General features: G+C 58.2%; 43 protein-coding genes and 1 rRNA gene (1 of these 44 only partly in view). 10 read left to right on the top strand and 34 right to left on the bottom strand.

All coding sequences use genetic code 11. The features are described 5' to 3' along the window. Positions 1–359, bottom strand: a 16S ribosomal RNA gene (locus V9G17_15990); it reaches 1,180 nt to the left of the window's first position. A 424-nt stretch (positions 360–783) separates the two neighbouring features. Between V9G17_15990 and V9G17_15985 the strand changes: the two genes are divergently transcribed. Continuing rightward, on the top strand, positions 784–1,692 hold the full coding sequence (locus tag V9G17_15985) for a molybdopterin-dependent oxidoreductase (GenBank protein MEI2754098.1): 909 nt from the start codon (positions 784–786) through the stop codon (positions 1,690–1,692). A 63-nt stretch (positions 1,693–1,755) separates the two neighbouring features. Here the strand turns inward: V9G17_15985 and V9G17_15980 are convergent, their stop codons facing one another. The 8 genes from V9G17_15980 to V9G17_15945 all read right to left on the bottom strand — a co-directional run bounded on the left by V9G17_15980 (position 1,756) and on the right by V9G17_15945 (position 8,611). Further along, positions 1,756–2,829 carry an enolase C-terminal domain-like protein gene (locus V9G17_15980; GenBank protein ID MEI2754097.1) on the bottom strand — a complete coding sequence of 358 codons (1,074 nt, stop codon included), beginning with the start codon at positions 2,827–2,829 and terminating at the stop codon, positions 1,756–1,758. A 28-nt stretch (positions 2,830–2,857) separates the two neighbouring features. After that, on the bottom strand, positions 2,858–4,486 hold the full coding sequence (locus V9G17_15975) for a GH3 auxin-responsive promoter family protein (protein MEI2754096.1): 1,629 nt from the start codon (positions 4,484–4,486) through the stop codon (positions 2,858–2,860). An 8-nt stretch (positions 4,487–4,494) separates the two neighbouring features. Further along, a complete protein-coding gene (locus V9G17_15970; protein MEI2754095.1) occupies positions 4,495–5,370 on the bottom strand; it encodes a sterol desaturase family protein in 876 nt (291 codons plus the stop codon). Further along, entirely contained in the window at positions 5,364–5,846 is a 483-nt protein-coding gene (locus V9G17_15965; protein ID MEI2754094.1) for a hypothetical protein, read from the bottom strand. Before V9G17_15965 ends, V9G17_15970 begins: the two co-directional genes overlap by 7 nt. A 211-nt stretch (positions 5,847–6,057) precedes the next feature. After that, entirely contained in the window at positions 6,058–6,603 is a 546-nt protein-coding gene (locus tag V9G17_15960; protein ID MEI2754093.1) for a hypothetical protein, read from the bottom strand. Positions 6,604–6,782: 179 nt separating this feature from the next. Continuing rightward, on the bottom strand, positions 6,783–7,244 hold the full coding sequence (locus V9G17_15955; protein MEI2754092.1) for a DUF302 domain-containing protein: 462 nt from the start codon (positions 7,242–7,244) through the stop codon (positions 6,783–6,785). Between the two features lie 41 nt (positions 7,245–7,285). Continuing rightward, positions 7,286–7,873: a pseudouridine synthase gene (locus tag V9G17_15950; protein ID MEI2754091.1), complete on the bottom strand. Its 588-nt coding sequence runs from the start codon at positions 7,871–7,873 to the stop codon at positions 7,286–7,288. 129 nt (positions 7,874–8,002) lie between these two features. After that, positions 8,003–8,611: a hypothetical protein gene (locus V9G17_15945; protein ID MEI2754090.1), complete on the bottom strand. Its 609-nt coding sequence runs from the start codon at positions 8,609–8,611 to the stop codon at positions 8,003–8,005. A 268-nt stretch (positions 8,612–8,879) separates the two neighbouring features. Here V9G17_15945 and V9G17_15940 point away from each other — a divergent pair, with 268 nt between their 5' ends. Together V9G17_15940 and V9G17_15935 are read left to right on the top strand one after the other, a co-directional pair. Then, positions 8,880–9,746, top strand: coding sequence for a neutral zinc metallopeptidase (locus tag V9G17_15940; protein ID MEI2754089.1), 867 nt, complete (start codon positions 8,880–8,882; stop codon positions 9,744–9,746). Between the two features lie 35 nt (positions 9,747–9,781). Next, positions 9,782–10,225 (top strand): FUN14 domain-containing protein, encoded by a 444-nt coding sequence (locus tag V9G17_15935; GenBank protein ID MEI2754088.1) that lies wholly within the window; start codon positions 9,782–9,784, stop codon positions 10,223–10,225. An 11-nt stretch (positions 10,226–10,236) separates the two neighbouring features. On the opposite strand, the gene V9G17_15930 is transcribed toward V9G17_15935, so the two are convergent. Next, the gene (locus V9G17_15930; GenBank protein MEI2754087.1) at positions 10,237–10,791 is read right to left on the bottom strand and encodes a Slp family lipoprotein; all 555 of its coding nucleotides are present in this window, start codon (positions 10,789–10,791) and stop codon (positions 10,237–10,239) included. A 154-nt stretch (positions 10,792–10,945) separates the two neighbouring features. Here V9G17_15930 and V9G17_15925 point away from each other — a divergent pair, with 154 nt between their 5' ends. Further along, positions 10,946–11,980 (top strand): trypsin-like peptidase domain-containing protein, encoded by a 1,035-nt coding sequence (locus tag V9G17_15925; protein ID MEI2754086.1) that lies wholly within the window; start codon positions 10,946–10,948, stop codon positions 11,978–11,980. 9 nt (positions 11,981–11,989) lie between these two features. Here V9G17_15925 and V9G17_15920 read toward each other — a convergent pair whose 3' ends face one another. The 8 genes from V9G17_15920 to V9G17_15885 all read right to left on the bottom strand — a co-directional run bounded on the left by V9G17_15920 (position 11,990) and on the right by V9G17_15885 (position 23,822). Further along, on the bottom strand, positions 11,990–12,787 hold the full coding sequence (locus V9G17_15920) for an ATP-binding cassette domain-containing protein (protein ID MEI2754085.1): 798 nt from the start codon (positions 12,785–12,787) through the stop codon (positions 11,990–11,992). A 41-nt stretch (positions 12,788–12,828) separates the two neighbouring features. Continuing rightward, positions 12,829–13,299, bottom strand: a complete 471-nt coding sequence (gene rnhA, locus V9G17_15915) for a ribonuclease HI (protein ID MEI2754084.1) — start codon at positions 13,297–13,299, stop codon at positions 12,829–12,831. A gap of 149 nt (positions 13,300–13,448) precedes the next feature. Beyond that, positions 13,449–14,567: a chorismate synthase gene (gene aroC / locus V9G17_15910; GenBank protein ID MEI2754083.1), complete on the bottom strand. Its 1,119-nt coding sequence runs from the start codon at positions 14,565–14,567 to the stop codon at positions 13,449–13,451. An 18-nt stretch (positions 14,568–14,585) separates the two neighbouring features. Continuing rightward, positions 14,586–16,349 carry an aspartate--tRNA ligase gene (gene aspS / locus V9G17_15905; protein MEI2754082.1) on the bottom strand — a complete coding sequence of 588 codons (1,764 nt, stop codon included), beginning with the start codon at positions 16,347–16,349 and terminating at the stop codon, positions 14,586–14,588. Then, positions 16,346–17,608 (bottom strand): pseudouridine synthase, encoded by a 1,263-nt coding sequence (locus tag V9G17_15900; GenBank protein MEI2754081.1) that lies wholly within the window; start codon positions 17,606–17,608, stop codon positions 16,346–16,348. Before V9G17_15900 ends, aspS begins: the two co-directional genes overlap by 4 nt. 95 nt (positions 17,609–17,703) lie before the next feature. Then, the gene (gene guaA, locus V9G17_15895) at positions 17,704–19,260 is read right to left on the bottom strand and encodes a glutamine-hydrolyzing GMP synthase (GenBank protein MEI2754080.1); all 1,557 of its coding nucleotides are present in this window, start codon (positions 19,258–19,260) and stop codon (positions 17,704–17,706) included. 87 nt (positions 19,261–19,347) lie between these two features. Next, positions 19,348–20,814 carry an IMP dehydrogenase gene (gene guaB / locus V9G17_15890; GenBank protein MEI2754079.1) on the bottom strand — a complete coding sequence of 489 codons (1,467 nt, stop codon included), beginning with the start codon at positions 20,812–20,814 and terminating at the stop codon, positions 19,348–19,350. A gap of 38 nt (positions 20,815–20,852) precedes the next feature. Beyond that, complete coding sequence (locus tag V9G17_15885) at positions 20,853–23,822, bottom strand: SMP-30/gluconolactonase/LRE family protein (GenBank protein MEI2754078.1); 2,970 nt, start codon at positions 23,820–23,822, stop codon at positions 20,853–20,855. 326 nt (positions 23,823–24,148) lie between these two features. Here V9G17_15885 and V9G17_15880 point away from each other — a divergent pair, with 326 nt between their 5' ends. Then, positions 24,149–24,718 carry a hypothetical protein gene (locus tag V9G17_15880; protein MEI2754077.1) on the top strand — a complete coding sequence of 190 codons (570 nt, stop codon included), beginning with the start codon at positions 24,149–24,151 and terminating at the stop codon, positions 24,716–24,718. A 174-nt stretch (positions 24,719–24,892) separates the two neighbouring features. Here the strand turns inward: V9G17_15880 and scpB are convergent, their stop codons facing one another. The 3 genes from scpB to V9G17_15865 all read right to left on the bottom strand — a co-directional run bounded on the left by scpB (position 24,893) and on the right by V9G17_15865 (position 27,788). Continuing rightward, entirely contained in the window at positions 24,893–25,816 is a 924-nt protein-coding gene (gene scpB, locus V9G17_15875; protein ID MEI2754076.1) for an SMC-Scp complex subunit ScpB, read from the bottom strand. Continuing rightward, complete coding sequence (locus V9G17_15870) at positions 25,801–26,580, bottom strand: segregation/condensation protein A (protein ID MEI2754075.1); 780 nt, start codon at positions 26,578–26,580, stop codon at positions 25,801–25,803. The genes scpB and V9G17_15870 overlap by 16 nt, the downstream gene beginning before the upstream one ends. Before the next feature lie 98 nt (positions 26,581–26,678). After that, positions 26,679–27,788: a pentapeptide repeat-containing protein gene (locus V9G17_15865; GenBank protein ID MEI2754074.1), complete on the bottom strand. Its 1,110-nt coding sequence runs from the start codon at positions 27,786–27,788 to the stop codon at positions 26,679–26,681. A gap of 193 nt (positions 27,789–27,981) precedes the next feature. On the opposite strand from V9G17_15865, the gene V9G17_15860 reads away from it, so the two are divergent. After that, positions 27,982–28,548 carry a S16 family serine protease gene (locus tag V9G17_15860; protein MEI2754073.1) on the top strand — a complete coding sequence of 189 codons (567 nt, stop codon included), beginning with the start codon at positions 27,982–27,984 and terminating at the stop codon, positions 28,546–28,548. 28 nt (positions 28,549–28,576) lie between these two features. On the opposite strand, the gene V9G17_15855 is transcribed toward V9G17_15860, so the two are convergent. Continuing rightward, complete coding sequence (locus V9G17_15855) at positions 28,577–29,029, bottom strand: hypothetical protein (GenBank protein MEI2754072.1); 453 nt, start codon at positions 29,027–29,029, stop codon at positions 28,577–28,579. A gap of 215 nt (positions 29,030–29,244) precedes the next feature. Beyond that, positions 29,245–29,874 (bottom strand): hypothetical protein, encoded by a 630-nt coding sequence (locus V9G17_15850; GenBank protein MEI2754071.1) that lies wholly within the window; start codon positions 29,872–29,874, stop codon positions 29,245–29,247. 308 nt (positions 29,875–30,182) lie between these two features. Between V9G17_15850 and V9G17_15845 the strand changes: the two genes are divergently transcribed. Further along, complete coding sequence (locus V9G17_15845) at positions 30,183–30,557, top strand: cupredoxin domain-containing protein (protein ID MEI2754070.1); 375 nt, start codon at positions 30,183–30,185, stop codon at positions 30,555–30,557. Between the two features lie 80 nt (positions 30,558–30,637). Then, positions 30,638–32,131 carry a hypothetical protein gene (locus tag V9G17_15840; GenBank protein ID MEI2754069.1) on the top strand — a complete coding sequence of 498 codons (1,494 nt, stop codon included), beginning with the start codon at positions 30,638–30,640 and terminating at the stop codon, positions 32,129–32,131. Positions 32,132–32,303: 172 nt separating this feature from the next. Here the strand turns inward: V9G17_15840 and V9G17_15835 are convergent, their stop codons facing one another. From V9G17_15835 to recG, 3 genes are read right to left on the bottom strand one after another with little or no spacing between them, the layout of a single operon-like run. Continuing rightward, positions 32,304–33,260: a Ppx/GppA phosphatase family protein gene (locus V9G17_15835; protein ID MEI2754068.1), complete on the bottom strand. Its 957-nt coding sequence runs from the start codon at positions 33,258–33,260 to the stop codon at positions 32,304–32,306. Between the two features lie 10 nt (positions 33,261–33,270). Beyond that, positions 33,271–33,597, bottom strand: a complete 327-nt coding sequence (locus V9G17_15830; protein ID MEI2754067.1) for a hypothetical protein — start codon at positions 33,595–33,597, stop codon at positions 33,271–33,273. A gap of 44 nt (positions 33,598–33,641) precedes the next feature. Then, entirely contained in the window at positions 33,642–36,182 is a 2,541-nt protein-coding gene (gene recG / locus V9G17_15825; GenBank protein ID MEI2754066.1) for an ATP-dependent DNA helicase RecG, read from the bottom strand. Between the two features lie 163 nt (positions 36,183–36,345). Between recG and V9G17_15820 the strand changes: the two genes are divergently transcribed. Then, positions 36,346–37,788: a hypothetical protein gene (locus tag V9G17_15820; protein ID MEI2754065.1), complete on the top strand. Its 1,443-nt coding sequence runs from the start codon at positions 36,346–36,348 to the stop codon at positions 37,786–37,788. Positions 37,789–37,791: 3 nt separating this feature from the next. Here the strand turns inward: V9G17_15820 and V9G17_15815 are convergent, their stop codons facing one another. Beyond that, a complete protein-coding gene (locus V9G17_15815; GenBank protein ID MEI2754064.1) occupies positions 37,792–38,637 on the bottom strand; it encodes a hypothetical protein in 846 nt (281 codons plus the stop codon). A 345-nt stretch (positions 38,638–38,982) separates the two neighbouring features. Here V9G17_15815 and V9G17_15810 point away from each other — a divergent pair, with 345 nt between their 5' ends. Continuing rightward, entirely contained in the window at positions 38,983–39,408 is a 426-nt protein-coding gene (locus V9G17_15810; protein MEI2754063.1) for a hypothetical protein, read from the top strand. A gap of 726 nt (positions 39,409–40,134) precedes the next feature. Here the strand turns inward: V9G17_15810 and V9G17_15805 are convergent. From V9G17_15805 to V9G17_15775, 7 genes are all read right to left on the bottom strand, one after another. After that, positions 40,135–40,566, bottom strand: a complete 432-nt coding sequence (locus V9G17_15805; protein MEI2754062.1) for a hypothetical protein — start codon at positions 40,564–40,566, stop codon at positions 40,135–40,137. Then, a complete protein-coding gene (locus V9G17_15800; protein MEI2754061.1) occupies positions 40,563–41,387 on the bottom strand; it encodes a tetratricopeptide repeat protein in 825 nt (274 codons plus the stop codon). The genes V9G17_15805 and V9G17_15800 overlap by 4 nt, the downstream gene beginning before the upstream one ends. Before the next feature lie 5 nt (positions 41,388–41,392). Beyond that, positions 41,393–41,989, bottom strand: a complete 597-nt coding sequence (locus tag V9G17_15795; protein MEI2754060.1) for a hypothetical protein — start codon at positions 41,987–41,989, stop codon at positions 41,393–41,395. Positions 41,990–42,013: 24 nt separating this feature from the next. Further along, a complete protein-coding gene (locus tag V9G17_15790) occupies positions 42,014–42,253 on the bottom strand; it encodes a hypothetical protein (GenBank protein MEI2754059.1) in 240 nt (79 codons plus the stop codon). Between the two features lie 16 nt (positions 42,254–42,269). After that, entirely contained in the window at positions 42,270–42,815 is a 546-nt protein-coding gene (locus V9G17_15785) for a TlpA disulfide reductase family protein (GenBank protein ID MEI2754058.1), read from the bottom strand. 189 nt (positions 42,816–43,004) lie between these two features. Beyond that, complete coding sequence (locus V9G17_15780) at positions 43,005–44,156, bottom strand: nucleotidyltransferase family protein (GenBank protein MEI2754057.1); 1,152 nt, start codon at positions 44,154–44,156, stop codon at positions 43,005–43,007. A 145-nt stretch (positions 44,157–44,301) separates the two neighbouring features. Beyond that, positions 44,302–44,937 (bottom strand): hypothetical protein, encoded by a 636-nt coding sequence (locus tag V9G17_15775; GenBank protein MEI2754056.1) that lies wholly within the window; start codon positions 44,935–44,937, stop codon positions 44,302–44,304. Positions 44,938–45,115: the final 178 nt, after the last annotated feature.

The following is a 45,115-nucleotide window of genomic DNA, read 5'->3' as shown; positions in this document are numbered from 1 at the left end:
CTGCCTCCCGTAGGAGTCTGGCCCGTGTCGCAGTGCCAGTGTGGCTGATCGTCCTCTCAGACCAGCTACCCGTCAAAGCCTTGGTAGGCCGTTACCCTACCAACAAGCTGATAGGACATGAGCTCATCAAAGAGCGCCGCACTCACAGTGTGGCTTTCCCTCCGAACCCGAAGATCCGGAGGCGTACGCGGTATTAGCCAACCTTTCGGCTGGTTATTCCCCACTCGATGGTAGATTACCCATGTATTCCTCACCCGTTCGCCGCTTTACAAGTGTATTGCTACACCTTCTCGCTCGACTTGCATGTATTAGGCGCGCCGCCAGCGTTCGTTCTGAGCCAGGATCAAACTCTCATAAAGGTTCTACTTGAATTGGACCCGAGGGCCACCTCTTCAATACACCTTACCTTACTCATTTCTCGCTCTATTCAGTTGTCAAAGAACTGTTTCGCGTTCGTCACGCGAGCCGCGCAATCTACTACGCGGGGCCGGCCTTGTCAAGAGGGCCGAAACTTATTTTTTTGATCTGGGGTTCCTGAGAATCCGTCGCAGGTCTTACAACCGCATCGGCCACTAGGCTGGATCAAACGTGCATCCTTATACCAATCTGGGTTTTCAGAGTCAAGCCTTGCAAAGATTTTTTTAATATCGCAGAGTATTTCTTATGAAAAACTTGATCGCAATGAAACGACGAAATCTTCTAAAGCTCACTGGAATTGCGGCTGTCGCTAGCCTCACGGGGGGATGCGACGCAGTGGGATCTTTATTTGGGCGGATGTTCGCAATGCCCCCCCGCGAGACCAATTACTTCACCGAAAACAAAAAATTCTATGTCGTGAACTACTCTGACTCCCCTTTTAACGTGTCCCGCGACCTTCGACAGGACGAATGGCGGCTCACGCTGAAGGGTGAAGTGAAGAAATCACTCTCCCTGGGCTGGCGGGACCTGTTAAACCGCGACAATTTCGAACAAGTCTCTACCCTGATGTGTATCGATACCTTGCCCGGAGGCGATAGCCTGGGAAACGCACGCTGGCGCGGGATTTCGCTCAAAAAACTCTTGCAGGACGCGGAGGTTGATGAAGACACAACTCGCGATATCGTCTTCCGCGGCGCGGACGCGTACGACGACAGCATTCCCCTCTCACGCGCCATGCAGGACGATGTGATGCTCGCATTTCTCATGAACGGCGAGAAGCTACCGAAAGAGCACGGATTCCCACTACGCTTGTTGGTACCGGGTCTTTATGGCATCAAAAACGTGAAATGGATTGTCGAAATCGAGGCCTATGCAGGGGATTATCGCGGATATTGGCAACGCAAAGGGTGGACCGACGACGCCACGATCAAGACATTTTCACGGATCGATTCCCCCGGACACTACCAGACGCTACGCGGCCCCGAACAACGATTCCGCGGGATCGCCTTCGGCGGGCCGAACTCCATCAGTCGGGTTGAAATCAGCTTGGATGCAGGCAGAACCTGGGATTCTTGCGAAATTGAAACGCCGATGTCGCCCTACTCCTGGGTCATTTGGAACTACACCTGGCGCCCGTCGAAACGTGGCAAATACCAAGTCGCGGTTCGCGCCATCGATAGTAAGGGGCACCCTCAGATTGCCGAACTCATTCGACCACAACCGGCAGGATCGAGCGGACTCCACACGATTATTGCGGATGTGGAAAGCCTGTAATCAAGCACGGTAAACTACGTATATGCGCCGAACCAGACGCGCCCACGCAAACCATCCTCCCGCTCACTGCGCAAACGATAACCCAAGACCAGGGCGGGTGGAGTAGCGGTCCATCGCAAGACGCCCGCCTCTTCCAAACATCAACGGCGGGTCGCAGAGATCATACTCGAGCAAGTGCGTCCCAAACGCGCCTTCCTGAGCCAGCAGGATGTCACGATACCGGTCCGCAACGGTCAGCGCCGCCCTCGTGAGAATGCTGGTTTCCCCCACTTGTGCGCCGACGACGATCGGAATACCGAGCGACTTGGCCTGCGCCGCGACGGCACTGGCGCGCAGAATTCCACCCATTTTCGAGACGCGAATATTGACGATCCACGAGGCAGGCGTGTCGCGAATCAGCGAGAATTGACCGAGCCGTACGAAACTCTCGTCCAGAATAATCGGCACACCACATTGCCGAGACAGTGCCAGGCATCCCTCGTAATCACCGACCTGCAACGGCTCTTCCAGCGCAACGAATGCACCCTCTAAGCGGTGAATATACTCGCAGGCCTCATCCGCGCGATGCCAATGATTGTTGGCATCGAGCCGCGCACGGAGCCCCGGTATGCCGGCAGCCTTGAGCGCGGCCACGCGCTCACGATCAGCCGACAGATCGCCCATAATCTTCAATTTGAAATCAAGACACCCTACGGCAAGATACTGATGCAACTGCTTCTCGAACGAGGCGAGCGTCTCCCCGCCCAGCACGGCCGAGTATTGAAACGGTCCGGACAACGGTGTACCGCCGAGCAGTACCTCAATCGGCTGTTCAAACTCTTGCCCCAACAGATCAAGATACGCCGTCTCAACGGCGCACCAGGCCGCCGGGTTTCGATCCACCAGGTCCGCGTGTGCGGTTTCCCAATCCCACAAATCCTCGACAGACGAACATGTCATCCATTCAGCTTGATGGGCACGAAAGAACTCCTGCGCGCCGGCTATGGTTTCTCCGGTGACGTAATGCCGAGGGCATCCCTCCCCCATCCCGACCAACCCACGAACAGACGCTGCACGGACCAACACCGCTTCAGTTTTGCTCCGTGTGGCCGAGGCATGCGTAAACGCCTGCCGGAAGGGAATCTCCAACGGTGTCATGGTCACGCTACGCACATGCATCCTATATTCAGCTCCCATACTGCCAAAAATCGAACGTGCACTCATGGACATATTGCAGACGAATCAGCTTGAACTGCGCCTCCCGCTGCCCCTTACTGACGCAATGCTGCCGATAGGCATCCCCGGTACCCGGGCGTACCTGCAGCACGCGAGTCGGCTGCAGTCGCCCGCTGGCCCGTTTTGCCTTGAACTCAATATTCATCGCCGAGAGTCGTTCTTCTAACTGCCGCTCCAGCTCAACCGGCAGTGCAGCATGTTCCACGCACAGCGTGTAGCGCAGCGCCTCGACGTCGGCCAGCATGACAAAAAATTCCGAGCGCATCCCATGTACGTTCAGAACCTGCGCCACCGCCTCAGTGACCTGATGCTCATAGAGTTTCTCCCCTGTGATATTCGTAACCCCCTTCCCTTTTTGGAGAAAGCGGATCGTGGGGGTTCGATTGAAAAACCCCGTCACTTCAATGATGTCATTCATCGCATACCGGTAGAGCCCGTTCCTGGTGGTCACCAGCACGGCGTATTTTCGGCCCGTTTGCAGGTGATGGAGCAAGATCGGCTTAGCGCCGGGCGCTTCCTCCTCAACCTCCGCGAACTCGAAACAATTCTCATCCAAGGTCGGCACACAGCGGTTGTTGAGGACATCCACATTCACCGTCCCCAAACATTCGCTCGAGAGATACCCCATCTCAATCACCCTGGTCCGTGGCGGCAGCAACGCGCGCAGCCCAGCAATCAACACCGAGCAATTTCCACCCGTCCATGTCACCACGGCCTGCAAATTCGGCCACAGCGTCGCGCAATCCAGTCCCCCCGCGTTCGCGACGAGGGCCTGGAGCTGCAACAATCGCGCGGAACTGACCGGGCAGGACTCGGAAAGTGAGTCCACATCCGGCTGTGACCTACCTGCCAACATCTCCAGCAATGTCGGGAACTCCGAGCGGATCACCGCCAACAACTTCAAGATCGTCGACGGATTGGGCGTGGCCAGTACCGAAAGTGTAGGATCTGCCAAGGCTCGGACGGCAATGTTGAGATAGCGCTGCCGATAATCCGAGCTAGTCGAGCCCCCACCTCGAAGCAGGCTTTTTCTCCGAATGGCCCCGGGCAGACAGTCGAACATCAACCCCGACATCGACCCGAATGGAGTCCCACCCGGCAAATAGCCCTCGATGGTGTGACCGCTGATCACCAGCACACTTCCGTCATAGATGGTTGGCACTCCCTGCCATTGCGCATACGCAAACAGGCGCTGATAGCGGCGAATCGCGTCCACGGTTTCCTTGAGAATCGGAATATGTTTCGGCATGCCGGTCGTCCCGCTGGTTTGGCTAAACAGAACCGGCGGGTCGGACGTCAACAGGAGCTCGCGATTTTTCTCCTGGGCCTCGATGGCAAATCGCAAATCTTCATAGGTGCAGATCGGAACTTCACGAGCAAACTCTTCATACGTTCGCAACGTGTCAAACCGATGGGTCTGCCCGAAAGCCGTGCCGGCCTGACGGCTGAGAATATCCCGCAACACCGCCTGCTGAGCCCGCTCCGGACAATGCGTCTGGGCAATAAAAGGATTCCAGTCTCGATATTTCGTCAGCATCAGGGACAGCGACAGGGCGGGATCATGGAGCCATCTGAACATCCGGAGGCTCACACCGTCTGCTTATCGAGACCGGGGGTAAAGGGTGCCGCCATCTGATCCACAAAACCACTCGGATAACGCCGATTCATCAATCCTAGCGCGCCGACGGCGCGATCTGTCGGCAAGTACCGGGATCCGAAAACCACATCCCAGACAATCAAATGGTTGCCGTAGTTGTGATTGGATTCCTCCTTCCGCATCGAGTGATGCCAGCGATGGAGCTCGGGCCCGCTGACCACATAATTCAGCCACCCCAATCGCACATCCACATTGGAATGCTGAAAGAACCCGTTCACGGCATACCAGACAAAGTACAGACTCAGCACCTCTTCCTGAACGCCCAGCGCAATGAACGGCAAGGCGTCGAACAGGAATTGGAGCCCCTTGTCGATGGGATGAAATCGCCCCACATTCAGGGTATAGAGCCGCTGCGGAGCATGATGGACCGCGTGAACACGCCAAAGCGGCTGCCACTCATGACTGAAGCGATGCAACCAATACCGCAGGCCATCGACGATCAGCACCATCAATACCGTCTGCGCCGGAACCGGCCAGTCATGCGGCCACCAGGACGCGACGCCCCAACGCCGTCCGTTAAGAACGTCGACGATCACGAACACCGATGTCGCCGCCAAGACCTTCGGCAGCACGACATGCACGAGTGCGAGAAAGGTCGAGTCCTGAATGACTTCAGCCCGCGACGGCCGCCAGTCCAGTCGATAGGGCAAGCATCCCTCCAACGCCATGATCAGTACGGTCCCACACGTAACCGGCACGTAGGTCGCGACCAATACGCCCGCGCCCATGTGAAACAGCGCCAGATTGCCGACGACGCAGGCCAGTAACAGGGCGGGGTAGGCCGCAGACCGAAGCAGTGTCAGCACAGCGCACCGCTCTCGGCAGAAGGAGACGAACCGGCATCACTTGTTGTATGAAAGAAGCCCAAGACGAGTAGAAAACACGCCAGCACCAGATGAAACAGCGTGGGCAGCGTCGCACCAAACCAGAAGTGTTCCGAGGCGATGGTCAGTCCCACGACGAGCCGAATGCCCATCGCGATGAAGTAGACCCACCCCAAGGCCAGAAACCACCGCGCCTTCTTGGCTGACGGCACGACGGTCCCGGAGAGCACATTCCTGACCACTCGAGCGCAGGCCATCAGAATCAGCACCTGAAACGCCACCAACAGCGGATACGGGAGCGCTCCACTTTGCCAGGTTTCAAATGATGGCAATACGGCTACGGGTGAGACGGATTGAACCAGCTGGGCTACGACACGACAGAGGAACAGGAGCAACAACCCAAGCAGCAACCAACCGTAGGAGTGAAACGCGCGCGGACCTGAAGCGGAATCAGCCATAACCCCCTTATTCTATGTCGCAGCCAAGTGCAGACAAGAAAAAAGGGATTCTTCAAAGGCTCAGCAGGGAACACCTGATCAGTCGGAGGGCGGCTGGGGCAAGGAAGATGGAGGTCCAGCGGGGAGAGCAGCGGACCAGTAACACATGGAGACAGCAGACGGGCACAGCCCGGCGTCGAAGGGCGTAAGACTGGAAGAATTACAGGCGTCCTTAGCGGCTCCCCGTATCCATACGGGCACCGACAAAGGTACTGGCGAACAACTCCACCATCGCACGTACGCCTTTTCGGACCGCATCGGAGACTTCGTCCCTCGGTCCATAGCCGAGAATCGCTTGATTCCACAGGCTGCCGGGCGTTTTTTGCGCCGTATAGGATCCGGCATTGCAGTCCACATGATAGGCAGCAATATATTGTTCGCCCACGGTCCAGACCTCGCAGATAAAGAATCCGAGTTGGTTGGGTCGCTCGGGCGCATCTGAAGAAGGACCACCGGACGCTTCGAGCGCAATCCCTGGCACTTTATTGAGCAACGTCACCCTCGTGACATCGGTCAACTCCGCCCCGTTGATACCGAGCTTCTCCGCGGTACCCTGGGTCTGCACTTCAACCGCCACGAATTTCTTAATATGCCGCATGTCGGACACCGGCAGCGAATCCGGATTGGCACCGAGCACAGCCGTCGCCGGCCCGAGGCCGGTCTCACACAGCGCCAGCAACAGGGCGAGCCGGCCCACGGCCATTGTCTGTGACCACATCGTCGCTCTCTTCGTTCGCCTCACACGATTCAACGGTACCTCCACCCCACGTGTCCCCCTCACCCGCTTCTATCCGATCGTTTGACGGAGCTGGGCGAAACGGCATGCCGCAGCCGCCATGCCGCCCATCTTAATCCTCTTCATGGCGTTTTCCAACGCACCGCGTGATGACGCCGGCATTATTCGAGCGTTCGCTCCAGCAATGCCCCCACCGGATCCAGTCTGGCTGCCAGATCCGCCGATAACCCATGCCGCAACGGCAGGAGCGCGGGTGTATTGTACGTCAGCCACACGCGACCGGCTTGGTCCTGCCACGCCAGGGCTTTCATCGGCAAGTCGATGGCCACAGTCGGCACCGCCAACATGAGCGCCGTGCCACCCAGGGGATTGCCGAAGATCAGCAACTCGGCCGGTGGCATCTCCAACCCAACGTGCTTCGCCTCATCCGCATGATTGATACGAGCGAACAATCTCATCCCTTTCTCGGTCACAGCCCGTTCGATCCGATTGATCGTCTCAGCCACCGAATAGTGACTCGGCTTGGTTCTGAGCGTGTCATCAGCCTGAGCGGGGGACACGAGGGCGTAGAGCCCCAGCAGCACGCTACACACCATACACATCATCCGAACAGATCGTTTCATGCACGTCACCTCCTCTCACAACGGCCACAAGCGTCCGGTTTTCAACGCTCACGAGAGAGCTCCGCCGCCTCATCCTTGGTCAAGTCCCGCCATTGACCGGGCAACAGGGCTCCCAACATGATCGGGCCGATCGCAACCCGCACCAGTCGCAACGTAGGATGGCCGACCGCCGCCGTCATCCGTCGCACTTGGCGATTTATACCTTCGCGCAAGGTGAGTTCCAGCCACGCGGTGGGAACATGTTTGCGGAACCGAATCGGCACAGACCGCTCCGGGATCGGAGGCGACTCCGGCAGGAGACGCGCCTCTGCAGGCCTCGTTCGGACTCCGCCGAGCACCACACCTGCCCGCAAATGCTCCATCGCCGCCGCATCGGGCACACGTTCGACTTGCACAAGATAGACTTTCGGAAGATGGTGCCTTGGATCGGTAATACGATGGGCCAACAGGCCGTCGGACGTCAGCAGCAAGAGCCCTTCGCTGTCTCGATCGAGTCGCCCGGCCGCATAGACGCCTGGCACATCGATGTAGTCGCCCAAGGTCGGACGCCCATCCGGGTCGGTAAAACAGGGCAATACATTGTAGGGCTTGTTGAACACCAGCGTGCGACCGGCACGGTGACCCATCATGCGAACGGCATGCTCCGCCTCACCCCGATCCGTCGCCGGATCACAGGCGCAGTCGTAATGCAGTGGAACACGTTGAAGGAAGGCCTGTTCCGGAGAACCGGCGATGCGGAAGCACTCGAGGCTCCCCGTCTAATCCAATCGCCTGAAGCGCGCGGAGTATTCCTCATGAGGAACCGGTGTGCTGAAGAAAGCGGATTTACTCTGATTCATGATGCGGGTCTTGACCAGCAAACTTCCATCCCCTTCCAAGGTCAATTCCTGCGCAATGTCGGAAATGTTGCGGATAGGCTCTTCGGCCACGCCACCTTCCGAGCGAATCCGATGAATGCGGATCTGGTTACGATCACAGGTAACACGATCCTCCGGCTGGAGGTCCAGTTGATGGGCCGTGATCGCGCCGTCAAACCGATTGACCAACTCCAGCGTGTCCTCGTGCACCAGCTCCACCCGCACTGCTTGCTGCGCGAGATCCGCCGGCACCGCCACGCCTAGCATGGCGTTCAAGGTGAGCTTGTTATCCCGGTTCCGGTAAAAATTCATCGTACCGGGGAGCGGTTCCCCCTGCAGTTCATACGTCCCGCCGATCTTCGGACATTCCGGCCACGCGAGACTTGGCTTCAAGGTCGGCGGCAGAGGCGTTCCCGACGATTGGCAACCGGAAAAACCAATCAGTCCCGTCAGTGCTAGGAGAACAACAGGCGCGCAGATCGATCCCGGCCGGTGCATCACGTTGATCATGGCATGAGTCTAGCGAAGCCATCATCCGCCTGTCCAGTCAGATTATGTCGATCCTCTTGGACAGGCCGACGCACTGTATCAACTTGCACCATCCACCGGCCGTGATTACAGAGGCCGCAGGTTTGGACAGGCCACGCGATGGATGCGTACTACGCGCTAGGGACTCCCCAGGCTTGCTCCATGACGCCAAATGTGGTTCCATCGGCCCGATCCCTCACACTCCTCGTCGGTCGATCACACACCCGGATGTTCAACAAGGAGCCCTGCCATGCGATGGGAAGGTCAACGCGAGAGCCAGAACATCGAAGATCGTCGCGGGATGGGGGCGGCCAAGTCCGGCATGGGCCTGGGACTAGGCGGCATCGTCCTGGTCCTAGCTGTAAGCTTCCTGACCGGAACCAACCCGTTGACGTTGTTGAATATCTTGAACGGCGTTCAGGACATGAGCGCCCCATCGGCACCGGACGGCCAGGGGCCGACAGGGCCACCTCACGACGGCCTCGGTAAATTTGCCTCCGTGGTCCTAGCCGATACCGAAGACACCTGGCGGGTCCTGCTCCCCCGATTGGGCGGCACGTATGAAGATCCCCAGATGGTGCTGTTCACCGGCGCCGTGCGCTCTGCCTGCGGCACCGCCTCATCCGCCGTGGGGCCGTTTTATTGCCCCGGCGACCACAAGGTCTACCTGGACCTCTCCTTCTTCAACGAGATGGCCCAGCGACTCGGCGCGCCGGGCGACTTCGCGCAGGCCTATGTCATCGCACATGAGATCGGCCACCATGTCCAGAACCTGCTTGGCATCGCCGACAAAGTCACCCGGCTGCAGCAACGCGCCTCGGCCACGGAGCGTAATGCCCTGTCGGTGCGGATGGAATTACAGGCCGATTGTTTTGCAGGGGTCTGGGGGTACCATGCGCAACACAGCCGCAACCTGATCGAACCCGGTGATTTCGAGGAGGGGCTACGAGCCGCCGCGGCCATCGGCGATGACCGCCTCCAAAAGATGGGGCAAGGCCACGTGCAACCGGAAAGCTGGACCCATGGATCTTCCGAGCAACGAATGACCTGGTTACGGCGCGGCCTCCAATCCGGCGATCCCAATACGTGCGACACCTTCTCGAGCGGGCGCACGTAACCCGCCGCACGCCATCACGTCCACAAGAGGTCCACATGAGTCTCTTCGATCTGCTTCAATCAACTGCGGTTTCGCAGACGCGGGAAGCCTTCACCCCGGAACCACCGTGGAAGGCGAAGACCGTCATCGCAGCCGGCCTCACCACCCTTGCAGGCATGGCCGGCTGGATAGCAGATCTCGCGCCGTTGGCCGTGGCGCGCTTCGGCGGAAGTTATATCGGAGGATTTTTCCTCGGGTGGGCGTTTCGCCGATTCGTGAAACTGGTCTTTGTCATTGGAGCCTTCGCCGTTGCCGGCCTCGCTCTGATGAAAAACTTCGGCTGGTTGACGACCGATTGGGGACAGGTCGAACGGCACATCACACACCATCTCACCGCCGTCCGACAAGGCGCCGAAGGGGTGAAACAGTTCCTCGCCAGTTATTTGCCGGCAACCGGGGCCGCCGCAGCCGGAGTGTTTCTGGGCTTCAGAAAAAAATAACCGGCAGGGTGTCAAAACCCGATACTGATTCCCCCGCCAGATCGGCTGCCGCCGCCGATGCCAACGCCACCGAACACATTCCACCAAGGGCCCGGCGCGCGACGGTCCTCCACTCGCCGAGGAGTCCAGCGATGCAAATGCTTGACCTCCAGGGTGGGAAACCGATAGTCGGCCTCATCCATTTTTTCGACCGCTGCCCCCGTCACCTCGCCGACAATCGTCACTCTGGTGCCGTCCGCTATCGTGGCCGGATCAAGAAACTCTTTCTGCAACGCGAGAAACCGCCCTTTCGACTCCATGCGGTCGGTCATCGGCTCCTGCTCATCGTCCAACGGAAGTTGCAACACCTCCAGTTGAGTGCCGCCCTTCAAGGCTTTGGCTTTGAGCACTTCACCAGCCCACACCACAACCTTCCCGCGGTAGGAATCGGGAGCCTCCAGCACCTGACTGAACGTCACGGTCTGGTCGATCTGTGGTTCGAGCGACTCGGGGATGACCGACGTCGCGCACCCGGCGGTCACAGCTAGGAGTCCCACTACCAAAAACTGGCGTATCTGCATCAGCATGCAGTCAGTATAACGCCGCAGGAGAGAGGATGCCACGGCAACATTCCCCCTCAGTTCCATCCCCCTCGGCGCAGCACACGACCACATTCCATCCGCTCCCGCCCCTGGGCTATACTGCAGCTCTGACGACATTCTCACGAAAGGAATCCTCTCTATGTCGCGTTCGGCACTTCGTTCCGCAGAGCAGATTGTCCGTGGTGCGGTCGGCCTGATGGCCGGTATGAGTCTGGTCGCAGGCATCTTCACCACCGAAGCAGCAGCCATCGAGGCCACGGTGCTGGATCGCGCGAAGCTCGCCACCATCGGCGTCCTAGAAGACACGCAAGACCAGCGCACACCGGACAAACCCGGCAAGATTCTGGTGCGTGGAACGGGCTTTCATCTTCGCGATGGCTACATCGTCACGGCGCGGCACGCGGCGGAGAAGCAGGATGTGACGACCGGCAGCGTCATTCAGAAACAAATCCATGTCTTGACCACCGACCTCCACGAAATCCCGGCCGACCTCGTCGGCGACAGCGCGTTCATGGACGTCGTGGTCTATCGCGTCACCGAAGCGCATCGCGCCAAGTTACGCACCGGTGTCGCCTTTGCCCCCGGCGACGTCCAACCGGGGCAGGAAGTCTTCACCGTCGGCTATCCCATGGGCTGGGGCCCGACCATGTCGTTCGGCCACCTGGGCAATACGAACACCTTCCTCCAGACCGTGGACACCCGATTGATTCAAGCCGACGTGGCCGCCTGCAGCGGCAATTCCGGCGGCGGCCTCTTCAACGACAAGGGGGAGGTGGTCGGCATCATGCACGCCATCATCCAGACCGAACGGGACGACTCCACCGCGCATTGCAGCCGGATGGCCTTTGCCATCCCCTCGATGCTGGCTGAACGAATCGTCACCGCCGCCCTGGACGGAAAACCCATGGCCTTCTCCAAGATGGGCATCCACATGGTGGCCGTAAAGGATGGCACCCGGTGGCGCATGGCCGTACGAGATGTGATGGAACCGGCCAAGTCCGCCGGCATTGAGAAACACGACATCATCATCGCGGTGGACGACACCGACATTCAGGATGCGGCCCATTTAAAGAACTATTTGATCGAACGAACCAAGCCCGGACAGCAAGTCAGCGTCAAAGTCCGCCGCATCGATACCAATCTGACGTTTACCGTCACGTTGGCTGGAGGGTAATCTGATCTCTTAGGACAGGCCCGGCAGAGCTTGATACCAGCCGTTGGCTTGGGCGAGGACGATGGCGCGGTCGAAGAGGCTGCTGATGTGATCGTTGGTCAGGAGCGCGGATTTCGGACCGTCGGCCAGAATCTGTCCCCTTTTCAGAAAGATCACGCGATCGACCTCGGGCGGAATTTCGTGCAGATGGTGGGTGACAAGCACCACGGTCTTACCCTTGCGGATCTGCGCGCGCACAAGGTCCAAGTACTGGAAACAGGATTTGAGATCGAGCCCGCTGGTCGGCTCATCCAGCACAAGGACCGGCGGGTCGTGGACCAAGGCTCGCCCGAGAAGAAACCGCCGCTGCTCCCCTGTCGAGAGATGCCCGAAGACACGCGTGGCAAACGATTCGATACCTAACTCCTGCATCACCTCATCCGCTCGGTCGACCTGGTCGCGCGTAAACGTCTGATGCGCGTAGGTATCGTTGCTGGCGTAGAAACCTGAGAGGACCACGTTACGCCCTTCGGCACAGATCAAGTAGTCCCGCTGCAGGTCGTAGGACACGATCCCGAGTTTCTTGCGCACATCCCACACGTTCCAGCCTTCCTCACCAAACAGCCGCACGCGGGTCTCATCCAACGCCAAGGGATGGACTTCGCCGGATAACAATTTGAGGAGCGTAGACTTCCCTGCGCCATTGGGACCGACGATGGCCGCATGTTCGCCCGCGTGGAGGAGGAAGGAAAAGTCCGAGAACACGAGGGTGTCGCCTCGGCACACCGTGGCATGTTGAATGTCGAGGATCGGGGAAGAGATCGTCATGAGAGGGTTAGGTGGTCACAACCGGACCTGTCGCCTGGGCATCACAGGCTACCTGGTCGCGTCCCGCCGACGACTTTACCCAACCGGCGCGACTGTTCGAGCCCGGCTCGTGCCAAAGCATCAGCGCGTTCGTTTTCAGGATGACCGGCATGGCCTCGAACCCAATGCCATTCAAGATGATGGTCGGCGGCCAACGCATCCAGCCGGCGCCACAAGTCCTCATTCTTCACCGGCTCCTTGCTGGCAGTTTTCCATCCGCGCCGCTTCCAATTGTGAATCCACTCGCTGATCCCCTTTTGGACATACTGCGAGTCGGTGTACACACGCGCCTCTACCCGCTCCGGAAGCGACTGTAAGGCTTCAATGACGGCGAGCAGCTCCATGCGATTATTGGTCGTCGCCGGATCGCCACCACACAATTCGGTTTCGGCACCGCTGATACGCAGTAACGCCCCCCATCCGCCAGGACCAGGATTTCCGCTGCAGGCTCCGTCGGTATAAATTTCGACCATTGGTTCGAAGGCCCCTTTCGCTGATACTGACTGATGAACGAGATGCCGCAGGTCTCCCAACCAATGCGTCCCCCTATCCAACCAGGGAGGGATCCCGGCGTGTCTTGGGTTTCGGTGGGAACCGAGGTGATCGACGCGATGGATTCTGACTATCCGGAACCAGCGCCCAGCGTTGAGGAGCCGGAAATTTTCGGCGTCGCCGTCTGCACATCGGCGTTTTGCGCACGATGAAGCAGTGCGTGATCCATGAGCACAAGGGCCATCATGGCTTCAGCGATCGGCGTGGCGCGAATTCCGACGCAAGGATCGTGACGCCCATTGGTTTCGACGGTCACCGGATTGCCCTGCTTATCGATGGAACGGCGCGCGATGCGAATACTCGAGGTCGGCTTAATGGCAATGGTAACGATGACATCCTGGCCGGTCGAAATGCCGCCGAGAATGCCGCCGGCATGATTGGTCACAAACCCTTGCGGCGTCAGTTCATCGCCATGCTCCGACCCGCGTTGCGCGACCGAGGCGAACCCCGCACCGATCTCCACCGCCTTGACCGCATTGATACTCATCATGGCGCCGGCCAGGTCAGCATCCAGTTTCGCGTAGACCGGGGCACCCCACCCGACCGGCACCTGCTCGGCCACGGTCGTAATTTTCGCGCCGACAGAATCGCCGGCTTTCCGCAATTCATCCATGAACGACTCGAGCGTGCTCACAACCCCGGCGTTCGCCGAAAAGAACGGATTGTTGCCCACTGCCTCCCAGTTCTGGAATGGCACATCGATCGGTCCGAGCTGACTGAGATACCCACGAATGACGACACCATGGTTCTCTCGCAGCCATTTCCTGGCAATCGCCGCCGCCGCCACTCGAACCGCCGTTTCACGAGCCGAAGACCGGCCACCACCGCGATGGTCGCGGATGCCGTACTTCTGCCAGTAGGTGTAGTCTGCGTGGCCGGGGCGAAAGGTGTCGACGAGGTTGCCGTAATCACGGCTGCGCTGATCTTCGTTCCGAATCAAGAGGGCGATGGGCGTCCCGGTCGTCTTCCCCTCGAAAACCCCGGAGAGGATCTCAACGGTGTCGGATTCCTGGCGCTGCGTCACATGGCGTGAGGTGCCCGGCTTGCGCCGGTCGAGATCCTGCTGAATGTCTTCGATAGAGAGCACAAGACCCGGCGGACACCCATCCACCACGCAACCAATCGCCGGTCCGTGGCTTTCGCCGAATGAAGTGACGGTGAAGACTCGGCCCAACGTATTGCCGGCCATGGGTTGGATGACTCCTGCCTACTCGACGAGATCCAGCTTGATGCGTAGCTCCTTCAACTGATCGGCGCTTACGCTAGAAGGCGCCTCAGTCAGCGGGCATTGCGCGCGTTGCGTCTTGGGGAAGGCGATGACATCGCGAATCGAATCGGCGCCGCCTAGGAGCATGATCAGCCGGTCGAGCCCGAATGCGATCCCCCCGTGCGGAGGGGCACCATACTCCAGCGCTTCGAGCAGGAACCCGAACTTGGCCTGCGCCTGTTCCTTGCCGATCCCCAAGAGATCGAGAATCCGAAATTGGATATCGCTCCGATGATTACGAATGCTGCCGCCGCCGATTTCACTTCCATTCAGCACCATATCGTAGGCCTTGGCCCGCGCCTTCAACGGCTCTGTGTCGAGGAACGGCAGGTCTTCATCCATCGGTGCGGCAAAGGGATTGTGCATGAAGATATAGCGTTTTTCTTCCGGCGAGTAGTCCAGCAGCGGAAACTCCGTCACCCACAAGGGCTTCCAGGCGGTCTTGTCGATGAGATTTAATTCCTCGCCGAGCAACAAACGAATGCGGCCGAGGACATCGTGCACGATGGCGGGCTTGTCCGCGCCGAAGAGTACCAAATCACCCGGCTTCGCCTCCGGCAAGGCTGCCGCAAAAGCCTTCGCATCGAGGAATTTGGCAATCACCGATTCCAACTGCCCGTCCGCAGTCACCTTCAACCAGGCCAACCCCTTGGCGCCGAAGCTTTTCGCCGTTTCACCGAGTGCGTCGATACGACTGCGCGCAATGGAGGCTCCACCGGACACAATCAGCGCCTTCACGAGTCCGCCTTTGGTCGCCGCGTCTTTGAACACTTTGAATTCGCTCTTCGCCGCAAATGCCGTGACATCGTGCAGGGGCATACCGAAGCGAAGGTCCGGCTTATCCGACCCGTAACGCCCCATCGCGTCGGCATAGGTCATCCGCGGAAACGGCGTCGGTAATTGCACCCCGCCGGCATCCTTAAAGACAGAGACGATCATCCGCTCCATGAGCGACATGACCTGTTCACGATCCACGAACGACAGTTCGAGATCGATCTGGGTAAATTCTGGTTGGCGGTCGTTGCGAAGATCTTCGTCGCGGAAGCAGCGGGCGATCTGGTAATAGCGATCGACTCCGCTCACCATCAATACCTGCTTGAACAACTGCGGCGACTGGGGCAGCGCATAGAACATCCCCGGATTCACGCGGCTGGGCACCAGATAATCACGAGCGCCTTCCGGGGTACTCTTGGTCAACACGGGCGTTTCCACTTCTAGAAACTGCTCCGCATTCAAGAACGCCCGTACCGCCTGCATGATCCCGTGACGTAATCCCAACAACCGCTGCATCCTTGGTCGCCGGAGATCCAGATAGCGATACTTCAATCGAAGGGACTCGGTGATCTCAATGTCGTCCTCGATCATGAACGGCGGCGTCTTGGCTTCATTGAGAATCTCGACGGCATCCACGAACACTTCGATCTCACCGGTAGGGAGGTTCGGATTCTTGGACTCATCCGGCCTGGCCATCACCTGGCCGGTCACCGATACGACGCATTCGCTCCGCAGCGTATGCGCCGCCTGATGAACCGCCGCATTCCGCTCAGCGTTGAACACCACTTGCGTCAAACCGGTTCGATCACGCAGATCGATGAATAGCACCATGCCGTGATCTCGACGACGTTGCACCCATCCGTTCAACACCACCTGCTGGCCGACTTGCGCCCTGGTCAATTCCCCGCACCGATGGGTCCTGATCTTCATGCTCTTCTCCGCGTTGAGGGCCGCGATTTTCCGGCTGGGCCTCGTGGTCCCGGGCGCGAAGCCGATGATCCGCCGCGCCGTTTCTGTTGAAAGTTCTGGCCGGGACCTGAGCGCCGATCCGTCATACCACGACCGGGGCCTTGAGGTTTCGCGCCGGATCGAAGCCGCTGAAACCCTCCTCCAGACTGAGGACGCTGCGGTTTTTGATCAGGCCCGGTAGGACGCGAGCCAGCGCCACGGTCAGTCCCCTGCGGAATCGGACCGGCCTGAGATCGCTGAAAACTCACCCCTTTGGCGGGACGACGAAACTTCGCACCGGGGCTCATTGGACGCCGCGTGGTCCCACGACCAGAACGTGGCGGTTTCGCACCGGCTAGAGACCGCTGGGACCGTGGGCCCCGTTCGGAACGTTGAGCTTTTGGTCCGCGCCCTGAACGTTCTGGCTTGGGCGGGCGAGGTGGAGCCGGCGCCGTCGGCGGCATCCAGCGAGTCGGCTTTCCCGACGCATCCAGTTCCGGCCGTTCAGCTCTGGCCACCCGATCTTCGACCAGCCCCCGCAACCGATTCGCCTCGCGGTCGGTCAAGAATCGATATTCTCGCGGCGCTAAGTCACCCAAGAGCAAGGGCCCCATGCGAACGCGCACGAGCTTGATGACCGAATGGCCCACGGCCTCGACCATCCGCTTCACCTGATGTTTCCGGCCCTCATGGATCGTGACCTCAAGCCAAGAATTGCTCTCCGCCTTGCTGACCTTATTCACCTTTGCCGGTGCAGTGAAGCCGTCTTCCAATTTGACGCCTCGTTCAAGGGCCTCGATCTTCGCATCGTCGAGCACGCCCTTGACCTTGATCAAATAGGTTTTCGGAACATGGTAGCGAGGATGGAGCAGCGCCTGAGCCAAATCCCCATGATTCGTAAGCAGCATGAGCCCTTCACTGTCGAAATCCAGGCGGCCGACCGGAAATACACGCACAGTGACTCCGTGCAGAAGATCCTTGACCGTGGGGCGGCCTTCAGGATCGTCCAGCGTGGACATGACATTCTTGGGCTTATTCAGGATCAAATAGACATACGGCTGCGCAGCCCGCAGATGTTTCCCATCGACTTTGACATGGTCGCGAGCCGGATCAACTTTGGTGCCGAGTTCCTTCACCACAGTGCCGTTGATCGTCACACGGCCGGACGTGATTAATTCTTCAGCCTTGCGGCGCGAGGCGAGGCCCGTCCCGGCGATGAGTTTTTGGAGTCTGACTTCCATGCAAACTTTCTGTGAAGCGTCTCTCGTCATTCGAAGAATCAGATTGGATTCATATCCATCGCATGACGCGTGACGAGCAGCGATTCACGACTGCGTTATTCCCACTCGATCGTGGAAGGCGGCTTGGAACTGATGTCGTAGACGACGCGATTCACACCCTTCACTTCGTTGATGATCCGGCTCGACATCTTCCCGAGCACATCATTCGGGATTTTGGCCCAGTCGGCGGTCATACCATCAAGGCTCGTGACCGCACGGATGGCAATGACATATTCATATGTCCGTTGGTCACCCATGACACCGACCGTCCTGATCGGCAGCAGAACGGCGAAGGCCTGCCAAATTTCGCGATACAGATCGGCGGCTCGAATTTCCTGATCGACGATCGTTTCCGCCCCGCGCAGAATCGCCAGCCGTTCCTTGGTCACGGCCCCGAGCACCCGGATCGCCAAGCCGGGACCGGGAAACGGTTGCCGCCAGATAATCTCATCCGGCAAGCCAAGCTCCTGGCCCAAGACCCGCACTTCGTCCTTGAATAGTTCGCGCAGGGGCTCCACCAGCTTCAATTTCATTCTGGTCGGCAATCCCCCGACATTGTGATGTGTTTTGATCGTCGCCGAGGGGCCCTTGAAGCTGACGCTTTCGATGACATCGGGATATAACGTGCCTTGCACGAGATATTTGATGCCTTTCAATTTTTTGGACTCGACCTCGAAATTCTTGATGAACAAGCGCCCGATAATCTTTCGCTTCCGCTCGGGGTCGGTCACGCTCTTCAAGCCGGCAAGAAATTGACTGGTGCGATCCAGAATTCGCATGTTCAGATGCATCTGCGACGAAAAGGTTTTTTCCACCTGGTCACGCTCGCCGGCGCGCAACACGCCGTTGTCGACAAAAATACACGTCAGCTGATCGCCGACCGCACGGTGCGTCAAGGCCGCCGCCACAGAGGAATCCACCCCGCCGCTCAAGGCGCAGATCACCCGTTCCGTCCCGACTTGTTGCCTGATCTGCTCCACGGCTGTTTCGACATAGGAGCGCATGGTCCAGGTCGGCTTACAGTCGCAAATATCGTAGACGAAGTTCTTGAGGATCGTGGCGCCCTCAGTGGTGTGCGCGACCTCCGGGTGAAATTGAAGGCAATAGATACGTTGCTTCGCGTCATGTCGCTTCATCGCCGCAATGGGAGAATTGTCCGTGTGTGCGATGGAGCGAAATCCCGGCGGCATTCGTTCGATCCGATCCCCGTGCGACATCCACACCACGGTCGAGCCACGCGTTCCGATTCCCTTAAACAGATCCGACCGGTCATCGAGGGCGAGGTCAGCCCGGCCGAACTCGCGGTGCGGGGCCTTCTCTACTTCACCCCCCTGGAGATGCGTCACCAACTGCATTCCATAGCAGATCCCGAGAATAGGAATGCCCTGTTCGAAGAGTTGCTTGGAGACGGAAGGGGCCTTCTTGTCGTACACGCTCGACGGTCCGCCGGATAACACGATGCCTTTGGGCCGATAGGCCAGCACCGTCGCGAGCGGCACGGTGCACGGCAAGATCTGCGAGTAGACCTGCGCTTCACGGATACGCCGTGCGATCAGCTGTGTGTATTGGGACCCGAAATCAAGGACAAGAATTCTATCGTGCCAGAGTTCCATAGGATCGTATCTCGTGAGGCGTGAATCGTCGTGTGTGAGAGGATCTGAACTGCGAGATACGCTTCACGTGGAACGCTTCACGCGGGGTTATTCCCAATCAGTTCGATAGTTGGGAGCTTCTTTGGTGATGATGACGTCGTGCACATGTCCCTCGCGGAGACCGGCCACGGTCTGGCGGATGAACGTCGCCTTTTGCTGCAAATCAGGGATGGTCTTGCACCCACAGTAGCCCATGCCCGACTTCACGCCGCCCACCATCTGGTAGATATGGGGAGCCAGCAAGCCTTTGTAGGGCACCCGTCCCTCAATCCCTTCGGGGACCAACTTCGGTGTCGGTCGTCCTCCCTGGCCGTATCGATCACCGCCACCGCGTTCCATGGCTCCAATTGAACCCATGCCCCGGTATACTTTGTAGGTGCGTGCCTGGAACAAAACGGTCTCACCCGGAGCCTCTTCCGTGCCTGCCAGCAGGCTACCCAGCATAACCACTGAGGCACCGGCGGCTAGGGCCTTAGTAATATCCCCAGAGTACTTGATCCCGCCGTCGGCAATGACCGACACATCAGACCCGGCCAACGCTCTGGCGCAGTCGGCGATCGCAGTCAACTGCGGCATCCCGGCGCCGGACACCATGCGTGTCGTGCAAATCGAACCGGGACCTACCCCCACTTTCACCGCATCCACACCGGCCTTCACCAAATCCTTGGCCGCCTGAGCCGTCGCGATATTGCCGGCAATGATGTCCAGCTGGGGGTGCGCTTTTCTCACCATTTTGACCGTGTCCAGCACGGCCTGCGAATGCCCATGCGCCGTATCCACAACCACCACGTCCACGCCGGCCTTCACCAGCAACGCCACCCGGTCCGCGGTATCGGGCCCCACGCCCAACGCCGCCCCGACCCGTAAACGACCGTGAGCATCTTTGCAGGCATTGGGATACTTGATCCGTTTCTCGATATCCTTAATCGTAATCAGCCCTTTGAGTTCAAACTGCTTATTAACGACCGGCAATTTTTCAATTCGATGCTCGTGCAGGATCTCACGGGCTTTTTCGAGACTGGTTCCCTCCGGAGCGGTAATGAGTTTGTCACGCTTCATCACCTGCGACACCTTCAGGTCCATTCGCGTCTCAAACCGCAAGTCGCGATTCGTCAGAATCCCGACCAGCTTGCCTGCCTTGGTCACAGGGATACCGGAAATCCGGTACCGGGCCATGAGATCGTACGCATCACGAATCGTCTGATCCGGCGAGATCGTAATGGGATCCAGGATCATCCCGCTCTCAGATTTCTTCACCCGATCGATTTCAGCCGCCTGATCGGTGGGAGAGAGCACACGGTGCACAATGCCGATGCCACCCTCCTGCGCCATGGCAATGGCCAACCGCGCTTCGGTCACGGTGTCCATGGCGGCACTGACGATAGGAATATTCAGAAGAATGTTTCGAGACAAGCGAGTCCGGGTGTCGACCTCGCTGGGGAGGACCTGTGATTTAGCCGGTACCAAGACGACGTCGTCATAGGTGAGTCCGAGCCGAATCTCCTTCTCTAACATCAGTCGCCACCCTCTCCCGGGCTGTTCGCCCGTTGCCCTTACACTCTCGTAGTTTTATCGACCTGCCCTAACTCTGCGGCCGCATCTGCCTCTTCCTGCAACCGCTCGCTGCCTTCATCCGCCGGCATAAACTGCTGTACCCGGGTGTTTCCGCTATCAACGGCGAACACACTTCCCCGGGAATCCACCCCAATGCCGTAGGGGAAGTTGAATTGCCCGTCACCACCGCCGAACCCACCCCACTGAGCGATGAAGTTGCCTTCACGGTCGAACTTCTCGACGCGATGGTTGCCGGTATCCGTGACGTACACGTCTCCCTGACCATCGACCGTAATCCCCCAAGGAGAACGCAATTGTCCGGCTTCTTGGGCCAACGGGCTGCTGGCGTGGCCGGCCTCTGAGCTGCCACCCCATTTGGTGAGCAACTGCGGCAAGACGTTGGTGCTGGTGTCGAACTTCTGGACGCGGTGATTGCCCATATCGACGACGTACACCGTGCCGTCGGCCTGGTCTACGGCGATCCCTCGAGGGAAGTAGAATTGCCCGTCGGCGTTGCCGAAACTGCCCCACGACATAATGAACTCTCCGCCCATATCGAACTTCTGCACTCTGAAGTTGGCGCTGTCGACGACATAGATGTACCCGCGAACCCGATCGATCGCGATACCCCATGGGGCATTGAACTGGCCTTCGCCGTTCCCGCGCGATCCGAACTTCATAATGTACCCACCCAACTTCCCGTCGAACTTCTGGACGCGGTGATTGTTGGTATCCACCACGTAGACGTCGCCTTTGGCGTCGCAGGCGATGCCGGTGGGGTTGTGAAAATTGGAATTGGCGGCGCCGAAATTTCCCCAGAGAATGATGAAATTCCCGGTGCGATCGAACTTCTGAATGCGGTTATTGCCGTTATCCACGACGAAGATGGCCCCTTGCTGATCGATGGCCAGTCCATAGATCGGCGCCATGAATTCGCCGCCGTGCAACAGAGAGGCGCCACGACCCGGCTTTCCCCACTTCGACACACAGAGATAGCCGGAGGTGTTGACAAGAATTGTTGCGCTCGCGGGTGTCGAGATATTGTTCCCGAGGTCTTTGAACCAGACGATGACGGTTTTCTGCCCATCGCCCGGGGAAAGAATGAACGGAATCGTCGCGCCGAACTTGATGGCCGCCGGAACCTCGACCCACCCCGGCGTTCCCGCCATCGGCGTCATCGGATTCTCTGAAATGTAATAGGCCGCCACGCCGGTATCGAGATCGGTGGCGGAAATCGTAACCACAATTTCGGGCGAATTCGTCATGAACGCGCCATGGTTGATGACCGCATACGGCGTTTGTGGAGCCGTGATGTCGATCAGCACTGGCGTCGCGGACACTTCGTCCGACAATCCACTTTCCGTTCCATCTTCATAGACCGCCGTCAACGCGTAGTAGTAGGCCTGATCGTTGGTCAATCCGGAATGATTGTAGGGGCTGGTCACGCCCTCGATCTTGGTGCCGCTCTCCGGCGTCAGATTCGACGAGGTATGGAAGTAGAGGTTGTAGGACGCCGCGCCCGGCACGTCCATCCAGCTTAAGAATGTTTCGGTATCTCCGGGCTTGATCGCCAAATTGCGGGGAATCGGATACTCGCTGACGACTTGCGCCCGCTCGCGCTCCGCCTTCCCGCGATTCAGCTCTTCATCGGTTGGAATGTACTTGATCACCCGGTGATTGCCGCTATCGACCACATACACCGCCCCTTCCTTATCCACGGCCACGCCGGAGGGAAAATTCAGCTGGCCTTCGGTCTTGCCGCGATTTCCCCATGCGCATAGGAAGGTGCCGTTACCGTCGAATTTTTGAATGCGGTGGTTCCCCTGATCGACGACGTACACATTACCCAGCGCATCACAGGTCACACCCCAGGGTGCTTTGAACTGGCCGGGACCGCTTCCTTCGCGTCCCCACTTAGTCAAAAAGCTCCCGCGGGTGTCGAACTTCTGAATGCGGTTGTTCCCCTCATCGGCGACGTACGTATTCCCAACGAAGTCCACAGCCACACCGCGCGGGAAGAAGAACGCGCCGTCGAAACTGCCGTCCCGTCCCCATTTCAGCAATGGCGTCCCGTCTCCCTTAAACTTTTGAATCCGGGCGTTGTTGGTATCGGTGACGTAGATGTTGCCGTCCTGGTCGGTCGTCACGCCCCAGGGCGCGTCGAACTTATTCATGTCGGCACCACGCCAGGCGAAACCGAACTTGCCCCAGGCCTTCATGGGATTGCCCTCGGTATCAAGACGTTGCACGCGATTATTGCCGGTATCCGCGACATACACCTGGCCGTCCGCATTCGTAGTCAGGCCGCGTGGATAATAGAAACCGCCTTCCGCACTGCCGGCTTCGCCCCCCCAACGACCGAGGGATTTTCCGTCTTTGTCGAACTTTTGGATGGAGTGATTGTCGGTATCGGCGACATAGATATTGCCGTCCTTATCCACCGCAATGCCGGTCGGCGAGCTAAATTCACCCTCATCCACGCCCTCCTGGCCGATAATCTTCGCAATCAGGTAGGGCGCCGGGATCGCCATGACTTCCTGGGATTCCGGACTTTCCCCCTTCTGCGTCACCACAGTCACGACATAGTGATAACACGTGCCGTTCGCCAAATCGTCGTGCACGAACGGCGACTGTGCCCCTTCGACACACGTCCCTTTTTCCTTGGTTACCCCGATGACGGTCTTAAAATCGTCTGCGCTGGCGATAGGACGGGTGAGCTCGGAGAACTTGATCTGCACGCCCTTGGTGGTCATGAAATACAAGTTGTAATACATGGCATCCGGCACGGCGTCCCAGGCAATCATCACCCGGCCATTTCCGGCTGTGGCGGCCACGCCCGTCGGTGCAGGAGGCAAATCTTCCTCCTCAGCAACGGAGTCCCCGGCGCCCCACTCACTCTGACTTCCTTCCGCCGTGAGATACCGCCGGTCAAACCGAAACATTTCGTCGAGCAGCCAAGCCTTGATCATGGTGTTCCTCGTGGTACGAGATTGGTGAAGATTGGCGGATGTTTCAATAACTTAGATCGGGCAGTCTAACAAAGCGAAAAGAAGGGAGTCAAGGCAAGGGCCAGACGACCTGGCGCGGCCAGCGAGGCTCTTCCATTTACCCATCGGCCGTGACGGCTCGGCACCGATGTCGACAAAAAGGGGGCGTGCCCTGATGAACAGCGGGTAGGCGTCCATCCCCCCAAAGCTGGATGGACGCATTTCTTTCGAATGTCATAGGCTCTGCACTCTCGACGTCGAAAACCAATGCGCGTCGCCTGGTCGGATAAATTAATCGGAGGTGTACCATGAGGCCAACACGATTTGTGCTCGCAACCCTCGCCGCGAGTTTACTCCTGACTCCCAGCGTGCACGCAATCGAGTCCTCCCCGGTGGAAATGTGGGAATGCCCAGGCCCGGAAGGCACCATCCTCTACACCAATAAGGAACGGCCCGATTGCCAGCCCAAAGCGCTCAAAGAGCTCTCTATCGTACCTTCGCTGTCGGATATGCCACTAAGCGGCTCCAGCGGAAGTTCGAGCTACCAACCCGCCCCGCGCGGGAAAGATTTTTCCTACGACACGCCGATCGGCGCGTTACGCAATCTGTCGCAGATCCCTGAATCGGGACGTGACTGGTATGCAGGCAACACCGCCGGCGGATCGGTGCAGGGGGAAGTCTGCAGCATGTATATGGAATGGATTCACTTGAATCAGAACAGCCGCGGCGGATTCTTCTTCGGAACCGATCCTTCGTACGGCGGTAATCCAACGACCCGAAACTGGTACGGACCAAGTTATTCGTTCTACGACAATGCCCGGTACGTCACCCTGTCACGAATCTTCGGCGCGGGATTTATTCCGATCGGGTGCCACTAGGCAATCGACGTCACGAGACACGTTCAGGAGCGCCACACACAAAAGGCCTTCGGGAGCACCTGACTCATGAGGTGATCTCGAAGGCCTTTGTGCGTATGAGAAGAGGACCCTTGATGGGTTGATATCTGGGGGAGGATTCGGTCGGCTCGCTCCCGCAGAGATTCGAGGCGACCGTTACGACTCGTCTAACAGCTCGGCGACCACGAGCTCGCCCTCGCTCCCATTCTCCGCCTCCACAACCACTCCCTCAGGCACCTGCGCCGCGTCATCGCCTGACTCCGGCAGAGCCACAGGCTCCGCCCTACCTTCACGGAAGCCCTCATCGGAAGATGCCGTATCTTGCGGCACTGATGCCCCATCCACGACCACCATATCCTCAATCGGCAACATCGCCTGTTCGGATTCGCCCAATTCTTTGAACTCACGGAGCGGAGGCAGCTGGGAAAGATCCCGCAGACCAAAATGTTCGAGAAAGAATTTCGTCGTCCCGTACATGATCGGTCGTCCCGGCTCTTCTTTCCGGCCAACGATCCGCACGAGTTTTCGTTCCAGTAACGTCCGGATCACCCCCGAGGTTTCGACGCCCCGAATCTGCTCAACTTCCGCGCGAACGATCGGCTGCTTATAGGCGATGATCGCCAAGGACTCCACGGCCGAGCGTGAAAGTTTCGAAGGAGCCTTGACCTTCTCCAACCGTTTGAGCCATGGGGCAAACTCGGCCTTGGTGACGAGCCGATACCCGCCGGCCACTTCTGCCAGCTGCAACCCACGGCCCTCTTGTTCATAGTCCCGAGCGAGGCTGGCCAGCGCGTCATCAACGTCCTGCTTCGTCACGGCGCCAAGCAGGGCCTGGAATCGAGTGACCGGGATCGGCTCGGCCGTCACAAAGAGCAGGGCCTCCAGAATGCCCTTCAGCGCTCGCTGATCGGAGAGCGCAGGGTCGACCGCCGGCCCTGACAGATCGGCCACCTGGCCGTCGACGGCCTGAGGCTCTGCCCCGGACATCTCGCACGACGCAGATGGCGCATCAGCCGGTTCCGCCATCTCGATGGGCTCTTCGATGGCATCCTCCACGCTGGAACTCATAGGTTCTTCCATTCCGACTCCTCCACTAGTTCCCCTTCTGCAACCGCCGAAAAGGCCCGCGAGACAAGAATCGCCCCAAAGGTCTCGCTTTGAAACACACGCACGACCCTGATTCGAATCAGTTCGAGCAACGCCAGAAACGTGACAATCACCACGAGGCGGTGGCTCGACTCCTCAAACAGCGCCGTAAAGGGCATGGATTCATGCACTTCCAGCGCTTCGATAATGGCACTCATACGGGTGCGAACCGTGAGATTGTCCGGGATAATTTCAACGAGTCGTTTACCAGGATGCCGAGACAAGACCCCCTGCAGCGCATCCACCAGGTCGAAGAGCGAGATATCATCGAGCAGACTTTCGTCTTTCGTGACGTGCACAGGCGGACCGGGGTCGCGCGAAAAGACATCCCGCCACATGCGCTCTTTATAGTCCAGCTGCGAAGCCGCCTCTTTGAACTGCTTGTATTCCAGCAGTCGACGGACGAGTTCTTCGCGCGGGTCGGGGCCGTCTTCCTCATCCACGGCGACCTCGTCCACCGGCAACAACATTCGTGACTTGATGTGCAGCAACGTTGCCGCCATCACGAGAAATTCACCGGCCACGGCCAGGTTCAATTCCTTCATCACCGACAGATAGTCCAAATACTGCTGAGCGATCAGCGCAATCGGAATATCATAGATGTTAATTTCGTTTTTCTTGATGAGGTGCAAGAGGAGATCGAGAGGCCCTTCGAAATTCTCGATCTTGACTTGGTAAGGCAGTTCCGGTTGGTCCATCAGGTACGAGGTGCTCCCTTGGCCAAAGTTTCAATCTTATACCAATTTATGGGGGAACCGGGCAAGACTAAAACTATATGTTGTGGGTTCGGCCGGGGCTACTTGGCCCTGAACACATAGACCAACAGCCCCAAGGCCACCGCCAACAAGGCTATCGTCACCGCCTGAGGGAAGGGCCCCGAAGACGGGCCAGCATGCCCTGGTACGGTCACACTCACGCGGGCGGTTCTGGTCAAGAGCGGTGGGCGAGCAAAGCTGGCTTGATCGAGGTCATCGGACTGCTTAAATACGGCATCAGAGAAGTCAGCCTGAGACCCGAATCGCGCAGAGGCGAAGGTGGCCTGACGATCGAAGATAGAGAACAGGAAAAATGCTTCCCGATCGAACTGCGACGAAGAAAAGTCACACTTCGCCCGACAATGCGCGCCGGAAAATCCTGTGCCCTGACGAAACACCGTCTGTGAAAAATTCGCATCCTGCTCAAACACCACCTCAAGGAATTCAGTCAACCCCTGAAAGCGAGCCCCACGGAAAATCGCCGGACCGGAAAACATGGACCGATGGAATCGAGCGTGCGGACCGAAACGCGTATCCGAAAACATGGCGCCCTGGGTGAACCGTTCCTGAACGAAATAACTCTCCTGCCGGAAGGTTGCATTCGATCCATCCACCAGACCCAGAAATACCGTGCGCGACAGATCCACGAGTCCGACAAACTCCGTGTGCGCCAGCACCACCGGTCCTGTGATCAGCAGAAAGCCACGCTTGAGACGATTGACGATCCGTCCCTTCACACGTGAGTGCTTGATCACGAACGGCCCGCGAATGACATGCACCTCCTCGTCGCTCAGTCCCTCAAGCACTCGACGATCCTCGGGTGCTAGGTCGCCCACCGCACTCACCTTCTGGGTCGGCAACTCATCGAGTACCAGATCGCCGTCAACGACAACCCCCGCTAAGTCCAGCCCCTTCCCTGCCGCCAGCGCCCGCAGCAGATCACCCGCAGGCACGGCACGCGCCTCTCGCTCGGCTTCCGTGCACGTGGAAGCCAGGTGCAGCGTGAACGTCGCCGTCGAGTTGGTCCCGCCCGTCTCCACCGTACATGCTGCGTGCAGCATCCCAGGGAGCAGAATAATGCCCCACAGCGTCGCGATGAAGGCCCCGATGGGGAATCGACATGGTCCAGCAGGTCGCGTCAATAATTTCATAACTCTCCGAACAAACCGTCTGGCACATACACGCGCGAACACTTTACACCCCCGATACCTTTGCTACACTCCCTCTCATATGCCGGCGACCACGCCCCAGGGTATCACCCGCACCATCCATCGCAGCTTGTGCCTCTTGTGCGCCTGCATCCTGGCTGGGCTCACAGAGGGTCGGAGAGCCACCGCGGAATCCGTGGTTGAAGTCCCCATGTTGGCGGCCATTCAGAGCAACAACCGCGGAGCGTTTGAGCTACTCCTCTTCCGTTGGGATCACCAACCGACCCCCACCCCCATGGCTCTTCAATGGCAAGGCGGCAATATCAGTCCAGGGGAGGCCAATCTGGGATCCATGGCTCTCGCCTTTGAATACGCCGTAGCACACACCCCATCAGTCGATCATACCGGCACGGTCAAAGTGATCGGCATCGCCTATGCCGCCACTGGCACAGAGGGCCCCAGTGCCGGCGGGGTTATGACGGTCGGATTTGCCGCATTGTTAAAGGGAGAGCAGATCCGGCGGGGCATCGCCATGACCGGCACCATCAGCAAGGACGGCACCATCGGCTGGGTCGGGGAAATTCCGGACAAAATTCGTGCGGCGGCACGCGAAGGCTGCCGTACCATTCTGATTCCGGAGGGACAGCGCGATGATCCCCGCTGGAATCTCACCCGGCTCGCGTGGGAACTCAACGTCGACGTGAAGGAGATCCGCACTGTTGGGGAAGCCTACCACCTCATGACCGGAGGCACGCTCGACTAGCCCCCCACGCCGGTCACGCCGCCAACGATTACTCCTCAGCCCCCAGCCCCGCCAGAATCTCCCGATACTCTACTTCCGTCAGTCGATGCATTCCGAGACTGAGCCGTCTAGTCAACTCGGCTTGCTCCTCGATACCCAATACGCGCTGGAGCAGGGCCTGACAGTCGGGCGCATGGCCCTGCCAGCGCCGCAACGGAGTGACCCGCACGAAGCCATACCGGGCTTCCGTCCGCACCTCATCCTTGAGCAATTCGTCCAGCGCTTGAAACGGCTGGACCGTCGAGGTCATCGCAAACTCCGCGCGAATGCCTTCCTTGAGCACGTACACCAGCCCATGGGACTCTGGCGTCAAAAACTTCTGGAGATTATCGCGAATCAAAGTCGTACAGAGCCCCCAGATCCCGGCACCCAGCTGCAGCTCGGCACTTTCCTGGGAGGTCCGCTCACGAAGAGCTCCGGCGATAAACAGAAAATGACTCATAAGAGATCAGTTAGGATCAGCGTGATTGCCAGAGCGCGCGACCGGTAGGACACCACCTCAACGGAACTGCGGATTCTCTCCGAAGAGGACCCCATGCATGCCGACACACAGGACCCCATGTGGACGGTTCAGCGAAGCGTTCACTGGCCAGGCAACACGCGGCACGGAGAGGCATTAACCGAGCACAACCCGGCACGCCATAACGCCAACGTGGGCTAATTGTTGCGATACTCGTCTGCGTCGTCGAGGAGATCTTCCGACTTTTCCAGATAGTCCACGTCGTCATCTTCACCATCGAGTCCGAGCTCTTCTTCGATTTCTTCCTCGATCTCTTCCGACACGTCATCCAAGTCTTCCGCCAACTCCTCTTCGTCATCAAGCTCCAGCGGTTGCGGCTCCACCTTCGCCACCTTGCTGACCTCCGGCACGTGCGGCTTCGCAGGTGTCGATTCAGGAACAACAGCCGAGGGCTCGACCGGGGCTTTGATCTTGGGAGACGCAGGCTTAGACTTGGGTGTTGGCTTCGCCGCAGGCTTGACGGCTTTCAGCGCTGGCTTCACCGCTTTGGAAACGGACTTGGTCTTGGGCAGAGGTTTCTTCTTTGCTGCAGCCGGCTTTGAGGCCACTTTTCTTGCAGGCTTGGCGGCTTTCTTGGCGGCAGGTTTCGCCTTCACCGCCTTCTTCGCCTTCACAGACTGCTTGGCTTTTGCGGCCGGCTTAACTTTCACCGCCGCCTTCTTGGCTTTCACGGCTTCCTTGGGCTTCGTCGCTTTTTTCGCCGCGACTTTTTTGGGCCGCGAGGCTTTAGCAACAACGCTTTTCTTCTTCACAATTTTCTTCGCCATTCCACGTCCTCCTCTCAAGTCTTCAGCATGGCACGTCGGTGGTAAAGCGGCCTCCATCTAGCATGAACAACCAGGTTCTTGCAACCATCCTGCGCGCGCAACAACCTGTATCAGATTACAACGCAGTCGCGCCCCTTCAGGCGTTCACATTCGTAATGACGACGCCTCCCTGGCCCATCCAGCACGATACGGCCCTTGTCAGGCCCCAGCCCAAGCGGACATATCCCGAGAGGCCGACTGAATCCTTCCGTCGGGAACCTGTCTCTATGTATAATGAAGGTATATTTATTCACCGGAACGACGACGCTATGAGCTGGCGACTGTGTCTCTTCGTGATGGTAGTAAGCACCTTGATGGCCTGGCCGACGGCTGCGACGCCACCGGCAGCGCAAGTCCTGATGGACAGCGGATCACCCTATTATGTGCCCGCCGCCGTGACCGTCACCGCCGGAGGAGCCATTCGCTGGGAAAATCCCACGCCCACCCATCATACCGTGACCCACGATGCGTGTTTTGACGAGAGCGGGCGCTGTGCCTTTGATTCTGGAGCCGTTGAGCCTGGGGGAACCTATACGATCCCCAGTCTGCCGCCTGGCCGATATCCCTACCAGTGCCGCATCCACCCCATTATGCGCGGCATGATCATCGTAACGGAGTCGCCGTTGCTTCCCTCACAGACATAGCCACTCATCCTCATCAAGGTTCTTGCAGGCCGGCGCCACGCTCGTGTAGGCTGCGGCTTTTCACGCCAGGATCTAACGAGATGAAAGCTGCCGCAGCCATCCAAGAGCCCCTCACCCTGAGCGGCGACACCCTCAACCTGCTCGCCTGGCGTATTCCTGACCTCGTCGCCTACCAGCACACCTTCGACGAATGGTGGCTGGCTCCGCTCGATGACGATTTTCCGCTCGTCCGACTCAATGCAGTCGGCATTGAAATGCTTACATCGATGAACGGCCACATTACGGTGGGCGCACTCGTCGAGAAATACGGCAATAAAATCTGCGGCCCGGACGGCCAACCGGGGTCCTGGCATCTGGCTCGGTGGTCCACGCCTAACTATTCGCTATGCTACTTCGGCACGGAGCCGCCCGGCGGCCATCGCCACAAGGCCAAATGGGACTTGCTCCTGCAACAAATCCGGGAAGGCTGGTCAGGCCAACAGGAATTTGAAGGCGAGGAGCATCTTGAGGACTTCCACGTTCACGAGCTGAAGGAAAGCGACCTGGAGGATGGACACTTCGATCTGATCGAGACTACCGTCTCCCACCTCTTCCGTGAACCATGCGAGGCCCTGGGCGGCACGACTTATGGCCGCCTGCTCATGCGCCAACTCCGCCGGCTTGGCTGGTTCAAACCCAAGCCCAAAGTCATTGTCGAGATCGGCGGAGGGCTTGGTTATGTCGCCCGCGAATTAGGACAGGAATTGCTGCCGTTCGAGAAACAAGGGATCCACTACATTTCGCTGGACGTCACCCGCCCATTCTTGCAACTCCAGACCAAACGCGCGAAAACAGGCGGCTGGACCGGCATCGGCACCCATGCCAACGGTGAGTGCCTGCCCTTTCGAGACAACTCGGTCGACCTCATCATCGACAATGAAAATATGGCCGACATGACGCCGGTGAAGCTCAGCCGCAAGGAGCTCACGGAGGGCAAAGGCGAGACGGCACAACATCAAGAAGCGTTAGATTGGATCAGGCGGCTGCGGTTGCCGCTGGAGAGCGAATTACCGGAAGAAGTGATCTTCAATCTGGGACCGATGCGGTTCGTGGCTGAAGTCTGGCGGGTGCTCAAGCCGGGTGGTCGGGCGTTTCTTACGGAGTTTGGCGTGGAAGAAGGGTGGCCTGCCGCCGTCAAACTTCCGCACCACACGGAATACGAGGTGCAGTATAGCCACCTGCGACAAGCGGTACGTTGGCTTGGCTTTCAGGAGCGCTATCTGTCGCTCCCGCAATTTCTACAGCTTAAGCCCGACACGAAAGTCCTCTGTACCGGCGCGGCCTATACCATCCAGCGGTTTTGTCAGGGGCTGGGCCAACACTTTTCTGTGCGGGCTTACACGGAAAGTGAGCTCACCAAAACTCTGGGCGACATCCTGCCCAAACTCCAGGGGTGTCATTACCACGATATCGCCGACCCGGCCTGGTTCGGCCTAATCGACTTCAAGGTACTGCTGCTCGAAAAGCCAGGCGGGATCCCCCAACCGACCTTCACCGAACAAAAGAGCGGCCTCCGCTGGTATTCGCAGCGATAAGCTTCGGGCGACGCCTTGCTCTTCAGTGCGATAGGTTGTTCAGGTGTGATCGCGACCCGACGCCAGAGAACATCGTGCTTCGCTGTGCCGTCAACCGACCGAACACCAAGATTGCCACTGACCTGCAATCGCTCCAAGAATGAGGCGGAATACCTGCGTTACGATTCAGGATCTACCGGCCACCGGCAAGATGTATCAGCACCCCCTCCCGCAAGCCCAGATCGCTCACGAGCACGTTCGACATTGCCAATGTCTCCATCACCGTACCTAGTATCACCGCGCCGGCAGCAATGACGTCTTCCCGGCCGCGTTCAAGCCCTGGCAAGCCTTCCCGTTGAGACTTGGTGCGGCCAAGTAACTGTTGCTCCAACTCTCTCACCGTATCCCGCGTTAACGTGTAATTGTGAATCCTTGCCGGTTCATAAACAGGCAACTGCTGAGCCATAGCGGCCAGGGCGGTGATCGTCCCCGCGGTGCCGATGAATGTGAGCCCCGGCGATCGTGGCATCTCGGCTATGGCGGCGCTGGTTTCTCGTCGTACCCAGTCTCGCGCGTCGGACACCTCTCCCGTAGTCGGCGGATCGCTGCGTAACATCCGTTCGCTCAAACGCACCACACCGATATTGATTGATCGCACAACAGGTGGCTGCCCCGACCTATCCAAAATGAACTCCGTGCTCCCTCCCCCGATATCCAGCGCCAGCAGATCGGTCACACCAGGCGGCAGGCCCGAACGGATACCAAGCATGGTTCGACGGGCTTCCTCCTCGCCGGAAATAATCTCCACCTGAAACCCGGCCTCTCGCCGCACCAGGTCCAGGAACTCTTCACGATTCACAGCGTCGCGCACCGCACTCGTCGCTACGGCTGTTACGGCTTGAACATGATAACCATCGATCACTTGGTGCCATTCCTTCAGTGTCGCCACCACCCGCTGCATAGCAGCAGGACGCAACACGCGGTCTCGATCTACTCCTTCACCGAGCCGAAGGATACGCCGATCGGATCGGAGCTCTCGCAACTCTCCGGTCGAAGTCAGTTCTGCAATGAGCAACCGACAGGTGAGCGTCCCAATATCAATTCCGGCGAAAATTCGTGGAGGTGGAGATGGAGTCGTCTTGCGAGTCATCGACTGCGCCTCATTGCCCTTCGACGGTGATGTCATTCATTTCCAGCAGCAACTTAGTTCGTTCATCCTGCAACGTCCGCACCTGTTGCAACATGCGGACAATCTCGGAATCGGACAGAATGCGGTCTGCCGATTCACCCCGATCGTGCAACGCAATCGTGCGCTCCCCGATGTCACCGTGCAAATCATCCAGCTGCTGATCCACCTTTCGCAATTCCAGGCGATAGCGCAGCAGTTCGCCCTCTTCCAAGGCGCGCGTAGCAGCTTTGGCCGTGCCGTGCCGCAATGTCACCCAGCCCGCCCGCAAATCGTGACTCAACCGCTGCAACATTCCCATTGATTACCCCTTTACCTCATGCCTAGCCGGCGCAGGCTCCACACCTAACTCACATCTCCCAACGCCAACTTACCTCGCCAACGTCGAAGCACGGCGGCCTTGAACGACTGGTGTTGTGCCCATGTCAGGCCTGGATCCTGCTCCAACAATGTGATGGCTTCCTGCCTGGCCTGTTCCAGCAAGGGTGCATCGCGCACCAGATTCGCAGCCCGAAACTCCGGCATCCCCCACTGGCGCAGTCCCAGAAATTCACCGGGGCCTCTGATGCGGAGGTCTTCTTCAGCGATGACAAATCCGTCGTTCGAGTTCACCAGCGCCGCCAGCCGCTGCTGAGCATTAGAGCCATTCGGCTCAGGGCCACCATCACGACCGACCCGCGTCCGCGACCCTCGCGCAAGATATGTGGCCATCAACAAGCAAAGGGATTGATGCGCGCCACGACCGACTCGTCCTCGCAATTGATGCAACTGGGCCAACCCGAATCGCTCGGCATGCTCGATCACCATGACGGTCGCATTCGGCACATCCACGCCGACCTCAATCACCGTGGTGGCCACGAGGACCTGAATCGTGCCGGCCTTGAACGCCGCCATGGTGGACTCTTTTTCCGCCGACGAAAGCCGGCCATGCAGCACCCCCACCCGCGCCTGGGGAAAGACCTCTCGCTGCAGGTGATCCGCGCCCTGGATGGCTGCCTTGAGATCGACCTTCTCAGACTCCTCGACCAGCGGATAGACGATATATACCTGACGTCCGGCCTTCAACTCATCTCCCATCAATTGCCAGGTCTTGTGTCGTTGTCCCTCGGTGTAGAGCAGGGTCCGCACCGGTTTGCGGCCCGGCGGCAACATATCGATCACCGATACATCCAAATCTCCATAGACCGTCATGGCCAAGGTTCGCGGAATCGGCGTCGCGGTCATCACGAGCACATCCGGCCGATACCCTTTCTCCAACAGTGTCTTTCGCTGCAGGACGCCAAACTTATGCTGCTCATCGACAATCACCAATCCAAGCTGGGCAAACTGGACCTTTTTCTGAATCAATGCATGAGTCCCGATCGCAACCTGCGCGGTGCCTGACGCCAACTGCTGTAGCGTCTCGTTTCGCTCCTTTGCCTTGCCGCCACTAGTCAACAGCACCGCCTTGAACCCCACGGCCTCTAACAAGGGGGCGAGATTCCGGTAATGCTGCTCGGCCAGAATTTCGGTAGGGACCATCAGCGCGGTTTGGTAGCCCGATCCACACGCCATCACTAGGGCATGCAGCGCCACGACAGTCTTCCCAGACCCGACATCACCTTGCACCAAACGATTCATCGGCCGCGAGCTGACCATATCAGCTTGAATCTCGCGGAATACGCGCTCCTGCGCAGGAGTCAGCATAAAGGGAAGGATCTTCGACAACTGCGACAACTGTGGGACATGCGGATTGAACCGACATAATTTCTGCTCTTCCTTTGTCTCCCGTTGACGAAGCAGCAGAGCCATCTGTAGTACGAACAGCTCTTCAAAGACCAATCGGCGATGGGCTGGTGTCGCGCCCCGGTCGAGCGCGGAGAGGTCTGTGTTCGGCAGGGGAAAATGCACCTGCTGAATCGCCTCGCCGATTGGCGGCAGCCGGTGACGCGCCCGCACAGACAGGGGCAATACTTCCTCCATCTCAGCCCCGTACTCCGCAAGTAACCCCAGCATCAAGACCCGCATCTGGCGCGACGTCCACCCCTTCGTCTCGTGATAGATCGGAACGATGCGCCCGATATGAACCAGCTCATCCTCGGTGCCACTCAGCACTTCGAATTGGGTCGCTTCCAACCGCAGATCTGTCCATCCGCGGCGGCCGGCGACCACTCGCCCGGCCATCATGACCCGCACGCCTTCTTTCAACACATCTTCCAAGTACGGTTGATTAAAGAACACCGCATGCACGGTCCCTGTTGCGTCCCGGACCGCCACATCGAGAATCGACAACCGGCGGAACCGTGCACGTGTCAACTCCGCCTGAGTAATCACCCCGCAGACGCTCCGGATGCCTCCTGGGACAAGTTCGGCCATCGGCGTGATGACGGATCGATCGTCGTACCGCCAGGGTAGCGCCCACAGAGCCTCTTCGACGGTGTGCACGCCCAAACGTTCCAGCAGGAGCGTTCGCTTGGGGCCAACCCCCTTGGCATACTGAATCGGCAGATCCCACAGGGGTCGCGCAGGACCGGATTGAACGAAGGGAGGCGTCGGGCGGCTCTCCATCTGAACACTCTCTGGCTGACTCGTCGCTCGTGCCTCTCGCTGTAGGCGACTGAGCAAGAGCAGTGCTTTTGTGAGCCGCTCTTGCTGTTCAGCAGGCGTGAGCCCGGCATGGAAATCGATAAACAGATTGCGGAGCGAGAGCAGTTCGGTTTCAAGCGCTCGAGGATACACTCGCTCCCCGAGCGTGCCGATCACCTGCTCCGACACGAACCGGTCAAGATTCCTGACCGTCGAGAGATGGGCATAGGCATCCCGACAAGCAAATTCTATCGGTCTGGTTACACGATACAGAAACGCTTGGAACGGATCGTGTGGGTCAGAAGAATCCGACGGTGGCATTCTGGAGCGGGATCGTACCACAGGCATCAAGACGGCTCAACGAGAGGCCCCCACTGACTCGGGACTCAGTCGGACCGGCGTCCGGATGCTTTTGCGACTTTCCTTTGCCCCCTCATGACCCGGTGTTAGAGTCAACTTGCCGAGGATTCATGGAAGGACACCTATGTATCGACGCAATATCAAACATATTCTTGGACCGTTGGCTGTATTGATCGGCATCTTTATTTTCTATCAAACCTGGCTGAAGCCACACTATTTCCACGAGACACCGACTCCCCCCCCGCAGGTCATCGTTGAGGAGGTCAGCCCGGCGTCGACCGCTCCTGTGGGACCGTCGCAGGAACGCTCTGCTCCAGAGGTGAAACGGTCAAGGACTATCGACCCCGTCAGCATTCCAGTTCGGAGACATTCCGAGTTGCTCGGAGCCATTCATGACGAACTGGAAAAGCACAATGTCGCCCTGGCAGAGACCAAACTCGAGGAACTCCCCTCCTCAATCCTGACGGAATCCGCTACGAAGCGTCACGTGGCCATTCTCTGGAATAACCTGGGGATCCTCAAAGAAACAACGGGCGGGACTGAAGTCTCCGTGAAAGCGTTTAAGAAGGCGGTCGCGCTCGACCCCCAGAATTCGATTGCTCACCTTAACCTTGCTCACGCCTACTGGGGTCTACGCGACCCCGCGCTCACGGAGGAGTTCCTCCGGAAGATCGTGGCGCTGTCTCCGGACGAGCCGTTCCCGCACGTCGCCTTGGCAGACCTGCTCCAGGAAAAGGATCACCTCCCCGAAGCCGACAAACATCTGGCACAGGCCAAAGAGCGGATCAAAAAAGACCCCGGCCTTCAGTCCTACCTGAAAACGGTGACAGCGAAAGTCCATCGCGCCGAGAAGGTGGAAGAGAAGTTCTCAACCCGCAGCAGCCTCCACTTTACAGTTAAATACGACGGCGCCGAGGACCCGGACACCTGGACGACCGTGCTGGATATCCTTGAAGAGGCCTATCGGGATATCGGACAGAAATTCACTTTTTTCCCTTCAAAACCTATTATGGTCGTTCTACACACTAAGAATCAGTTTCAAAACGCCACGGGGAGCCCGGGTTGGGCTGATGGTCTCTTTGATCCCGTCCTCGGACGGATTCAAATCCCCACCCAAGGAGCAACCACGGATCGGGCCTGGTTAACGCGAGTATTGCGTCACGAATTCGTCCATGCGCTGATTCACGAAGAATTGGGAGCCACCGGAGGGACCATTCCCACCTGGCTCAACGAAGGTCTCGCAATGCAGCTGGCCGGTGATCCCTGGCAAGACGTCACAAGCGTCACGCCCAGCGATCACAGCCTCGTTCCTTTATCTGCACTGGAAGGTGGCTGGGAGAATCTACCCGCAGAAAAGGTCGCGGTCGCCTACATGGAAGCCAATGCGGCCACACACTATCTGATTGAACGGTTCGGCATGCACAAGGTGCACGAAGTCCTCGTCCACCTCAAAGCCCGACAAACAATTGCCGCCGCGATGCAGGAGAGACTCATGCTCTCTTACGACCATTTCCAGCAACAATGGGCCGACAGTTTAGGAGCCACACTGGTCCAGCCGAAATCCTAAGCGTTATCGCGTCTTCGTCTGATACGTATAATGACTAGGCATCGAGACGGGGTTCCAGGATGGAATAGCCTGAGGATACGCACGGGTCTCCGGCTCGGTAACCGGCTCCTCAATCCGATCGAGTTGCTCGAACGAATCCTCCCACAGCAATGTGCCTGACGTACGATCGTACGTCCGCACAACCAAATCAAAAATATGTCCGATGGGGTCATTGACCGGTTTGATGGACAGGCTGTTGAAGGACACACCAGCCACTCGTGCCCGCTTTCGCATCCCAGGCGCAAACTGATCCTGCCAAACCAGTCCTCCCGTAATCGGATTCACCGCTCGGACGGAGAAGAAGGTCTGCACGGGCTTGGCCGTGGAGGCCGATGCTTGAACCACCGACGGATGGCTCGGAATGATAGTGGCGCGGACCCTCATCCTCCCACCTTCTCCCTGTTTGAGCAGATTTAGCTGCCCTTCCCAAAGAAACCGCCCGGACTCCGCGTCATACACTCTCAGCATGAAGGCTGATTTCCCTTTCGCGTCGGCACCAATGCCTCCGGCAAAAATGCGTCCTTTATTTTCATCATGTTCAGCGGCGCCCTCTTCCTTGACGCTCACATCGAACGAATCCTCCGACAGGATGGCACCTGTCGGCGCATCGTAGGTCCGCACCGTAATCATAGAGGATCCAGCCGCCTGAAACCCAAACCCGGCTGCCAATACCTGCGCGTGATCCGCCGGCGCTTGGGCCACGACCTTACCGATAAATCCAGGGTTCAGAACAGTGTCCGGAGCGATATACGAGGGAGCAGCTGAGGAGAAGCTGGGGACCGACAGGAGCGCAACAGCCGAGCACAGCATCAGCCCTAACCTTGGCACTGCCGCGCGAGAATGGGACGCTCGCAAGCATCGGCCTGGTTTCGTTTCGACCACCCAGTCCGCAACGATTTTTCTGAATGTTTGTAGAGCCACATGCGCCTCCCCGGTGAGAGGCGGATTCTGACTCGAAAGCCTGCATGTGGTAAATCACTCGCCGGCCTGGGCTTGCCCCTCGAAGGGTGGGGACAGGGAAGACGGCTCAAAGAAGACCGCCCTCGCAGAAGCTTGCAGTCCGTTACAGCACGCTCATGTGAAGAACCTACAAGTCAGAATGGCACGAGGCCAGAGTAACTTGCGATAGGCTGGCGCGGCGGCTATAGTGCCGCTATGAAAGCATCTCGCCCGGTCATTGTTTTGCTCATCGTTCTAGTCGTGCTGGAAGGTCTTCTCCTTGAGGCAGGATCGGCCGCCTCACTAGCCACGATCCGGGACGGCATCTTATTGGGCTTTCTGTTCGGAGTTCCGACACTCCTGGTGGCGGGGCTTCTTGTGCTCCGTCAACACTGGATCGTGATGGCAGCGGTGATGTACAGCACCATCGCCCTGGCACTCGACCTTGCCACGATTGTCCAGGAAGCGAGTCACGATTCCCCCCGCCCCCTTATCCTGGCGCTGACACTTGGCAGTAGCCTCCTTAACTTCCTCATCATGATCTTCGGAGGCCGCTGTGCGTTATCCTTACGGTCAGACGAGCCCTCTCCAACAGCACCTCATCCCGATCTTCAGTCCCGGTCTTCATCCTCATCGACCTGATATTCACAGACCCTGCGGCTCAAAACCACTCGGCTGCTTCCCGCCGTGAGTAGATATTTCCCTGTTCCGTAAACAACACCCTACTCACCGCACACTGACTCGGCTCTTTGGTATAGAGTGACCTTCCAGATCGTGAAGCAATACAGCCCGAACAATCAATCGTCTGCCGTAAAGGCAGTGCGGATGACACGTTTCGACAGAGCACGTGAGTCTCCTCCAAGGAATGACTATGAAGCGCATCGAAACACCACACCACGTCGTCCTGTCTCGGAAGCGCCTCATTGCTGAATGTGAGCGGAAGAGAAGAGCAACACCTCCGCCCCTGTGTGTCGTGGCGAACTCTTTTGCCGCCTCGAGTACCACCGCATGATCACAGCCAGTGGCCGTTAGTTTGCGGGAGCGAGCAAGAACGGCCATGGCAAATGCTCACGGCCATCCGCCAAAGTCCAGCCATGCTCCGGCTTGCTCCGCATCAAGCTGTGCAACGACTCCATCCGCCACATCTCAGAACAGAATGTCCAGGCCTCGCTGGCTCGACTAAAGCGTCTTGGCAAGCCTCGGAGGACACTAGCTGCACGCCTCCGTGGCAGTAAAGAGCTTCCGCTCAAGCGCCGTGAGGATTATACGCAGCAAGCGATAGGCAGGGAGAACACGACGGAAGGTTTCAGTATCGGTGAGGGGAAGACACGTCCGGAGGGCACCTGTCGCAATCGATTCCTACTACGCCTAGGCCTTGAAGAGGTTTTGGCACCAACGCACGGCGGCAAGCACCTCATCGATTCGCTGAAAGTCGACTGCCTTACAGAACGTGATGGCGACATATTCATCATTCATATCGGTCTGCTCCGCGAATCCTCCCTTGAGGAGAGCCGGCCGTTTCTTGGACACCGCAGGACCCAAAAAATACTTCGCCTGTTTTGCCACTTCATCGGTGCCGAGATCCTCGGTTGTGCCATCACACATCAGAGTCTTCACATCGTCCATGGCAATGCCGTGCTGACAAAGGAGCTGCCCGTCCGACCGCACTTCCAACAACCACCCGTCATCCCCCAGATCGAGGACGAGGGGCCCACCAGGTTCCAGCTCATAAAATTGAGGAACCATGCTCACCAGTCGTGCCCGGGCCTGTTCCCATGATGGGAGTGCAGCGGTCGTCATGCGCGTGATTCCCGAGGCTGGGGGGTTGGGGGTTCGGCATCAAGGCGAGCCCGCAGTCGTTCGAGGCGGGCCACGTTCTCAGCTAACTTCGGAAGATCATATTTACGGTCCATACGCACGACCTGCTCCAATAACTGAATGGCCATCTGCAACTGACCTAGATCCTCGTAACACTGAGCGAGGACGTAGCGAGCGCCGCCTATCCGCAATTCATCCCGGCTCCGCTCCGCAATCGATTGGCTGGTATGGCAACAAGCAATGGCGTCCTCATAGCGCTTTTGGACGGCAAAGGTCCGCCCCATCATCCGCCAGGCATCGGCGACGCCACCTTGATTATTGAGGCGGCGCATGAGTACCAGGGACTGCTCATAATACCGAAGCGCCTCGTCAAACTGGCCGATTTCACGCGCCACCAATCCGAGATCGGAAAACAGCACCGCCTTGCCAAGCTCATCATGCACCCGAGTCATGATGTCGAGCGCCTCAAGATAATAGGCTCTGGCACGATCCCATTCACCGGCGTCGGCGCGGAGATTCCCCAGATTGGCCAGGGTCGTCCCAATGCCTTTCTCGTCACCCAGAACCTTCTGCAATTCCAGCACTTCCTGATAATAATTCTGCGCCGATTCTCGCCGACCACTGACCGCACAAATATTGCCCAGGTTGCCCAGCGTCGCGCTCAAGGCACGATGATCACCCGTCAACCGATCACATTCCAAGGCCTTTGCATAACAGGCATACGCATCCGTGTAATGCCCTCGAGCAAAATGCTCGTTGCCCTGGCGATTGAGTTCCTCTGAAAGACCGTTTCGAAGCGCCATCTTGCCTACGCCTGAAGCACTTGCTCCACAACTTGTTTGGCTCCACCTAGGATGCTAGTGCCATCGCCCACAAGAATCGAGTCGAAGTGATATTTCAACAACCGCCGAAGCCCCGCCCTCGCCTTCGTCAGATCGCCATATTTTTCCGGGGCTAGAAGACTCACGCTACCCGCCGGCTTGCCGATCAAGGCATCGCCGACGATCAAGACACCTTTCCCCTGCTGAATATACAATGCCGACTCCCCAGGAGATTTTTGATCCGCAAGGTGAATCACCCAAATACCGCCGGGCAACAGCTCACCGTCTTTAAACGTCTTGGATGGCTTCACATCCATTTGGGAAGCGTCCGCCTCAGGCACCTGCAACTGGCAACGAAAATCGGTCTGGTACGAGGCCGCCTCGCGAACATGGTCTCGATTAGTGACGATGATGTAATCGAGGCCCCCCTGGCGCCGAATAAACGTACCGACCTCGGCCGTCATCGGCGGAGGATCAACCAGGATTCGATGTTCCCCGACCGAGAGAAACAGCCCGTTAAAATCGAGCTGCTTCTCTTCTGAAAACCAGGACCATTGCCAAATGCCGGGAAGGAGTTGTTTCACGAGTGTCGCCTCACGTGGATGGAATTACAATGCTGCAACCGCATCCTGGAGAGTCTTCGTGACCTTCGCACAGATACCGGTCTCACTTGGAAGATCGATAATATCGTCCTCTGAAAGGGTAATGAATTTCCGGTTCGGACCCTTCGTGAGAGAAATAAGGAACATGCTGTTTGTTGGCTTGGTCGGAATCACGAGCTGAACGGCCTGATCAATGCCCTGTACGACCTGGAGCAACTTCTGTTTTCCCTCTTCCCACTCGTCCATGACTCCTCTTTCCCTGCTACATGGCTCCTGCGCCGGCTGGGGGCGCAGATGCCAACAGTTTTTCCACTTCCTGAATAATGATCTCGGCCCCTGCCAATTCCATATTCCCCACCCGCTGCCACCTGATCACACCACGCTGATCGATGACATACACGTTGGGGATAAACTTCCCGCCGCCATACAGCTTATCGGTGGTCTTATTTGGATCGAGCAAATAGGGATAGGTGACCTTCACGGGAAAGGCACTCAAGAATTCACCTACTCCCCGTTTAGAATCCCCTGACGAATTAACCCCGATGACGGCCACATTTTTTCCGGCCATCGTCTCATGTACTTTTTGAAGATTGGTCCCTTGGGTCATGCAGGGATCACAGATATGAAACAGCCCCAGAACAACCACCTTCCCCTTCAACTGCTCGAGCGAAACCGCGTCGCCTGTGACAGTGGTCAAGGAAAAGGTCGGTGCCGCCTCGCCGACTTTAAAAAACCCGGCCGCGATAACAAGATGAGCCGCCCACAACGGGGCCAATATGATCGCTGCCGCGATGAGAACGCGCTTCATGAGAGCCTCCTTCCTGGAACCGACCGGACCATGGGGCTAACCACCCCCTGACCGACTTTCAGTCGTCACCGGTCACTGCTTCTGATGGAGGCATCCTAGCATGCATTTTTTTTCAGGGGCAACCACTTAGGCGGGAGGACGATTTAGTTCTTGACGAAAGGGAATCGATTCAGACGGAACGACCTGCGTTCACACGGAGCTCTGCAACCACCGCACCACGGTTTCACGCATTCGAACAGAAAGGATCGACTTAGCAAGGAACCGATGAACGGGCCTTAGACAGACCGACAGGAGTCGGAGCCTGCGCTGAAACCGGAACCAGGGCAACGTGCGCGTCAACACTTCTGCCTCCGCTCGGCAGAGTGTGACCCCGAACTTCCACCGCTCAACCCAGGAGTCTTTGAGTGTCATATACAAAGCGGGCGCACAATCCTCATCAATGCCCTGATCAGGCTGCTTCAGTAACTGCCTCGGCATCTTCAGCGCCAGCACAGAGATGTCGGCATCCCCGTCGATCTCACGCAGCACCATGCTGGGCAACACGGTATCGAACAAACTGTGCGCCATCGCCAGCCCAAGCAGCACCATCCTACGGCACCCCCATTCGCCTGCCTGGAACAACACCCGACTCCAATCCAAGGCGGGGCGCCGACGCACCAGCTCCGCCACGTCGCAGACCCATTTCAACTGCTCCCAAGCATGTTTTGAGCCATGCACACAGAGCAAAATCAACAGGTCCTCTGAACAGAGCCCCCCCACTGGTTTTGTCGGCAATTGGATCGGCTTCAGCCTACGCCACAACGCACCCCGATCAAGCCGAAACCCGAAATGCCGGCTGGTCATCACCCACTGAAGATCAACCGCGACAATGCCATTTCGTTTCTGAAAACAATGATAGGGCTCGCCTGATTCCTCCCCGTTCCCCATATCCTGACTCGTGAGTTGATATCCCTGCGACCACAAGACTTTCCGGGCCTGGGGAATCGCTCCCTGCTCAACGATCAGATCGATGTCCGCACATTCACGAAGGCTCAGGTCGCCGTATGCCGTCTGAGCCAAGGTAACGCCTTTGAAAGGAATCGCCGTTACTCCCTTCGCTGCCAATGCGTCGAGCAGGGACACAAGTTCTTTGGCCAACAAGCTATTGAGGAGAGCAGTGGTCTGATTGTGCCGTCGAAAAGCTTCGTGGATGGCCGAAGGCACCGCTGCGGGACAAATCGTGACCAGATTACGGTATACCAGCGGCGCTACGCCATGGGCTTTTGACAGTTGCCATACCAGGTCCCAATCAATCCCGTCACAGGCCAGATCTGCCACTTCTACGCGAACAAACTCGTTCACCGTCGTTCGTGCACAAAGCACAAGTAAGCGCCCTTCCGCACGCATCAGCGACAATCCAGGCGCCGACGCAATCCCCTTACGCGAAATGCCTCGCAGGCGCGAAGGTTTCCATTGTGCAACTCTAGACCTTGGCTGCAGTCCCATGTCAGTGGTCTCTCCTCGCGTGCCGTTCCTCCCAAAGAGGCGTGACCAGCCATGGCAAATCCATGAAATCCCGACCAAAGTGGAGCCGGTAACAATCGGTTTGCTCAACCAGGCGAACCAGTGTTTGGAACTCCCGACGCGCCACCGCTGCCTCATACACCAACAACAAATGTGGAAGAATCATTTCCAGGGCCAGCTTCTTCGACAAGGGCTCCAAGCAACTGTGCGGAGAATTCACCACCTCGGGAAAGAGAATCACGGATGACTCGCAAGACTGCCCTATCGGCCACGGATAGAGGTCCTCGGCATAGAAGAATCGTTTGGGAACACCTGCATGAAGAACGGAAGGCGATGCATCTCGTAGCTCGGGGAAAAACGATACGGTCTGATCGGTGACATTGATCTTGAGCGGGCACGGAAGGATCTCCACACATGTCCCGTGGACTCGAAAGAACGGGTGGTCGTCGGAAAGGTACCGATATCCTGACCGCAGCGGCGATAAGAAGGCCGTCGTCTTCCCTCGCCCACTGAATCCCAGAATCAGCACGCTCTGGCCTTTTTGCTCCAACACCGTTGCGTGGAACGGATAGAGCCCGCGCCGTTTCAGAAGTTCCTTCGTTGTCGACGTCAGGAGCATGCCCGTTTCTCCTTTTTAACCTCGTGTCCTCATCACTGCATTGCAGGGATGGGAAGCGCTGGCCGGTCTGCTCAACCGACCAGTCCCATGGCTCCACTGGAGCGCCTCGTATGTTATCTAGGTGTTTGATCCACTACGCGAGACAGTTGAATGGCCGTCACGTCCCGCAACAACTCAT

Source organism: Nitrospira sp. (genome assembly GCA_037045225.1).
Classification (GTDB): domain Bacteria; phylum Nitrospirota; class Nitrospiria; order Nitrospirales; family Nitrospiraceae; genus Nitrospira_A.
Note: the sequence above shows the minus strand (reverse complement) of the source record. Positions and strands in the feature narration are given on the sequence as shown.

Excerpts from the sequence above, each read along its gene's own strand:
- V9G17_15800 (MEI2754061.1), bottom strand. The coding sequence starts at position 41,387 with ATGGCGCTTCGAAACGGTCTTTCAGAGGAACTCAATCGCCAGGGCAAC.
- V9G17_15840 (MEI2754069.1), top strand. The coding sequence starts at position 30,638 with ATGAAAGCTGCCGCAGCCATCCAAGAGCCCCTCACCCTGAGCGGCGAC.
- V9G17_15855 (MEI2754072.1), bottom strand. The coding sequence starts at position 29,029 with ATGAGTCATTTTCTGTTTATCGCCGGAGCTCTTCGTGAGCGGACCTCC.
- V9G17_15870 (MEI2754075.1), bottom strand. The coding sequence starts at position 26,580 with ATGGACCAACCGGAACTGCCTTACCAAGTCAAGATCGAGAATTTCGAA.
- guaB (MEI2754079.1), bottom strand. The coding sequence starts at position 20,814 with ATGTTAGAGAAGGAGATTCGGCTCGGACTCACCTATGACGACGTCGTC.
- aspS (MEI2754082.1), bottom strand. The coding sequence starts at position 16,349 with ATGAAGATCAGGACCCATCGGTGCGGGGAATTGACCAGGGCGCAAGTC.
- V9G17_15980 (MEI2754097.1), bottom strand. The coding sequence starts at position 2,829 with ATGACACCGTTGGAGATTCCCTTCCGGCAGGCGTTTACGCATGCCTCG.
- V9G17_15985 (MEI2754098.1), top strand. The coding sequence starts at position 784 with ATGCCCCCCCGCGAGACCAATTACTTCACCGAAAACAAAAAATTCTAT.
- V9G17_15820 (MEI2754065.1), top strand. The coding sequence starts at position 36,346 with ATGTATCGACGCAATATCAAACATATTCTTGGACCGTTGGCTGTATTG.
- V9G17_15900 (MEI2754081.1), bottom strand. The coding sequence starts at position 17,608 with ATGGAAGTCAGACTCCAAAAACTCATCGCCGGGACGGGCCTCGCCTCG.
- V9G17_15960 (MEI2754093.1), bottom strand. The coding sequence starts at position 6,603 with ATGTGGTCACAGACAATGGCCGTGGGCCGGCTCGCCCTGTTGCTGGCG.
- V9G17_15925 (MEI2754086.1), top strand. The coding sequence starts at position 10,946 with ATGTCGCGTTCGGCACTTCGTTCCGCAGAGCAGATTGTCCGTGGTGCG.
- V9G17_15845 (MEI2754070.1), top strand. The coding sequence starts at position 30,183 with ATGAGCTGGCGACTGTGTCTCTTCGTGATGGTAGTAAGCACCTTGATG.
- V9G17_15935 (MEI2754088.1), top strand. The coding sequence starts at position 9,782 with ATGAGTCTCTTCGATCTGCTTCAATCAACTGCGGTTTCGCAGACGCGG.
- V9G17_15850 (MEI2754071.1), bottom strand. The coding sequence starts at position 29,874 with ATGGCGAAGAAAATTGTGAAGAAGAAAAGCGTTGTTGCTAAAGCCTCG.
- V9G17_15945 (MEI2754090.1), bottom strand. The coding sequence starts at position 8,611 with ATGATCAACGTGATGCACCGGCCGGGATCGATCTGCGCGCCTGTTGTT.
- V9G17_15830 (MEI2754067.1), bottom strand. The coding sequence starts at position 33,597 with ATGGGAATGTTGCAGCGGTTGAGTCACGATTTGCGGGCGGGCTGGGTG.
- guaA (MEI2754080.1), bottom strand. The coding sequence starts at position 19,260 with ATGGAACTCTGGCACGATAGAATTCTTGTCCTTGATTTCGGGTCCCAA.
- V9G17_15865 (MEI2754074.1), bottom strand. The coding sequence starts at position 27,788 with ATGAAATTATTGACGCGACCTGCTGGACCATGTCGATTCCCCATCGGG.
- rnhA (MEI2754084.1), bottom strand. The coding sequence starts at position 13,299 with ATGGTCGAAATTTATACCGACGGAGCCTGCAGCGGAAATCCTGGTCCT.
- V9G17_15835 (MEI2754068.1), bottom strand. The coding sequence starts at position 33,260 with ATGACTCGCAAGACGACTCCATCTCCACCTCCACGAATTTTCGCCGGA.
- recG (MEI2754066.1), bottom strand. The coding sequence starts at position 36,182 with ATGCCACCGTCGGATTCTTCTGACCCACACGATCCGTTCCAAGCGTTT.
- aroC (MEI2754083.1), bottom strand. The coding sequence starts at position 14,567 with ATGGCCGGCAATACGTTGGGCCGAGTCTTCACCGTCACTTCATTCGGC.
- V9G17_15955 (MEI2754092.1), bottom strand. The coding sequence starts at position 7,244 with ATGAAACGATCTGTTCGGATGATGTGTATGGTGTGTAGCGTGCTGCTG.
- V9G17_15975 (MEI2754096.1), bottom strand. The coding sequence starts at position 4,486 with ATGTTCAGATGGCTCCATGATCCCGCCCTGTCGCTGTCCCTGATGCTG.
- V9G17_15810 (MEI2754063.1), top strand. The coding sequence starts at position 38,983 with ATGAAAGCATCTCGCCCGGTCATTGTTTTGCTCATCGTTCTAGTCGTG.
- V9G17_15785 (MEI2754058.1), bottom strand. The coding sequence starts at position 42,815 with ATGAAGCGCGTTCTCATCGCGGCAGCGATCATATTGGCCCCGTTGTGG.
- V9G17_15815 (MEI2754064.1), bottom strand. The coding sequence starts at position 38,637 with ATGCTGTGCTCGGCTGTTGCGCTCCTGTCGGTCCCCAGCTTCTCCTCA.
- V9G17_15965 (MEI2754094.1), bottom strand. The coding sequence starts at position 5,846 with ATGGCTGATTCCGCTTCAGGTCCGCGCGCGTTTCACTCCTACGGTTGG.
- V9G17_15940 (MEI2754089.1), top strand. The coding sequence starts at position 8,880 with ATGCGATGGGAAGGTCAACGCGAGAGCCAGAACATCGAAGATCGTCGC.
- V9G17_15930 (MEI2754087.1), bottom strand. The coding sequence starts at position 10,791 with ATGCTGATGCAGATACGCCAGTTTTTGGTAGTGGGACTCCTAGCTGTG.
- V9G17_15805 (MEI2754062.1), bottom strand. The coding sequence starts at position 40,566 with ATGACGACCGCTGCACTCCCATCATGGGAACAGGCCCGGGCACGACTG.
- V9G17_15920 (MEI2754085.1), bottom strand. The coding sequence starts at position 12,787 with ATGACGATCTCTTCCCCGATCCTCGACATTCAACATGCCACGGTGTGC.
- V9G17_15880 (MEI2754077.1), top strand. The coding sequence starts at position 24,149 with ATGAGGCCAACACGATTTGTGCTCGCAACCCTCGCCGCGAGTTTACTC.
- V9G17_15885 (MEI2754078.1), bottom strand. The coding sequence starts at position 23,822 with ATGATCAAGGCTTGGCTGCTCGACGAAATGTTTCGGTTTGACCGGCGG.
- V9G17_15950 (MEI2754091.1), bottom strand. The coding sequence starts at position 7,873 with ATGATGGGTCACCGTGCCGGTCGCACGCTGGTGTTCAACAAGCCCTAC.
- V9G17_15775 (MEI2754056.1), bottom strand. The coding sequence starts at position 44,937 with ATGCTCCTGACGTCGACAACGAAGGAACTTCTGAAACGGCGCGGGCTC.
- V9G17_15790 (MEI2754059.1), bottom strand. The coding sequence starts at position 42,253 with ATGGACGAGTGGGAAGAGGGAAAACAGAAGTTGCTCCAGGTCGTACAG.
- scpB (MEI2754076.1), bottom strand. The coding sequence starts at position 25,816 with ATGGAAGAACCTATGAGTTCCAGCGTGGAGGATGCCATCGAAGAGCCC.